Genomic DNA, 57,671 nt, shown 5'->3' with positions numbered 1-57,671 from the left:
GCCTCTCATCCTCGCGACCGGAGCGGGCGCCGAAGCGCGCGCGTCCATCGGCTGGACGGTGTTCGGCGGTCTGGGACTGGCCGCCGCCTTCACCCTGTTCTTGACGCCGGTCGTCTATCTGGGGCTGGCGCGCTTCGGCACGCCGCGGATCGCCGCCGAACAGCGTCTGGCCGAAGAACTCGACACGGCTGAAAAGGCCGGGATCGAGCCGGGGCCTGCGCAATGACCCTGATACAAAAACTGTCCCCCGCCTTGCTGACGCTTCTGCTCGCAAGTTGCGCCGTCGGCCCGGACTATGTGGCCCCGCAAACGGCCGAGCCAGCCCAGTACAGCCGCACGCTTGAACGCGAGGCCGTCCGCCCGCTTGAAGACGCCTGGTGGACCGGCTTTTCAGAGCCGGAACTCAACACGCTTGTTGAAACCGCCCTCACCCGCAATCTCGACATTCGCCAGAGCGCGGAACGTCTGGTCGCCGCCGAGGCGCTCGCCGGGGCCGCGCGATCGGATTTCCTCCCCACGCTGGACGCGGGCGCAGACGCCAGTGTGCGCACATCCGGTCGGGATACAGCCTCCGCCGGCCTGAGTTTCAGCCAGATCGTGGATGTGAACGGCCAGTTGCGCCGCACCGAAGAACGCGCCCGCGCCAACGTGCTGGCCACGCAATTCGAGCTTTCGGACATCCAGCGCCTGACCGCCGCAACGGCGGTGTCTCTTTATGTGGACGCTCGACGCGCCCGGGCACGATTGACGCTTCTGGACACCTCGCTCGAACTTCAACAGCGCACGCTGGATATCGTCGAGCGTCGCGCCGAGGCCGGCCTGTCCGCCGATCTCGACGTCCGTCGGGCCACCGCCGATCTGGCGCGGACCCGCGCCCAGCGCGGCGCCTTGCAATTGCAGGAAGTCCGGGCGCGCAATGCCCTGGCCGTACTCTTGGGCCAAGCCCCCGGCGGCGTGCTGGATGCTTTGAGCGCGCGCACCGACGCCCCCAGTGACGCTCTGGGCCTGTCCTACGAGGCCGCCATACCGGTCGGCGTCCCCGCCGATCTGCTCCGCCAGCGCCCTGACTTGCGCGCCGCCGAGGCGCGATTGGTCGCAGCGACTGCAGACATCGGCGTGCAACAGGCGGACCTCTATCCGGCCTTGCGTCTGCCCGGCGCGGTAACAGCGGACCTGTCAGATGGCCCGGGCGACGCCATCGCCGCTAGCCTGTCTGTGGTTCTGGACGTGCCCCTGTTTGATTTTGGTCGCCGTCAGGCCGAGGTCGACGCCTCGCGCGCCCGCGCGACCGAAGCGGCGCTGGCCTATCAGCAGGCAGTGCTTGGCGCTTTGGAAGAGGTCGAAACGGGTCTGGTCGCCATTGAGAGCGTCGAAGCGAGGCTCACCGATCTGGAAATCGCCGTGACCGAAAGCGAGCGCGCTTATGACCAGCTCAACGCGCTCTATCGCGAAGGCCTGGCTAGCTTCATCGATGTTCTGGACGCCCAGCGCACGCTGATCGGCAGCCGCGAGGCGCTGGTGGACAGCGAAGCGGATCTGGCGGATGCGATCATCGCCCTCAACCTCGCTCTGGCCGCGCCCACCGCCTGACGTCGCGGCTTTCCATGGAAGACCTCACATCGAGGGCGGAGCCGGGTTGCACCGCGGCCCCGCCCTGATTGGATCTAACGCGCTTCGTAGGTCTCGATCTGACGCGCGGCGAAGTTGATCAGATCCCCCATGGCCACATGCATGTCCACAAGGTGCAGGCCCCAGTCCTCCAGCACCTGACCATTGACCACCACATCACCGACCAGCACGTCGGTGCGCGGGTCCTGCGGGTCGGCGTTCACCGTCACGGAGAGGTATTGGGCGCCATCCTGATCAAGGCATTGCGCGGTCAGGAAACCCGGAAGCTTCATGAAGCGCTCGTCTATCATGGCGACGTCTTCATCAGCCTGTTGGCCATAAGCCTCCGACAGATTGCTCAGATAGGCTTCAAGCGGCGTCGCCTCGGTCGATCCCGGCGCCGCCGGGTTGACGCAGGCCACCGCCATGCCGTCCATCCCGCTGCGGCCAAAGCGCGTGTTTGCAGGCGGCGGGACGTCATCGCGGAAGGTCACGTAAGAGAGGACGCATCCGGCTTCGTCGCCGGAGGTGCAGACCGGCATGACGGAAAAGTCCCCGCCCACGGATTCGCCTTCCGGCACCAGAACGTTATAGCCGATCAGATAGGCGCCGATGATCTGGTCCACGGTCGGTCCCGTCTCGATTTCCTGCGCGATCAGGGTTTTGAGCATGCGTGCGCCCTGGCTGTGACCCACCAGGATCACGCCGCGCCCGTCATTGTCATGCGCCATGTAATGCCGCCAGGCCTCGCGCACATCGCCATAGGCCAGCACGCCGGCGGCCATCGTGTCGCCCTCGCCGGCCATGGCGGCGCGCAAAGCGGGAATGGTCACCTGACGATAAAGCGGCGCAAACGGTCGGCAGACTTCGCTGAAGCGGGCGAACTGGGCGGCTACGACCGCATGCTCTTCCGGGCCGGCCTCAAGATCGCTATTGGCGCCGGGATCGAGGGATACGGTCGGATAGACGTAAAAGCAGTCGACAGCCGGTGCGCTCGCAGCTTGGTGGGTCTCGATCGCCACGGATCCGTCGGTGGCGATGATTGCGGCGGTCAGATCAATGGCGCAGGAATCCTCCCGGCCTGGCCGGCACAGCCAGGTCGCGCCGTCATCATAATCAGGCGCGGCGGCGAAGCCCTCTTGCGCCAGGGCGGGACCTGCGGCGCCCAGAGCGGCGAACGCAACAGCGCTCGCCAGCGTTCTCATCACAGGTTGAAGCTTGGCTCTCATACGGGTCCTCCCCAGGACTTTTGTTATTTGAGTATGCATGAGTGTGGTTGATGGCATTGATAATGTCGACCATAAAGAGAGCCATATTGAGCCCTGTGCGCGATTGCGTCATAAGGCTCCCGAAAAAATAGAAAAACTGGTATGGCGAAACGGGGCTTGCCCTGACGCCCTTGAAAGGACCCGCCATGGCGCGCGAAGCCGTCATCGTCTCCACCGCCCGCACGCCTATCGGCAAAGCCCATCGCGGCGCCTTCAACGCTACCGCGCCTGACCGGCTCGCCGCCCACGTGATGAACGCAGCGGTGGACCGGGCCGGGATTGACCCTGACCGGATCGACGATGTGATCTTCGGCGTCGGCAACCAGTACGGACCGCAGTTTTACAATCTGGCGCGAATGAGCGTGTTCACCGCCGGTTTGCCGAAAACCCTCCCTGCGACTTCAATCGACCGCAAATGCGCTTCAGGTCTGACCGCTATCGCGTTCGCTGCGCGCTCAATCATGTCCGGAGACGCCGACGCGATGCTCGCCGGCGGGGTGGAGTCTGTCTCATCTACCCGATTGCCGGGCCTGCCGGACGCCAGCTGGCGCTCGGACAGCGTTCTGGAGGCCGCGCCTGACGCCTATATGGCCATGATCGAGACCGCCGAGATTGTCGCTCAGCGCTATGACATCAGCCGCGAAGCGCAAGACCGCTACGCCGCCGAGAGCCAGCAACGCGCCGCGGCGGCCATCGAAGCGGGGCATCTGGACGCGGAGATCGTGGCGCTGGAGACCGAAAAGATCGTGCGCGCCAAGGATGGCGGCGAGACCGGGCGTGAAACCGTCCGATTGACCGCCGATGAAGGCGTGCGTCCCGGCACGACCTATGAGGCGCTCTCGGCCCTGAAACCGGTTTGGAGCGGCGGCGAGACCATTGCTGAGGGCGCATATGTCACAGCGGGCAACGCCAGCCAGCTCTCTGACGGCGCCGCGGCGCAAATCCTGATGGATCGCGACACGGCCAAGGCCGAAGGCCGCGAGGTGCTGGGCGTGTTTCGCGGGTTTCAGGCTGCAGGCTGCGCGCCTGACGAAATGGGCATCGGGCCGGTCTTCGCCATCCCCAAGCTTCTGGACCGTGCCGGGCTGACAATCGGCGATATCGGGCTGTGGGAAATCAACGAAGCGTTCGCCAGTCAGATCGTTTATTGCCGTGACCGGCTGGGAATTGACCCCGAGACGCTTAATGTCAACGGAGGCGCAATCGCCGTCGGGCATCCGTTCGGCATGACCGGATCACGCCTGGTGGGCGCGGCCTTGCTGGAAGGACGTCGGCGCGGCGTGCGATATGTGGTCGTATCCATGTGTGTGGCTGGCGGCATGGGAGCGGCCGGACTGTTTGAACTGGTCGACCAATAATAGCGGGAGGAGACCTTAATGGATCTCGATTTTACCGAAAAAGACGAAGCCTTCCGCGAGGAAGTGCGCGCATTTCTCAAGGACAAGCTGCCTGCGCGGCTGTCTGACAAGGTGCGCCGGGGTCAGCACCTGACCAAGGCGGACATGGAGGAATGGCACGCCATCCTCAATGATCGCGGCTGGCTGGCCCCGCACTGGCCTGAAGAGCGCGGCGGCACCAATTGGAGCGTGGTGCAAAGTTTCATCTTCGAAACCGAAACCGCGCTGGCGCATGCCCCGCGCATCGTGCCGTTCGGCGTCTCCATGCTCGGCCCGGTGTTGAACAAGTTCGGCACCGAAGAGCAGAAAAACCACTGGCTGCCCCGCATTCTGGACGGCACCGATTGGTGGTGTCAGGGCTATTCCGAGCCGGGCGCCGGCTCTGATCTCGCCTCCCTGAAGACCTCCGCCGTGCGCGAAGGCGATTTCTACATCGTCAACGGGCAGAAGACCTGGACCACGCTGGCTCAATACGCGAACAAGATTTTCTGCCTGGTCCGCACCAGCAAGGAAGGCAAGAAGCAAGAGGGCATCTCCTTCCTGCTGATCGACATGGACACGCCCGGCCTGGAAGTGCGCCCGATCAAGCTTCTGGACGGCGACCACGAGGTCAACGAGGTCTGGTTCTCCGATGTGAAGGTTCCTGTCGAGAATCTCGTCGGCGAAGAGAACAAGGGCTGGACCTGCGCGAAATACCTATTGAGCTATGAGCGCACCAATATCGCCGGGGTCGGATCTTCCATGGCCGCGTTCGAGCGACTGAAAGAGGTCGCGCGGACCACCCGTCGCGGCGCCGCCGCCTTGATCGAAGATCCGCTGTTCGCCGCCCGCATGGCCGAGATCGAGATTGATCTGGAAAACATGCGCACCACCAATCTGCGCGTGCTGGACAGCGTGGGTCGCGGCCAGACGCCGATGGCGGAATCCTCCATGCTGAAAATTCGCGGCACGGAAATCCGTCAGAAAATCACGGCCCTGATGCGCCGCGCCGCTGGCCGTTACGCGCAGCCTTTCATGGAGGAAGCGCTGGAAGGCGGCTTCAATGGCGAGCCGGTAGGCCCTGACTGGGCGGCGCCGGTGGCTTCGCAATACTTCAATAATCGCAAACTTTCGATCTTCGGCGGCTCCAATGAGGTGCAGCGCGAGATCATCGGCAAATCGATGATGGGGCTCTAGGACATGGATTTTTCCTTGGGTGACGACCGCCGCATGATGGCGGATTCACTGTCACGGTATTTCTCCGACACGCTGGACTGGGAGGCGCGTCAGGCGGCCGCTCACGGCGAAGACGGCTTCAGCCGCGACATGTGGTCAGGCCTCACGGAACTGGGCGTGCTGGGCATGCTGTTCTCTGAAGAGGCGGGCGGCTATGGCGGCTCTGCGTTTGACGCCGGCGCCGTGTTTTCAGAAGTCGGCAAGGCGCTCGCCACCGGACCGTTCCTGGCGACGTTGATGGCAGGCAAGGTGCTGGAAGCGGCAGGTGAAGCGGACGTTTTGGCGGACGTCATAGCCGGCTCGCGCATCCTCACCTTCGCCGACGAGCCCGCCATAAACGCCGACGGAAGCGTGGTCGCCCCGGTCCGTGCGACGCAGGACGGCGACACCTGGCGACTGAGCGGCGCGAAAGGCGTGGTTGACTATCTGGGCGCGGCGGATCTGATTGTTGTGACCGCCGAAACCGATGCAGGCCCCTCCACCTTCCTCGTGGGCTCCGATGCGGACGGCCTCAAGCGCCGGTCCTATCGGCTTGTTGACGGCGGCGCAGCCGGCGAGCTGACGCTCGACGACACGCCTGCGCGCCTGATCGGCGAAGCGGGCGGCGCACAAGACGCCATCGACGCGGCCTGCGCGATAGGCCTGGTGGCCACGGTCTGGGAAGCGGTTGCGATCATGGAAGTCCTGCGCGACGCCACGATCGACTATCTGGGCACCCGCAAGCAGTTCGGCGTGCCGATCGGCGCGTTTCAGGCGCTCAAGCACCGCATGACAACCGTCGCGCTTGAGATCGAGCAGGCGCGTTCGTCCGCCATCAACGCGGCCGCATACTTCGCCAAAGAGCCGGCGGTGCGTGACCGCTTCGGCTCGGCGGCGAAATACACCATCGGCAAGGTGGGCGCGCTCACCGCGGAAGAAGCGATCCAGATGCATGGCGGCATTGGCATGTCGTGGGAAATGCCGCTTTCGCATTTCGCCAAGCGTCTGATCATGCTCGACCATGTGCTCGGCGATGAAGACGCGCACATGGCGCGCTACCTCAAGCTCGCCGCCTCCTGACGGCACGACCGTCGGCGGCTCAGACGAGCACGCCGGCGGTCACCCCGCCGTCAATCACCATCATCTGCCCGGTCATCCAGCCCCCGGCGCGCCCTGCGAGATAGACCGCAGCGCCGGCGATATCGTCCGGCTCGCCAAGCCGCCGCAAGGGCGTACGCTTTGACACGGCCGCTTCGGCTTTAGGATCTTCCCAGAGCGCGCGGGCGAACTCCGTCTTCACGACCCCCGGAGCAATCGCGTTCACCCGGATATTATGAGGTCCGGCCTCCAGTGCGTAATTGCGCACCAGCTGGAAATCCGCCGCCTTGGAAATGTTATAGGCGCCGATGGTTTCAGAGCCGCGCAATCCGCCGATGGACGAGACGACGATGATCGACCCATCCTGTTTCGCGCGCATGTCGGGCAAAGCCAGCTGGATCAGCCAATGGTTCGAAATAATGTTGTTGTTCAGCACCTTGCGAAACTGCTCGTCGCTGATCGTATCCATGGAGCCGTAATGCGGATTGCTCGCCGCGTTACACACCAGGATATCCACCGGCCCGAATGTGCTGCGGGTCTGCGCGAACAGGGCCTCAAGGTCGGATTTGGATGAGATGCTCGCCGCCATCGCCATGGCGCGCTGCTCGCCATGGGCGTCATTGATGGCGTCCGCCACCACGTCACAGTCTGCCTGAGTGCGGCTTGAGATGACCACGCGCGCGCCCCGGGCGGCCAGCTGTTCAGCGATCGCGCGTCCAATGCCGCGAGAAGACCCCGTGATGATGGCGGTCCTTCCTGTGAGGTCGAAGAGATCCATGGCGAGCCTTTCTGTTGCGTCGGGTCAATAAAAAAGAGGCCGGGACTCGCCCGGCCTCAAGGGGAGATTACAGATTTGCGCTAGAAACGCGCGGTCAGGCCGAGCCGGTAGACCCGTCCCAGCGGGTTGCCGATATAGGGATCATAGCTCAACTCCAGCCGCGCAGCAGGCGGATCGGTGTCGAACATGTTCTCCACTCCGACCTGCAATTGAAGATCCGTCCCGAGCGCCGACAGATCCACCGATCCGGTCAGGTCGTGCTGGGTATAGGACTCCACTGTCCGCGCGAAATTGGTGTCGCCAAACTCCGGCGTTTGCGTACAGGCCGCGTTCGACGGGCAGCGGTTATCCTCCACGCCGTCGATATAGGTCACGCTGTAGGTCGCATTGTACCGACCCCGGCTGAGGCTGGCGAAACCGCTCGCCCGCCAGGGCGAGACCGTACCCGGCGCGCGGTTGTAGTTCGCAAAGCCGGCCGCATCATACGCCCCGTCAAAGGTCAGGCCCTCATAGACGAATTCGCCAAACTCGTACTCTGCGGTGTAGGTGGCGTTCAGCCCGCCGGAAAAGGCGTACGGACCGAAATCGCCGTCATAGTTCAGCGAGAAATCGAACCCGTTCGTGGTCACGTCCGGGCCGTTCACCACCTGCACGAGAATGCGGGAGATGTCGTTGGCGGTGGTGCTGGCGTCGCAAACTCCGCCGGCGAACACCACGAACTCGACGAACGGGCTGGCGCAATTGACCGCCTGGGTGCCGTCCGTCACCGGGCCGGGCGCGACTGCGCTGGCGATCGCCTGAACCGGCAGTTCCGTGAAGCGTCCCTCAAAATCATAATTCCAGTAATCGACGCTGGCGCTGAAGCCGCCCGCCTGAAACAGAACGCCGAAATTATAGGTCAGCGCCGTTTCAGGTGAAAGATTGCGGTTACCCGCGATCTGGTTGGCCTTGAAGGCGCCGCCCGCCGCGTCAATGCCTTCCACAAGAGTCAGGCCGTCGCCTTCAAGATCGCTCGGCAACGGAGCGCGGAAGGTGTCGCCGACAGAGGCGCGCAGCGCCACGCGGTCGGTCACCTGCCAGCGTGCGGAGAGCTTGGGATTGAAGGTGGAGCCTACCGGATCGCCATAGTCCTCGTACCGAACGGCGCCGGTCACTTCGAACCCGTCAAAGGGCTCGATCAGGGCTTCGGCGAACAGGGCGTAGACGTCCTGCTCCACATTCACGGTGGAGTACTGCCCCAGGAAGATGAACGGACCGATCGGCAGATCATTGTCATTGGGATCATCCAGGCAGGTCCTCACGCCCTCGACGGCGCACGGATAACCATCCGGATCGCTAAAGACGTTTGCCGGCAGGGATTCGTATTCGGTCCGGCGATACTGGGCCCCGAACGCGTAGTCCACCTGCTGGCCGAACACCGTGTCATACCCGCTGAAGATCAGATCCAGAATGAACTGATCCTCGGTCTGGTCGGTGCCGCTGGGTTGATACATCCAATTGATCAGATCGAGATCGTTCTCATTGCCTGCCACATAGGCGGGATTATCAAGGCCGAGCGTGGGGTGGCCCGGCGCGGAATTGATGAAGGGATTGAAGTACAGGCAGCCATTGGCGCCCGGCGTCGTCCCGGAGCAGTCTGGCCCGCCCAAGCCGTTGAGCGCCCGCTGCAACCGATCGCCGACGAAATCTCGCACGGCGTTCTTGCGGTTGGAGTGAATGGCGGTGGCGTAGAGCTCGGCCCTCAGGCTCTCCGAGAAATCATGCTCGAATCCAGCCGAAATACGCCAGGCTTCGTTTTCCGCCGAGCCCAGACCAGCCCCACGCTCATCCAGCGGATTGCCGCCCAGCGCAAAGGGCCGGAAGAACAAGATGTTGGAGAGCGAGGACAGATAGGCGGGCGATCCCGCGGGGAAGGTTTGCGACAGGAAAGTCGCATAGCCCGGATTCGTGGCCGGAACTCTGAACGCGTTGGCGCTGCCCGGCCCCAAAGGCCCTTGCACAGGCGGATAACTTGGCGAGCCGGCATAGTTGATCATTTCCATGCCGGCATAGATCGCCTCGGCATGGAAAGAAGTGGCCGTCCCCAGCTCCACGTCGATCTGGCCATAGATCTGATAGCGGTCCTCTTTCTCCACCAGATTGGTGAAGTCGACATAGGAATACCGGCACACCGGATAGGCGGTGGTCGGCGAGACCGGGAACACCCCGTCAAACCCGCCCATCGCGTTGCATGTGTCCAGTTGCGCGCCGTCCACGCCCAGCCCGACCACGCCGAAGCCCGGAATGATCGGCAAATACGTGCCCGGATTGGACAGAAAGGAATATCCCGTTGGGTTCACGGCGTAGTCGGCTTGCGTGAAATCAGGCTCTGTGTTGGGCAATTCGTTGCGGCGCTGCCAGCCTGCGCCCACCATCACGTCTACGGCGCCGAAGCGGTCTCCCGCGAGCACGCTCGCCTGATAGTTACCGTCTGAGCCGTCGACGAAGTTATAGCTGCCGGACACCTCGACGCCCTCAAACCCGTCATAGGTGACGAAATTGGCCACGCCCGCGATGGCGTCAGAGCCATAGGTGGAGGCCGCGCCGTCCTTGAGCACCTCAATGCGCTGGATCGCAAAGAACGGAATGAGGTTGGTGTCGGTCGACCCTGTGCCGGGGCTTGAAATGGTACGGCGACCATTGAACAGGACCAGCGTGCGCTCGCGTCCCAGGCTTCGAAGATTGATCGAGCCCACCCCCTGCTCCGTGCCGGCGGCATACTGGTTGGAATCGCCCATCACCGGTCCCACGGACGGCAATGTCTTCATGAATTCAAGCGGACTGTCGATGCCGCGATTATCCAGTTCCTGGGCCCCGAACACATCCACCGGCAGCGCGCCGTCCTCGCCGCGGCCGCGGATATAACTCCCGGTCACGACAATACGGTCTGCGTTGCGAGTTTCGGCCTGTGCGGCGTCCGTGTTCTCCTGCGCGGCTGCGGCCGCCGTCAGAGCCAACGGGGCCCACATGGCGCTGAGCATAAGCTTCGCCTTGGTCTGCATGATGATCTCTCCTCCCGACCCTCGTTGAGGTCTTGTTCGCCGTCTTGTTGACGGCGTCGCACGCCTTTTCGGCGCTTTATCGTGATTATCTGGCCGCTGAGCGCTTTCGCGCGCCGGTTGGGCCCCTTCTCCAGCAATCGAGAAGGGCGGCCCCTGTGCGGCGATCCGGCTGCATTGCTCCCCCAAAAGCCTTCATGACGGAAACGCTACAGCTTCCATGATTGCGTTCAAGAAAAAAATAGAATGACCGGTATGTTCAAAATTCCCATACAGGGCGCCGCAATCAGCGTTTATGCCGATACTGTTTGAACTACGAGTTTGCCATATCCATATAACATGAGGCGCGCACAGCTTGGCTGTGAGCGCACGTCAGGCTCTCAAACAGTCTGATTTTCAGAGGTCCTGGACGATCCCGCGCGTGATGATCGAGGCGTAGGTCTCGATGGCGACATCCGGGGATTGGTCGGCGGCCCAACGGCGCATCTCAAACGCGGTGTTGAGCGTCGCCATGACCATCTGGGCGGCGATCAAAGGATCTATCGCCTTGATGGAGCCTTCAGTGATGCCGTCGATCAAAACCCCGGCATACCGGCGGGCCATGCGGTTGGATCGCTCGATGACGCCTGCGCGCACATCAGGCGGCAGGGCGTATAGCGCCGTGGTGCGCAACAACGGAGACTCGCCATAAAGCTGCAGGTCGAGCAAGGACGCCACTGATGAGCAGAGCCTGGCGTGGTGGTCGCCCTCGACGCGCTCCGCCGCGCGCTGCGCCAGCGACACCCGCGCATAGCTCAGATCAAAACAGGCCAGCACCAGGTCATCCTTGCTCTGCAGATGGTGGTAAAAGCTGCCCTTGGTGACGGAAAGCTCGGCGGCGATCTTGTCCACCGATGCGCCGCGATACCCCCATTCATTTATGGTGATGGCGGCGGATTTGAGAAAGGCGATATTCATCTCGCCCAGCCCTTCAAGGGTCTCTGGGCGGTCCACCGTCAGCGCAACCGGATCCCAGCGACGCCCCTTGGCTGACACCCCATAAGCGAGGACTTCGCTGAAACGATGGGCGACGCGTTCGAAATCCCCCAGCGAATAGCGCCGCAGCCAGGCCTGGGCCCAGAACAGGTTTTCCAGCAACACATGCGTTTGCGCCGTGGCGAGCGTCTTGCGCGCGGGTTCATCCCGATCAAAGAAAGTGCGCACCCGGCGAAACAGGGCGATGTATTTGTCGCTCAGTTGCGAACGTAGAGGCTCTTCCAGGCTGCGGATGTGAGAGAGGTTCGCCACCGGCGGCGCATCGCCGGAGCGGATCGCCGCGAACAACTCCAACACCGACCAGACCATGCAATGCAGCTTGTCATAAGGGTCGCGCTCAAGCGCAGCGCGCTCAACGATGTCGGAATAGCGCTGGATTGCGTCCGACAGGATCGCCTCGGCCAGCAAATCCTTGCGCTTGAAGTAATAGGTGATGCTGGTGGTGTTGAGATCGATGGCGTGGGCCACCTTGGTCAGGGTCATGCCCTTGAAGCCCAGTTCGTTCATCAGCTCGGTCGCGGCCGAGACAATCTGGTCGCGCTTGCGATCAAAGCGGCTGGCGGCGGCTGGGGGAGCGATCTCGTTCATTTCGCCAGCTTATAGCGCGTCATGCTGAACGTCACCGCCCAAGCCCCCAACACATTCAGGCGGGGCTTCGCCGGGCCGATTCAGCCGCCAAAATTTTGCGCACCTCGGCCTTGAGGATTTTACCGCTGGCGTTGCGCGGCAAGGGCGCGTCATGAACCTGGATAAGCACCGGCGTTTTAAACCCTGCGAGCCGCTCTCGCACGAAAGCCTGAAGCGTTGGCTCGTCTACTGACGCGCCATACGACAGCGTGATGAGCGCTGCTGGCTCCTCTCCCAAGATCTGGTGCGGGATAGCCGCCACCGCCGCATCCACAACGGCAGGATGCTCATACAGGCGGTTCTCCACCTCGACCGGGTAAATATTCTCGCCGCCGCGGATGATCACATCCTTGGACCGGTCGACGATGTAGCAGAACCCGTCCTCATCCAGACGCGCGACATCCCCCGTCCGCACCCAGCCGTCGATAAAGGTGTCAGCCGTGGCGTCAGGCTTGTTCCAATACCCTGTCACCACCATTGGCCCGCGCGCCCAGAGCTCGCCGACCTCTCCGGTCTCGAGTTCATTCGCACCGTCCAGGCTCATGATCTTCAGCTCGGCGACCGCTACGGGCGGACCACAACTGCCGGGACGATTGAGATAATCTTCTCCGTCATGCCGAGTGACGGTGCCGCTGGTCTCCGTCATGCCCCAGCCCGTGCCAGGCTCGCAGCCCAGATCCTCATGAAGCCGACGCACCAGCTCGGGCGCCGCCGGCGCGCCGCCATAGGCCACGCCTTCAAGCGAGGAGAGGTCAAATTCACCCCGCTGAGGATGCTCAAGAAGGCTCCAGGCGATGGCGGGCACGCCCCCTGTGTAAGCGATCTTTTCGCGCTCGATGATCTGAAGCGCCTCAAGCGGGTCCCATTTGTTCATCAGCACCATTGTGTGGCCCACATGAAGGCTCGACAGCATGCGCGCATTGCAGGCGGTCACATGAAAGAGCGGGATCGGCAAGAGCGAGGCGCGCGGTTGCGGCTCTGGAACCGGCTCACCCCGCCGCAGCGCCGCGAACGCCCCGGCATAGGCGGTGGCCAGCACATTGCTCATGGAACTGCGGTGCGTTCCCAGAGCGCCTTTCGGACGGCCTGTGGTGCCTGAGGTGTAAAATAGGGTCGCCGGATCATCCGCCGCGATGTCCACATCCGGCAGGGATTGATCAGCTAACGCCGCCCAGTCGTTCGGCGCGCCGATCACGTCCTCAAGGCGCTCAGCATCGACAGGGGCGTCCGCGCTGCACACCAGAACATCCAGAGACAGGCTTGCGCCTGAGAGCACTGCCCAACGCTCCGCATCGCAGATCAAGCTTCGCGCGCCGCTATCATCTAGCGCATAGGCCAGCTCGTCCGCCGTCCACCAGGCGTTCAAGGGCACGATAATGGCGCCGACCGCGGCGGCGGCGAAAAACGCGACCGGAAACTCGGGCAGATTGCGCATGGCGATCGCGACGCGGTCGCCCTTGGTCACGCCTCGCGCGCGCAACGTCTGAGCCAGCAGGGCCGCAGCATTGCAAAACGCGCGGAAACTCACTCGCTCATCACCCAGAACCAGAAATTCGCGGTCGCCATGACTGACGGCCGCACGCACCAGGTCAGGCAGAGTTTGCGGGCCGTTCTTCCACACGCGCACCGGCGCGCCATTGATCTCGCGCACTTCAAATTCGAAAAGAGACCCCGGCTCGCACAAGCGCTTCCGCGCTTCACTCACCGACAGAACCGGCCAAGCGCTTCCGCCCATCATCCACCTCCCGTTTTATTGTATGTATTGTTTTTTGCCACGTTATCCGAACCCAGCAGGCCCGGCAATCAAGCCCTCGTGGCGAGCAAGCCTTGACCCCACGACACAAGACAATAGAAAATCGGGTATGACACTGCGCCCGACAGAAGGAAGAGCGACGATGAGCGTGACCACACACATCACACATGGCGTCCTTGTGGTGGTCTCCGACAACCCGCCCGTGAACGCCCTGTCGCACGCCGTGCGCTCTGGCCTGATGACCGCCATCGAGACCGCGCGAACCGACCCGGCGATCAAAGCCGTGGTGATCGCCTGCGACGGCCGCACCTTCCACGCCGGCGCGGACATCACAGAGTTCGGCAAACCGCCGCAAGCGCCCTCGCTGCCCGATCTGATCGAACAGATCGAAGCGCTGGACAAACCCGTGGTCGCCGCGCTTCACGGCACGACCCTTGGCGGCGGGCTGGAGGTGGCGCTTGGCGCTCACTACCGCATCGCCGCTGCGGGATCGAAACTCGGCCTGCCGGAAGTGAAACTGGGACTTCTGCCCGGCGCTGGCGGCACCCAGCGCCTGCCGCGCCTTGTGGGCGTCGAAGCGGCGCTCGGCATGATCGCCAAGGGCGATCCGATCAGCGCTGAAAAAGCCCAAGGCTTGGGGCTCGTCGACAGACTGGTCGCGCCGGAAGACTTGCGCGAGAGCGCCATCGCCTTTGCGCAAGAGAAAGTCGGCCAGCCGATCCCGCGGACGGGCGCCCGCACAGACAAGCTTTCGACTGACCGGGAAGCATTTGACGCGTTCGCCAAAGCCAATGCCCGGCGCTTTCGGGGGCTTGAAGCGCCGCAGGCCTGTATCGAGGCCGTAAAGGCCGCGACAGAAACATCCCTGGACGAAGGGCTGAAGACAGAGCGCGCCCTGTTCACCCGGCTGATGACCGGGGACCAGTCCGCCGCCCTGCGCCATCTGTTCTTCGCCGAACGCGCCGCCGCCAAGATCGACGACGTGCCCAAAGACACCCCGCGCATCCCGGTGAAAACAGTCGGCGTCATCGGCGCCGGCACCATGGGCGGCGGCATCACCATGAACTTCCTGTCCGCCGGCATACCGGTGACCCTGGTGGAACGCGAACAGGACGCGCTCGATCGCGGCGTGGCGACCATCCGTAAAAATTATGAGGCGAGCGCCGCCAAAGGCCGTCTGTCCAGTGAACAGGTCGAACAGGCCATGGCCCTGCTGACGCCGACGCTGGAGATGGAGGCGCTATCGGACTGCGATCTCGTCATAGAGGCGGTGTTCGAGCTGATGAAGATCAAGAAAGAGGTCTTCAGCCGCCTTGATTCCATCGTGAAGCCGGGCGCGATCCTCGCCACCAATACGAGCTATCTCAATGTGGACGACATTGCGGCCACGACCAAACGCCCGGAGTCGGTGGTGGGGCTGCATTTCTTCTCGCCCGCCAACATCATGAAGCTGCTGGAAATTGTCCGGGGCGCGAAAACCTCTGACTCCGTGCTTGCGACCGCCATGGACCTGTCGCGCAAGATCGGCAAGGTCGCGGTCGTCTCAGGGGTGTGTGACGGCTTCATCGGGAATCGCATGCTCGCCCAGCGCCAGGCCGAGGCCAACAGCCTGATCCTGGAAGGCGCCAAGCCCTGGGATGTGGACCGGGTGTTGGTGGAGTTCGGCCTGCCCATGGGCCCCTTCCAGATGGCGGACCTGGCCGGTCTCGACATTGGTTGGGATCCGGAAACAACTGCGTCCTCCACCGTACGCGAGATCCTATGCGAGGAAGGGCGGCGCGGACAGAAAACCCAGGCCGGTTTCTATGATTACGACGCCAATCGCCGCGGCGTTCCCTCCGCCCATGTGGAAGAGGTGATCGCGCAGCTCGCCGAAAAAGCGGGTTATGTCCGCCGCGAGGTCGAAGACCAGGAAATCCTTGAGCGCCTGCTTTACCCGATGGTGAATGAAGGCGCGAAAATCCTGGAAGAAGGGATCGCCCAGCGCGCCTCCGACATCGACGTGGTCTGGGTGTATGGCTATGGCTGGCCCAGCTATCGCGGCGGTCCGATGTTCTGGGCCGACCAGATCGGGGCCAAGACGGTGCTCGAGGGCCTGGAGCGGCATGCCGATCGCCTGGCCGAGGGCTTTGAGATCAGCGCGCGTCTGCGTCAGACCGCGGAAACGGGCGGCGCATTCAACTAGCGCCGCCCGCGCGCCTTACGCCACCAGATCCTGCTTGAGCTTGCGGGCGCAGAGCACGAAGAACCCGGCCGCGACCACATAGATCAGGGCGATGGTGACCATGGAATACTCCGTGCTCGCCGCGTTCGCCTCGACACAGAACGCATAAAGCGCGTCTGACGATCCCGTGGCGGCCTCCCCGGCCAGCCGGGCGGCGTTTGCGGCCGTTTGCGCGGCGTCGCACGCCGCCCGATCCACCGCAAAGCCCAGATCCGCCGCTACGCGCATGCGGGCGAACCAGAAGTCACTCACCACGCCGGCGAACAGCGGGCCAAGGCCGTAGCCCAGCAAATTCACCACGAACAACAAGATGGCCGTGGCCGTCGCGCGCACCCGCGTGCTCACCACGCCCTGACCGATGGTGTATTGCGCGGCGAGATAGCCGTATTTGATGAAGCCGCCCAGAGACAGGGTCAGCACGCACAGCCAGGCGATCTCCGTCGTGAAGGCGACCACATAGAAGGGCACGGACAAGGCCAGCCCGCCTGCAGCGAGCCAGGCGATGGCCGCGGCGTTCTTCTTCTGAAGGCGCGTCGCCAGCCAACCCAGCGCGAAGGTGCCAATGGCGCTGGCCAGCGCGGCGGGCGTATTGAAATACACCGCCGCCTGCCCGGTGGTCAGCTCGAAGCTGCGCACCACGTACAGCGTCAGAAAGCTTGAAATGCCATAGCCGCAGAAAGCAGCGACCGTCGCTCCGGCCGTCATCGTCCAGTAGGACGGCTTGGCCAATAGCTCTTTCATCGCCGCGCCGAAATCGGCTTTCTCAGGACGCGGCGCGTTGGGCGGATCGGTATAGCCGCGCGGCGGTTCCTTGATGGTGAGCCACAACACTGCGCCGATGGCGATGCCGGGCACACCGAGGATGAAGAACGCGGCGCGCCAGCCGAACGCATCTGTGACCGGTCCGCCGATCAAGCTGGCCAGCATGGACCCCAGCGTCACGCCCATGGCGTAATAACCCAGCGCCGAGGAGCGGTTTTGAGGGGCGTAATAATCGGCGAGCAAGGAGTTGGCGGGCGGCGTGCAGCCCGCCTCGCCCAGCCCGACGCCGATGCGGAACAGCAAGAGCAGCCAGAACCCGCCGATGACGAAACCGAAAATCGTCACATCCATGGCCAGGCCGCACACCGCTGTCATCAGCGACCAGAACGCCACCGAGACTGCAATGATGATCACCCGGTTCTTGCGCTCCGCCAGCCGGGCGATAGGGATGCCCGCCAGCGTGTAGAGCATGGCGAAGCCAAAGCCCGTGAGCAGCCCGAAGCCGGTGTCGTCAATCCCAAGGTCCGCCTTGATCGGCGCCGCCGCGACCGCCAGCAAGCCCCGGTCCACAAAGTTCAGGATGTAAACCACTAGCAAGGCGTTCAGGACATAAAAGCGATACCGCGGCGTACCGTAGTTTCGACCCGCTTCGCCTACACTGCCGCCAACGGCTTCACCGCTTGCATCATTCGCCATGTATACCCCCTGTATGCGCTCGTTTTCGAGTGGCGCTTATTTGGTTCATGGCCATACCGTAGTTTCTGATCACCCACGCGCAAGAGCGCCTGAAGGAAATCACGCGCAAACCCGACGCCGCCGTGGACAGGAGTGGGATAGGCCGCGCTTCCGCGACAGGTGACGCCTCAAGCCTCACCGCGAAATTCAGCACCTACCAGCCGCATTTCAAACAGCTTATAGAGGATGCATGCTGACACTGACTTGTCTTGGCGGCGCTGGAACCGTCACCGGCTCCAAACATTTGCTGACCCATGAGGGGCGGCGGATCCTGATTGATTGCGGCCTGTTTCAGGGCTTGAAGAACTTGCGCGAGCTGAACTGGGGCCCGTTGCCCGTTGATCCGTCCAGTATTGACGCCGTCGTTCTCACTCACGCCCATCTGGACCATTGCGGGTATCTGCCGCGCCTGATCGCAGACGGCTTTGAAGGGCCTGTCTTCGCCACACCTGCCACGTGCGACGTCCCCGAACTGATCTTGCGTGATTCCGGTTATCTTCAGGAGAAGGACGCCGAATACGCAAACCGCAAAGGCTTCTCGCGACACTCGCGCGCCTTGCCGCTGTATGATCTTGAGCAGGCCGAGCAATCGCTGGATCACTTCACCCCGACAGAGTTTGGCCAGGTCACGCCCCTGCCGGGCGGCGCAAAGCTGCGGTTTCGCCGCGCGGGCCATATTCTCGGAGCCGCGACGGCCGACATTGAGTGGGGCGGTCGGCGCATCGTGTTCTCAGGGGATCTCGGGCGCTATGGCGACGGCATGATGGTCGACCCAGAACCCGTGGAACGCGCGGACTATGTCGTGATTGAATCCACCTATGGCGATCGCCTGCACGCGCCGGGGGACCCGATCGAGCAGCTGGGCGAGATCATCGAACGCACCCTAAAGCGTGGCGGCAACGTACTGATTCCCTCTTTCGCCGTGGGGCGGGCTCAGTTGTTGCTGTATTATCTATGGCGACTGAAGCAGGCGGGGCGTCTGAAATCGGTTCCGATCTATCTCGACAGTCCGATGGCGATTGACGCGACTGGACTGCTGCACGCCCATATCGACGATCACCGCCTGGACCGCGACAGTTGCCGGAAGATGTGCGCCATCGCCGAGTACACGCGCAGCGTCGATCAGTCGAAGGCCGTCACGGCGAGCCCCTACCCCAAGGTCGTGATCTCTGCGAGCGGCATGGTGACCGGCGGGCGCGTCCTGCATCACCTCAAGGCCCTGGGCGGGGATCATCGCAATACGATTCTGTTCGCCGGTTACCAGGCCGCCGGCACGCGCGGACGCGCCCTGCTCAACGGCAAGCGCGAGGTGAAGATTCATGGCGAGTGGATCGCGATCGAGGCGGAGATCGCCGACCTGTCACAGCTCTCCGCCCATGCCGATAGCGATGAGCTGATACGCTGGCTGTCCGGCTTCAAGACCGCGCCCAAAGAAGTGTTCGTCGTGCACGGAGAGCCGGAATCCTCTGACGCGCTTCGCATACGCATCAAGCGTGAATTCGGCTGGGACGCCCGGGCGCCGCGGCAAGACCAGGTCTTTGAACTGTAGACAATAAACAGGCTGGCGCATCAACGCACAGCCATGACGGTGTTGGCGACCATGGCCGCCATCACCGCAATCCCGGCCTCAGGCCGCGGACTTGATCTCGACCAGTTTCAGATCGAAATGCAGGTCTTCGCCAGACAGCGGATGATTGCCGTCAGCGGTGACCGTCTCGGCGCCCACATCGGTGATCGTGAGGTTGACCGTCGAACCATCGGGCTGCGCCGCGGTGAGGGTCATGCCCGGCTCGGGCGTGTTGTCGCCAGAGAGTTGCGCGCGCGGAATTTCGACGATCAGGTCTTCGCGACGCGGACCGAACGCGTCAGCGACGCCGACGGTGACGGATTCTTCGTGGCCGACTTCCATGCCGTCGAGAACGGCTTCCACGGCCGGGAAGATCTCGGCGCCGCCAATGGTCAGGGCGGCGGGATCATTGTCTTCGGTTTTTCCGACGACCCGGCCGTCAGTGGTGCGAACGACGTAATTCACCAGGACGGTGTCGCCCTTCTTTGCTGTCTGCATGGTAGAACCCTTTTTGAGGGTGAACAGGACAGACGCATCAGCGAACTGCGCGATCGGCAGCTGCATGCACGCCTACGGCCTGCTGTGGTCGCAATCTGTGCGCTTAAAGTCAAATCGCACGGTCAGACCAATACTGCTCACTCACGGCAAGCTTGATAGCGATTGAATAAAAATAGCGCTGAGAATTCGGCGCTCGCGCCTCAAGAGTTCCCGATCAAATTACCCGAAATCTGGGCGCCCTGATCTACCGAGGCTGCGCGCTTAGACTCACGTATCGCCCCGTCATTCTTGGAAAATTTCATGCCGTCAAAGAAATCTGCATCAAACACCCATCGCGCCTCCGCGCGCCTCCAGATGCAGGCGCCCAGCCCCAGAATATGCTTGCGATCATATCTCAGCGCCTTGATGGTGATACTGGCATCCTGGGGCTCGGCCAATGATCCTTCAAAATCTCTCCAACGCCTTGCGCCAGCAAAACTGGTTAGCGGTGGTTCTGGAACTCGTAATCGTCATCGCCGGTATCGTGATGGGTTTCCAGATCAATGCCTGGGCAGTCGACCAGCAGCTTCGTGTTGAAGAGCGCGCGTTTGTGGACCGGCTGCAGGCCGACCTGGACACGCTTCGGCTGGAGCGCGCCAATATCGCGCGCATGGCCGAGAGGAACCGCACGCTAAACGCCGGAGTTTTGGAAAAACTTAGTCCGGAATCTAGCGCCACCGGATTCGATCCAGACGAATGCGCCTTCATGATCGTGTCGAACCTGATCAATTACGACCCCGCAGACTTGCCCGCTCTGGAAGAACTAAGCTCCTCAGGCGACCGGCAGTTCATCCGCGACCCGGAACTGAACGCTGCAATATCGACTTTTGTGCAAGGTCGACAGGCAAGGTCTGAGATCGCCCGGGAGCTCAGCAGCAAAACCGTCGATCTCAGCTTGCGGCACTCCGACCTTATCCGACAAAGAATCTTTATTCCGCAGAACGGCCTGTCTCCCGAGAACCTCCGTGCGGCGCGCCTCTCAGAAATCCGGCAGATAGAATGCGATCTAGCCGCAATGCGTACGGACGGCGAATTCCTGAACAACATAGCCAATAATACAGTGATGTTGGCGCTGTATGTAGAGGCCGTCACCGAACGAACGGATCATTCTCTCACGGCCCTGACCAACGCACTGGCCGCCTTTCAAGCGGGATCGTCTGACTGACCGCCCTTCATAAGAGCCCGGATCGGATCGGAATGAAGGCGAAGCCCGGAGCCGTTACCATTCAGCGGTTGCCCTAAATTTCGATACGTTGGAGAACACGAGCAATGTTCGACACGTTTTCGACAATCGCCTACGCTATCGCAACCGGGTCCATCGGCTTTGCGCTCGCCATGGCGCTGACCCACTCAGGTCAGCGCAGCGACCGAGTCTTGTTCTTCTGCATGCTTCTGACGGCGCTATTGGCGCATGTGCTCGGTCAGCTGCTCATTGTGTCAGGCCTCTATCGGCTCGCGCCGCATCTTGTCGGCGCTGACCTTGCGATCAAGGCGCTGCTTGGACCAGCCGTCTTCTTCTATACTCGCGCCTTGGTTTCTTCTGACAAACCCGGATTCGGCGGTCTCGACTGGATGGCGCTTATCGGTCCGGCGCTGGTCATTCTCGCAAGTCTGCCCTTTGCGGGTTTGAGCGCAGAGCAGAAACTCGCGCTTGCGGATCCGGCGACCCGAAATCCCGACCACTACAGGATCGCCATTTTCACCTGCACCGCGTCGCTAGCCATTTTCCTCGCCTCGACCGCGCTCTACCTCGTCGCCGCCTTGAGGCTGCAACTGAAGCACAGGCGGGAAATGATGGCGCAGTTCGCCAATATCGAGCGTCGATCCCTGGATTGGCTTCGCAACTTGCTGTTCGTATTCGCCGCGGCCTGGCTGTTTTTCGCCGTCAAGCAAGCTCTGTGGTTGAGCGGCGTCACGATACCAGCCTTCACCATCACTCTGGCGTTTACAGAATCCCTGGCGATCGCGGCCCTCGCCTATCTGGGCATGCGCCAGCCTGACCTGACGTCTGACCCGGCGCCCAAAGCCATGACACCGACCCGACGCCCGATCCTGTCCGCGCAGAGGATGGATCGAACCGCCGCCAAGCTGGTGGACGCGCTCAACACCAACAGGCTCTATGCCGACAGCGACTTGTCGCTTCGCAAGGTTTCCGACATCACGTGCGTCACCAAAAACCACATCTCGGAGACGCTCTCCCAACATCTGGGCGTCAACTTCTTTGACTTTGTGAACAGCCACCGGACCGCTGAGGCCAAACGGCTGCTGGCGGAGACGGACCTCAGTATTCTTGAGGTCGGACTGGAGGTGGGATTCAACTCCCGCTCAACCTTCAACGCGGCGTTCAAAAAGCATGTGGGCTCACCCCCGAGCACATATCGCACGCACATACGCAACGCCCCTCCAAATGACGCTGCGAAACCCGACAGAGTGAGCGTGACGACGTCCGAATAGCCCCATCCGGACGACGGACGACTGGATCGGCGCCAGTCTCGTCTCGCCGGTGCGCGTTGCCGGCCTGGATCATTCTTCGTTCTAAGGGGCCGCTCACGCCATGTCCGCCATAAACCCAGCCGAAAAATCCGCCAGCCGCATGGCCCGATTGGCCGGCTTGTCCTACGCCCTCTACACAGCAGCAGGGCTCTATATCACCTTCGGGCCGATCCCGTCCTTTAGTCGCCTGGCCGATCAGGGGGCGGAGACAGAGACGCTCGGCTTCCTGTTCCGCACAGGACTTCTGGCCGAGGTTCTGCTCTACACCTTCGTCATCGTTTCAGCGGCCGCCATGTATGTCTTGCTGAGATCTGTAAGCCATGGCGGCGCTTTGATCGCCGCATTCTGCCGCCTCATCGAAGGCGCGATGGGCGCAACCTTCATCATCTTCAAATACGCCGCTTTCGCAGCGGTGATGAACCCGGAACTGACCCCGGCCTTCTCAGGCGAGGAACGGGTTTCACTGATGCTGCTCCTGCGGGACGTCACCAGTTCCGCGCTCTATTTCCTGCTCATTCCGATGGCGTTCGGCGGGGTCATCTTTTTCGCCCTGTTTTTCCGGTCCCGCTATATCCCGCGATGGCTGTCAGGCTGGGGCATGTTCACCTATTTCATCGTCGGAACGCTGGCCGCCTCAATCGTGCTGTATCCGTCCCTGGAACAGCATGTCATGCTCTTTTTCCTGCCCGGCGCCCTGTTTGAATGGGTCCTCGCGTTCTGGCTCATCTTTGCTGGCGTCAACACTCAAAGACTGAAAACCTCCCCTCCAGTCGCCGACTAGAGTCTGGCCATCTGGTACAGACAGCCTGTCGCAATGCCGAACCGTGCCCGCGCTCAGCTTCACTGAGCGCGGGCACAATCAGTACGGTCCAGACAACGCTTTGATTGCAGTGATTATGAACTGAGGCGTGAGCGGCTGCGAACATCTGCAAACGTCGCATTTGCCGAAACCAGGTCATGGCGCGCTGGCGTTTCGCGACGGTAGGCGGCAGGCCTTCGCCTTCGCGATCAACCCGCCCTATCCTCGAGGCGCCGCCTCGCCAGCGCCGCGAATGCGGACCCTGGACCGCGTCGCCCGCCCCTGGATATCCACCGCCTCGATTTGGTAAAAGCCGCGTGCGCCCGGAACCCAGACGGCGTCACCGACCGCATTGCGTTCCACCGGCTGACCATCGGCGTACCAGGTCACCGCCTGGCTTGACTGGGCGGCGAGCACGAAGCCGCGTCCGGCGCGGTCGGCCCAGACCTCCGCCCCGTCCGGCGGGAACAGGATGTGCGGCGCTGCGTCGGCGGCGAAACGTTCCAGCGTCGGCGGCGCATCGACGGTCTCCCGTTCGGCCAGTCGGAGAGAAGCCGGAGACGGATCAAATTGTTCGACCAGGTCGAACATGCGAAAGAGCACAGGCAAGGCCGCCGCGCGCCCGGTCAGCCCGCTGCGCGGCGCACCGTCGGCCCGGCCGCTCCAGACAATGATGGTGTAACGCCCGGAAACGCCCGCCGCCCAGGCGTCGCGGAACCCGTAGGACGTGCCTGTCTTGAAGGCGATATCCGGGGCGGCGCGGGTCAGGCTGGCCGGCATCCGTCCGCCTGGATGCGGCGCCCGGCGCAAGATGTCGACGATCTCGACGGCCGATTCAGCACTCAGCACAGAAAACCCGCCCTCGGCGGTCGGCATGTCTTCGAGCCAGCGCAAGGGTTGCGCGACGCCTTCATCGGCGAGCGCCGAGTAGAGAACGGCCAGCTCACGCACGCTCAACCCGGCCCCGCCCAGCGCCACCGCCAGACCGTCATCATGTCCGGCGGTTCGGCGACGCGAGGGGGCGGCCCCGGCAAAGCCCAGCACGGCGCTGAAACGACGCGCCCCGACCCCGTCCAGCGTCGCCACAGCCGGGACATTGAGCGAATGCTGCAAAGCCTCGGCGATTGTCACGTCGCCCCGGAACGTGCGGTCGAAATTGTCCGGCTGATACCCGGCGAAGCGCGTCGGCAAGTCAGCGATACGCGTTTGGGCCGCCGCCAGTCCGTCATCAAAAGCCATGCCATAGATGAAGGGCTTCAGTGTCGAGCCCGGCGAGCGCGCGCGGTCTGTCAAATCGATCCAACCGCCCGCTCGGGAGCGCGAAGCAGAACCCAGCGCGGCACGCACGGCGCGGGTCTCGTTCTCCACCACAAGCACAGCCAGCTGGCTGTCTTCGTCCCCGCCGGGCAATTCTTCAACAATCGCCGTTTCAAGAGCGGTCTGAAGGCTGAAGTCCAGTGTGGAGACCAGATCCAGACCCCCGGCATGACCGCCCTGCTCTCGCACCAGCCCCTCGCTCGCATGCCAGGCAAGGGCAGGGAAGGCGCGCCGGTCGGGCGCCGGGTCAAGGGCCGCATCGCGGGCCGCTTGGGAAGACGCCAGTCCGATGGACGCCAGTCGATCAAGCACACGGCCACGCGCGGCGACAGCCTGTTGCGGTCGGCGATCCGGCCGGCGGGATTCAGGCGATTGCGGCAAGGCGATCAGGAGCGCGATCTGATCAATGGTCAGCTCATCCGGCTCGCGTCCGAAATAGGCCCAGCTGGCCGACCGCACGCCTTCCAGATTGCCGCCATAGGGCGCCAGGGTCAGGTAGGCTTCAAGGATCTCATCCTTGGACAGGCGCCGCTCGATCTGCACGGCGCGGATCATCTGAAGGAGTTTGGCGGCGAGTGTGCGCTCGCGCGGCTCCATAAGTCGGGCCAGCTGCATGGTCAGGGTCGAGGCGCCGGAAACGATGCGGCCCGAGGCGAGGTTGTCACGGGCGGCGCGCAGCATCGCGAGCATATCCACCCCGGCATGGCTGTAGAAGCGCTCATCCTCATAGGCCAGGAGCGCTTGAACGAAATCGGGATCGATGGAGTCAAGATGAGCCGGCAAACGCCATCGCCCCTCCTCCACCGGGAACGCGCGCAGCACAACGCCATTGCGGTCTCGCACCACATGAGAGACCTCGGCCGTCCGCGCCAGCGGCGGCGGGAAGAGCTGGTCCAGCGCCGCCACGCTCGCAACCAGGCTGAGAACGCCCAGCAGAACCCAGTATGGCCGTCCCATTTTGCGCATGGGCCCGGCCTAGTCTCCGCGCGGTGCGATGGTGACGGTATTGGAGCCTGAACGTCCGAACACATCCGGACGATACATGTCCTCCATCACCGCGCCCGGGAAGGTGTACTCTCCTGGCGTGACGGCGCGCACGATATAGGCAAGCCGCACCGAGCGCCGCTGTCGCAAGTCAATAGCCGCCAGGAAACGATCATCCCGGGCCTCGGCGATCCGTGGCTCACTCAGTTCGCCGAGCCAGGCATAGGGCCCCTGCCCCCCCGCATCGGTTCGGTCGAGCACCGCCTCGATCTCGAAACCGGCCGGCAGCAGATCGACCAGGATGGCCGGGATGGTGCGCGCTTCGCGGGGCGTCAGGCTGATATCGATGATCATCCGGTCGCCCTGGGTGATGGCGTTGAGAGTCACAGGCCGCCCATCCATTGTGCTAAGACGTTTCTGCACGACCACGCCTTCCATCGCTGCCGGCGGTGCGTTGACCGGGTCGCCATGGGCGATCTGGGTCACCCAGACAGGGCCGGACCCTGCATTCTCGAAACCGGCAGGCGCATCCAGATCAGCAGCCGTAAGTTCGAAAACGGCCTGGCCCGGCTGAGAGGCCCGCTCACCTGCTGAGATATCCAGCGAGTCGGCATCGCCGCCCATCGCCCGCGCCGCCAGCAGAAGAAAGGCCTTTTCCTGCGTCGTCAGACGATCAGGCTCCGGCAATTCCTCAGCCACACGTTCAGCCAGGCGCTCGACCAGCTCAAAATCGTCAGCTTCGGCCGCCAGCGCCAGCAAACCTGCCAGATCGCGGCGGGGCGTCTGGTACCAATCGCCCTGATTGGAATACCCCAGAGCCTCTTCGGCCGCCGCAAAAGCGCTTCGCGAGCGGGCCCGGTCACCGATCAGGTACAGAGCCGTTCCCAGCTGAGCGCGCGCCAAAGGGCTGGCGATGTCATCCAGGCGTTCATCATGCATGTAGCGCAAGCGGGAGCGGTCGACGCGGCCAGCACGGGCCAATACATAGAGCGCATACGCGGCGCTCCTGTCAGACAGCCTTTGTTCGGTATCCGTCTGACCATTCCAAGGACTGACCGTCCTGTCATAGCCATTCACCCGCCAGAGTTCCTGGTCGCCGATTTGGACGAGGGTTTGATAGGCGCGTTCCAGCGCCGCATCTGGCACCGTATAACCGGCAGCCGAGGCGCGCGCGAGGAAGTCCACCGCATAAACCCCTAGCCAGGGCGAAGCGCCACGATCCCCGACCCGCCAGAGGCCGAATGTCCCGTCCGCACCCTGCCGAGACAGCAGGGCGCCGATGGAGTCCTGAACGCGAGAGCGGGCTTCATCCACCCTGTCAGAGCCGGACAAGTCTGCGAGTTGATCGGCGTAAAGCAGCGGCATGGCGCGGCTGGTGACTTGTTCCGAGCAGCCATAGGGATAGCGGCTGAGCGAGCGTAACAGGGCCGCCTCATCCAGCGGCGTCGGCGAAAAGCTGACGCTCACCCCGCCTGTGCCTGGCATGAAATCGGCGAACACATCCGCAGGCACCGTCCAGCTGTCTCCCGGGCTCAGTCGGCCTCGCTCAATGTCGGAATAGGGCAGCCAAGCCGAGCGCACTTCGATCGGGTAGGACCGTTCGACGGCAAACCCTTCCGGCCCCGAGACGCTGAGCGACAGCCCGCCAATCCCGGTGTCGCTGGCGGCGATCGGGTGGCGCGGGTCGACCCGCTCGCCCGAAGCCAGCGGATAGGTCGCCTGGATATCGGCAAGGACGGGCGCCTGACCGCTGATACGGGCGGCGTACTCACCCGCAGCGCCCTCGACATTGTCCAGCGTCAGCGTCGTCATGGACGTATCGCCCGGCGCCAGGAACCGCGGCAGCACGAGCTCGGCCGTCACCTCATCGCGCACCGTCAAAGGCTGGGCTGTCGCACCAACACCCGTATCAGACCAAGCCACCGCCATAAGGCGCAGTTCACCATTGAAGTCCGGAACATCGAACTCCACCGTCGCCCGGCCGTCACGATCCAGCCGGACCGGACCGGAATAAAGCGCCACGGTCCGGGTCGGCACCACGCTCAGCCCGGCCCCGCCAATCTGGTCGCCCCCGGAGCGGATCGCCGCCGCCGCGCCCTGGTTCGGGTCGAGCAGACGGCCATAATCATCCAGCAGATCCACATCCAGAGCGGCCTTGCCGAAATACCAGCCCACCGGATCAGGCGACTGGAAACGGGTCAGAGCCAGAATGCCTTCATCCACAGCCGCCACGGTTAGCCAGGCCCCGTCGCGCGCAGGCCCATCAACTTCAACGTCGAGGGTCAACGTCTGTCGCGGTCTCACCAGCTCCGGCGCATTCAACGCAATCTCGAAGGTACGATCAGAGACATCGACCGGCAGATGCATCGCACCGACAGCCCGGCGCGGTCGTGGCTCGGCCACCGGATCACGCGGCGTCAGCACAGAAACCATGACATAGGCGCCAGCCCCCCAGTCCTCGTCGACCCGGACACGGATCTCCGCGCCCTCTTCGGGCACGCTGACAGAACGCGTTTCCAATACGCGATCCGTCGCGATCACGATTTCCGCCTCACCGGCATAGGGCGGCAGAATATTGATCACGGCGTCTTCGCCCACGCCCAGCGGCTCATCGGGGCCGGCGAGACGCACCCGATCCGGGGCCTCGGTCCCGGACGATGCACGTGCGCCCCAGCCCACCCAAAAGCCCGTCGAAGCGCTTGCTTCAGTTCCGTCATGGGTCAGGACCAGCTGGTAGTCACCCCAGTCCATGGGCGGCAATTGCAATTGCGTCGGCGCATCCGCCGTCAACCCGACCACGCCTTCCTCAACCAGAACCACATTGCGCGACCGGCGCCATTGCCAGCTGCCGCCAGACGTCCGGTACCAGTCATACTCCCAATCGATCCGCAGCAATCGCCAGCTCGCCGATGTCGCCTGGAGTTCGCCTTGCGGGTTCAGCGCGACCAGGTTGAAGCCGATTTCCGCCTGGCGTTGGGCCCGGCCTTCAAACTGGGGATCGATCCCCAGATAGACCGGTTGAGGCCGGTAAGGCAGACGCACATCATCAGCCACCGCCCGGCCACCGGGTTCGATCGCGCTGACCACGGTGCGAATGCGCAACGGCATGGACGCGTCGACCCCGGCATTGGGGGCGGCGACCACAATGCTGGCGCGACCGGCGCCGTCAGCCACAGTATCGGGCAGATCACGGCTGGTCTCGCGGAAGGGCTGGTCGTGTCGGCCGAACTGGTAACCGCTGTAAGCGGGGAAAGGATTGGGATCAGCCTCGACGCGGATCCGGGTCTCCACAGTCAACCCGGCGCCAGCCGCTCCATAGAGAAAGCGGACATCAGCGGTCACATCACGGCTCTCGCCGGCCAGGATCGGGGTCTGCGTATCAGCCTCAAGGTCCAGCGCAATGCGCTGGGGCACGAAATCCTCGACCGAGAACCGCGCCTGCGCGACACGGCCATGACCATCAAGCTCGGCGTCGATGCGCCATTGCCCGCGTGCGGCCTGGGCCGGCAAGTCGAACTCCCAGAACACAGCCCCGGCCGCCTCGGCGGACTCAAAGCGCTGGCGATCCGCTTCCAGCCCGTTCGGGCCGAACAGGATCAGCGTGCCCGGCCGTTCGGTGACGGCCAGGGCCTCCGCATTGCGAAAGAGCGCATTGGCGTAGACGTGCTCGCCGGGCCTGTAGATGCCGCGGTCCAGATAGAGATAGCCATCGGCGCCATCGGGACGCTGGCGCCCCCCCACATTCTGGCCGGACAAGTCGACCGGTGATCTTTGCAGATCGAGCACGGCGAAATCATTGTCCGGGCCGTAGGCGGTCAACAGGCGCGGCGCCATGGCGCCCTCACCTCGGATCAGCGGGCCGTCGAAACGAGCACGACCGCCCGCATCCGTCCTTGCTCGCCCCAGGATCTCGTTATTGCGTGCGACGAGCTCGACCTCCACCCCGCTTACGGGCTGGGCGGTCTGCAGGGAGCGCACGACGTAATCAATGCCGTCCTCGCCGCGATAGGCCGTCAGCGCCAGGTCTGTGATGACCAGCCAGCGGCGCGCCCGTGCAGGCGTACGGTTATCATCCTGCGCGCTTGCGGCGTCGTCGACCTCGATAAAATAGGCGCCGGGCTGCAAAGCGCCAATGGCTTCGGCGATCGGGAAGACCGTGGTCACAGGCGTATTGAGATCACCGGCCGTGTCCATCTGACCATTCCAGATGCGCTCGGCCACCTCGAACGGGTTCTCGTCGCCGCCCAGCCACTCATACTCGCCCTCGCTCGCATTGAAGCCGGAGGTGATGGAGCGAAAGGCAAGCGCACGGTCGGTGATCCGCCAGAGACGAATGCTGACTTGATCCACATTGACGGTTTCAATCGCCAACCCGTCAGCCTCAAGACGCGGCAAGATGACCCCGTCGCCGACAATGCCGACATAGGCGGGCCTGTCACCGAAATCGATCTCGATGGTCTCGTCCTGGGGCAAAGCCTGGCCATCGGCCGCCGGCAAGCCGGCGCGCATCGTCAGCTGAACACTTTCCCCGAAACTCATCCCGCCCAGACACAGGGTCTGCCCCTCGGCCGACAGTGCGAGGCTCTCGCCGCTCTCCAGCGCGATATAGGACTGGTAGTCCGCTTCAGGGTCGAGCGGATGGGTGAAGCCAAGGCATACGCCCGGAGCCTCGCCCCCGACTTCAACGCGATAGCGCAGGAAGGCGAACTGACTGGCCTGCTCGGGCTGGGCGCGGGGCGCATCAACCGGCCGGGTTTCAAACGCCGGCCCGGTCTCATCCTCGCTGCCCGGAGAACAGGCGAACAGAAGGCTGGCGGCCAGCCCCATTGCGGTAAGTGCGCGCCGAAATGTCATGGAAAACCCTTTCCCGTCTTGGATGGGAGCTTAGGCTTTCCAGACCGGAATTGCAGCGCCTGGGAGACGAATATTCCGAGACAATCGAATCTATTGGGCAACGGCGCCAAATTGCGCCGGCTCAGTCATGTGTGTTTCTCAAACAATTCAAGACAATGGCCAAAGGGAGCCGGAAACGGATTCACACCATCGCCGCTAAACCTGGTGAGGACGCTGGATCACGCCCTGATCCTTAGCCGGACGGATGCCGGAATCGCGTCCCGCTGTATCCGGGCGCAGTCTGGTCTATGTCAGTGCTAAACAAGATTTGGAGCGTCCATGCTGGTTCAGCTTGAAAATCTGGAAAAAGCCTATGGCGATGGCGCAGATCGCCAGCGCGTGCTGCGCGGCGTCAGCCTGGACCTTGATCGCGGCGAGAGCCTGGCGATCACGGGCGAGTCCGGCTCGGGCAAAAGCACGCTGCTGCACCTGATCGGCCTGCTGGATGCGCCGGACGCCGGCCAGATCATCCTTGACGGAGACATCGTCTCGACCCTGAACGACACGGGTCGCGCCCAGCGCCGCCGTGAACAGATCGGTCTCGTCTTTCAGCAATTCAATCTGGCGCCCTCCCTGACCGTCGCCAGCAATATCGCGCTGCAGGCCCGGCTCGCCCGGCGTTTCGACCCCGCCTGGACCGCCAATCTTGTCGAACGTCTGGGCTTGTCAGACTTCCAGGCGCGATATCCCGAACAGCTATCGGGCGGCCAGCAACAACGCGTCGCCGTCGCGCGCGCCCTGGCGGCCAAACCGATGCTCGTCCTGGCGGACGAACCCACCGGCAATCTCGATGAAGAGACCAGCGCCCGCGTGCTGACCTTGATGCTTGAGCTCTGCGCGGACGCCGGCACGGCGTTGATCATGGCCACGCACTCCCTGCAAGCGGCCGATCAGGCGTCGCGCCGCGTTCACCTGTCGCGGGGGCGGCTGTCGTGATCCGCACGGTTCTGCTGACGCTTGTGTCGCACTGGCGGCGCAAGCCCGGCCAGCTGGCGACCTTGCTGATCGGGCTGAGCCTCGCCACCGCGCTCTGGACCAGCGTTCAGGCGATCAACGCCGAAGCGCGCGCCAGCTATGACCAGGCCAGCGCGACATTGGGCGGCGGCGCGCTGATCGTGCTCACCGCCGAGACCGGCCCTCTTCCGCTCGACATCTGGGTTCGGCTGCGCCGGGACGGCTGGGCCGCCACCCCGGTCATCGAAGGGGTTCTGACCGTTGGAGAAGCGGCGCTGACGCTTCGGGGCGTGGAGCCCCTAAGCGCTGTGGGTCGGCAAGACGCCCCCATGGGCGGGGGCGGGATCGGGCTTGAGTTTCTGACAAGGCCGGGCGTTTTACTGGCCGCTCCGGAAACCGCCCGCCAGCTTGATGCGTCCGGGCTGGATTTGCCGCCTGTGGCCGCGCGCGCCGAAATCGCACGCGGGGAGATCATCACCGACATCGCCGTGGCGGCGCGATTGCTGGGGCGCGGCGATCAGATCGACGCCGTGCTGATTGATCCGGCCGCGCGTCCCGGACAGACGCCCTTGGCCGTGCTGGCGCCCGAGCTGAACAGCGCTACCCAAGCCCCGACCGGAGAGGTCTCGCGCCTGACCGGGAGTTTTCACCTCAACCTCACCGCTTTCGGCCTGTTATCCTTCGCCGTGGGATTGTTCATAGTCTACGCGGCGATCGGGCTGAGTTTCGAGCAACGGCGCGCCATGCTGAGAACGCTGCGCGCGCTCGGCGCGCCGGTCTCCACCCTGGTCGTCGCCCTTTTGATCGAGGTTATGGTCTTCGCGCTGATCGCCGGCGCCGCCGGCGTGGCGCTGGGCTATGGGGTGGCGAGCGCGCTCTTGCCCGACGTGGCCGCCACGCTGCGCGGCCTGTATGGCGCCAGCGTGCCCGGAGTGCTGACGATCCGGCCCGCATGGTGGCTGTCGGGTTTCGCCATCGCTGTGATCGGCGCTTTGGCAGCGACGGCGCAATCGCTTGTCAAAGCCGCGCGCCTGCCCTTGCTGGCGTCTGGACAACCGCGCGCCTGGGCTCTCGCTTCCGCCCGGTCCTACCAGGTCCAGGCTCTTAGCGCAGGGGCATGTTTCATCGCGGCCGCGATCCTGTCGACCCTCGCGTCAGGGGTGGTGGCGGGGTTCGCATTGATGGCGGGCTTGCTGTTTGGAGCGGCGCTCTTGCTGCCTCCGGCCCTGGCGCTGGCGCTCAGCGGCGCCCAGCGGCTGGTCCGCGGTCCTGTGGCGGAGTGGTTCATCGCCGACACACGCCAGCAACTGCCGGGACTTTCAATGGCGTTGATGGCGCTCATGCTGGCGCTGGCGGCGAATATCGGCGTCGGCACGATGGTGTCGAGCTTTCGTCTGACGTTCGAGGGCTGGCTCGACCAGCGCTTGGCGGCCGAGCTCTATGTCACCACACGCGACGACGCCCAGTCCGAGGCGGTTCGCGCGTTTCTGGAGACGTGCAGCGATGCGGTGCTGCCGATCTGGAGCGCCGACGCCAATATAGAGAACCAGCACGGCGAGGTGTTCGGGGTGGTCGATCACGCCACGTATCGGGATCACTGGCCGCTCTTGCTGTCAGCGCCGAACGCCTGGGATGTAGTGATGGCGGGCGAGGGGGTGTTGCTCAACGAGCAAAGCTGGCGGCGGTCGGGCCTTGAGTTGGGAGAGCCAGTGCGCGTTGGCGCCGGACCGGCTCTGCCGCTGGCCGGTGTGTACACCGATTACGGCAATCCCAACGCGCAAGCGATCATCGCTCTGGACCGGTTGACGGCGCGCTATGGCGATACGGTTTCGCGCCTGCGTTACGGCGTCCGGATCGCCCCCGATCAGGCCAGTGCGCTGAGCGAGGATCTCTTGGCCAGGTTTGACCTGCCCGCCAATGGCGTCATCGACCAGGCGAGCGTGAAACGCTTCTCATTGTCGGTGTTCGAGCGCACCTTCGCCATCACAGCCGCGCTCAATGTTTTGACGCTGTCGGTCGCCGCGTTCGCCATGTTCGCCAGCCTGACCACGCTGGCCGCCATGCGCCTGCCCCAGCTGGCTCCGCTCTGGGCGTTGGGCCTGACGCGCACCCGGCTCGCCCAGCTAGAGCTGTTGCGGGCGCTGGTGCTGGCGCTGCTGACCTTCCTGATCGCCCTGCCTACCGGGCTGGTTCTGGCCTGGGCGCTGTTGGCGGTGGTGAATGTGGAAGCGTTCGGCTGGCGGCTTCCCATGCATCTGTTCGCAGGCGATTGGCTGCGGCTGGCGGGTCTGGCGGCGCTGGCCGCCCTTCTGGCCGCCGCCTGGCCCGCGCGCGCGCTGGCGACGCGGTCGCCACGCGCCTTTTTGCAAACCTTCACCCAGGAGCGCTGAGCCATGATGCGCCCCCTCGCCATCGCCCTGACTCTCATCGCCGCCCTGACAGCCACGCTGACCAGCATCGCGTCCGGCCAGGGTTTCGCCGGTCTGGGCGCCGCCTCAGACGCGTTCGCAGCGCCGGAACCCGGCCGAGCGTTTGACTTTCCAGCCGATCACGGACCGCACCCCGACTACCGGATCGAGTGGTGGTATCTGACAGCCGTGCTCGAAGATGAGGACGGCGCGCAATACGGCGCGCAATGGACGCTGTTTCGCACCGCGCTGTCGCCGCTTGAAGGCGAAGGCTGGGAGTCGCCACAGCTGTGGATGGGCCATGCCGCCATCACCACCCCTGACGCGCATCACCATGCCGAACGCCTGGCGCGCGGCGGCTTGGGCGTCGCCGGCGTCGAGATCGCCCCTTTCCGCGCCCATATCGATGAATGGGCCATGCAGAGCGCTCCTCAAAGACTGGCGCCCGGAGCGGATGCGCTGTCCGCGCTCGATCTGAGCGCACGCGGCGAGGACTTCGCCTATGCGCTGGAGCTGGATGCAAATGGCCCGCTTGTGTTTCACGGCGAGGCGGGCTTTTCGGTCAAATCCGCCAGTGGTCAGGCGAGTTACTATTACTCCCAGCCCTTTTACGACGTCCGCGGAACGCTGCAGCTGCCGCACGGCGAGGTCACAGTCACCGGTCAGGCCTGGCTGGACCGCGAATACGCGTCCCAGCCCCTGGCCGAAACCCAGACAGGCTGGGACTGGGTCTCTCTGCACCTGGACACGGGTGAGAAGCTCATGGGCTTCCAGTTGCGTCAATCTGATGGCGCCGTCTACACCTCGGCCAGCTGGATTTCGCCCGACGGCGCGCTCACCGCGTTCGAGGACGGCGCCCTGACCCTCACCGCACTTGAAACGGCGCGCATTCGCGGACGCGACATACCCGTGCGCTGGCGCGTGCAGCTGCCGTCACGCGCACTGGATGTGGAGGTCACAGCCGTCAATCCATCGAGCTGGATGCCGACCCAGTTTCCCTATTGGGAAGGACCGGTGACGATCCGGGGCAGTCATGGCGGCCGCGGCTATCTGGAAATGACTGGATACGAACCAGACGACTAAAGCCGTTCTATCGCCATCGCCGCGCCGACGCCGGACCCTCCATGGGTGACGACCAGACCCAGCGCGCCATCCTGACGAGCGAGTCCAGAGAGCGCGGTTGCAGCGAGAATCGCTCCGGACGCGCCCATGGGATGGCCCATGGCCAGATGTCCGCCCTCCGGATTGACCCGATCCATGTCAGGCGCGTAATCGCGTTCGAATTTGAGCGGCGGGGCGGCGAACGCCTCCATGAACTCGATCCGGTCGAAATCAGAGAGCGACAGACCGGACTGGCTGAGCAAAGCGTCCATGGCGTCAAAACCCGACGTCAGCTGCAGCACTGGATCACCGGTCACCTCGCTGATCGCAAGAATACGCGCCTTGGGCTTCAGACCCGCAGCCTCTCCGGCCGCCTTCGACCCTATCAGTGCGAGCGCCGCGCCGTCGCAGGGCGGCGGACAGTTGGCGGCCGAGTGGACATGGCGGATCTCCGACACTTCAGGCCGGTTCTCCAGCATCAGGGCGTCAAAGCCTGTCGCGCCAAGACCTGTGAAGGCTGGCTCCATCTTCGCGAGCGTTTCAACAGTCGTGTCCGGTCGCACCGGCTCGTCATGATCAAGCACGACTTCTGCACTTGCCACGGGCACAATCTCTTCGAGTCGGCCGCGCTCGAACGCGGCGGCGGCGCGCTGATGAGAACGGGCCGTGACTGTGTCGAGATCGGCCTTCTGAAAGCCTTCCCGCGTCGCCATCAGATCGGCCGAGAGCGCCACGGGGACATAGCGCAGAGCGCGCGCAGTCTCGGGGTCGGCGTAGTAAAAAGCCTGATCGCCCATAAACGGCACCCGGCTCATCATCTCGACCCCGCCGGCAAGGCGCAGCCGGTCATCGCCCGCACTCCGCGCCTCGTCGGCCGCGATCCGTATTGCGGTCAGACCAGAGACGCAGAAATTGTTGATCGTCAGAGCGCGCATGCTGGCCGGCAAATCAGCATGCAAGCGGGAAACAAGAGCGAGATGACCGCCCTGGGCGCCGACCTGTCCGACGCTTCCAAGTATGAGCGAGGCCGCGCGCGCAACTTCATCACGCCCGTTGCGAGCGCCCAGAGCGTCGATCAGTTTTCCCACAAGCGCATGGGGCGTGTGGCTGGCCAGGGCTCCTGAGCTCTTCGCCTTGCCACGCGGCGTACGCACTGCGTCGTAAAGATAGATGTCCAAGCTTGGCGCTCCGTTAAGTTCCGATGATGAGACAGGCGCTTGCGGTGGTCGAACCGCCGACATTGAAGGTCGCCACCGTGCGCGCGCCATCCACCTGCATATCCCCGGCAGCGCCGCGCGTCTGAAGCGCCGCATCCAACGCCATGCGCACGCCGGTCGCCCCGACCGGATGACCGAGTCCGATCAGCCCGCCGGAGGGATTGAAAGGCAGCGTCCCGCCGTGTGCGACGGCGCCGTCTTCGATCGCTTTCCAGGCCTCGCCGGGCGCGGCCAATCCGAAATGCTCGATCGCCATGTATTCGGTGACCGAAAAACAGTCATGGGTCTCGACCGCGTCAAGCTCGGACGGGCCTGACAAGCCCGCCCGCCCATAGGCGTCGGTAATCGCCTTCCGGACCCAGGGGAACATATAGCCCTCTCCCCCGGCGCTCTCTTCGAGTTTGGACGCTAACAGGAGCGGCGCGGTGGTGTGGCCCCAGCCCCTGATCCGCGGCAGATCCTCAAGCGAGAGCCCCCGTTCAGACGCATACTCGCGCGCGACGTCTTCGGAGGCGAGAAAGATCACCGCCGCCCCGTCGGTAACCTGGCCGCAATCGGACTTGCGCATGCGGCCTTCGATGACGGGATTGGCCTCATCATCCTGGGAGAAGCTGTCCGGCCCGAAGGTCCAGTCTCGAGTCTGGGCGTTGGGGTTCTTCCTGGCGTTGTCGAAATTGATCCGCGAGATCTCGGCGAGATGCGCGGGGTCGAGCCCGTAGCGCCGGTCGTATTCTTCGGCGAGGTCAGAGAACATGGACGGCCATAGATAGCGCGCGCCCTGGGCTTCGCGCCCGGCCCAGGCCGCCGCGCCCAGATTCTCCGCCGCGACCTGACCTGGCACATTGCGCATCAGTTCAACACCAATCACCGCGGCCAGGCCGTACCGCCCCGCCTCGATATCGGCGCTGGCGGCAAAGATCGCCATTGATCCCGACGCGCAGGCTGCTTCGTGCCGGCTGGTCGGCAGGCCGGAGAAGGCCGGATGGATATGCGCCGCCATTCCGCCCAGCAGCCCCTGCCCGCAGAACAGCTCAGCAGCGAAATTGCCGATATGAATGACCTCGACCGCTTCAGCGTCGAGACGCGCGTCATCGAGCGCCCGCAAAGTGGTCTCGCTCATCAGCTCGAACAGGCCCTTGTTGTCGCGGGTCCAGTTCTTCGCAAAATCGCTCTGCGCGCCGCCGAGAATATAGACGCTCATGCTGGTTCCGCCTCCGCCATCTCCCGGAGTTTCCAGCGCAGAATCTTGTTCATGGCGTTGCGCGGCAGAGCCTCGACGAGCACGAGTTTCTCGGGAAGCTTGTATTTGGCGATGTCCTTGGCGGTGAGCCAGTCGATCACCTCTTCAAGGCTTGCTGTCTCACCATCCTTGACGACCACCGCCACCCAGATGCGCTCGCCCATGACTTCGTCAGGCATGCCGAACACCGCGGCCTCGACGATCTTGGGATGGCCATCGAGCAAGGTATCAAGTTCGGCGGCTGATACGTTGACCCCGCCCCGGATGATGATGTCCTTGGCGCGACCTTTGAAGACCAGAAAATTCTCGTCTTCCGGTGCGATCATGAACAAGTCTCCGGTACGGAAATAGCCCTCGGAATCAAAGACCTCGTCGCGCGCCTCACCCGTATCGCCGTAATAGCCCTCAAACACCGCCGGCCCTTTGACCAGCAACTCGCCCTCCTCGCCGGGCTGATCGACCGGTTTGCCTGTCTCCAGAGAGACCAGCTTGGTCTGCAAACGCTCATGCATGCGGTTCGAGAAATCAGCGCCGGGATGGCCGAAGCGCGGGAACCAGCTGGCCCGTTTGGCCGGCTCTGGAGCCTCCCGGGGGCCTGACGCCAGCGACACGCCCTCGTTCGAACCGAACAGGTTGACGATCTCCACACCGCGATCTTTCCAGCCCGCAACCATAAACTCCGATAGCGGGGCCGAACCCGACCCGATCACGCGCAGCTTGGACAGGTCGAACTGGTCCAAGAGATCGCCTTGCTTGAGCAGGAGGGTCAGCACGGCCGGGGGCGCAATGGTGGCGGTGATTTCTTCCTCGGCAAGCTGGGCTAAAAACACGGGCAGCTCGAAGGGGTGGTGAAGCACCAGCACCCCCCCGCTCAGAAGCCAGCTGGCGAACATGCCCCCAATAGCGGCCATATTGGTCAGCGGGAACGGGTTGAGCAGACGCTCGCCAGGCTGCACCGCCATCGCGTCAAAGGTCGCCGGCGCAATGGCGAGCCAGTGGTTATGAGACCGCGGCACGCCCTTGGGCGTTCCGGTCGTGCCTGAAGTCCAGGCGATGGTGAAGGCGTCGTTGGCCTCTCCCTCTTGCTTTGAGGCGGCGCCGAACACGCCCAGCGGCCCCTTTCGCAGAGAGACGGACGCAGCTTCGGCGTTCAGGTCCACAAGACCGTCCACCCCTGCATCCGGCCCGATGGCGAACACGATCACGCCGGCGCCTGCAACGTCACGGCAAGCTTTGGCGAGATGGCGGTCCTTGAACCGGCTCGCGGCGATCACGGCCTTGGGATTGACCGCCTTGATCACGTATCCCAGCTCATAGCCCGCGTATTGCACCGGCAGCGGCGAGACGACGACGCCGATTTTCGCCGCAGCGAGATACACTGCGACCGCCTCGACAATGTTAGGGCATTGCATGACCACGACGTCGGAACGCCGCAGCCCCGCCTGCGTGAAGACAGCGGCGTAGCGTTCGGTCAGGTCGGACAGCTGCCGCCAATCAAACCGTTTGGGGCTATCGCCGAGAAAGGTCTCGCGATCAGGCGGATCCACGGTCGCCGGGGCGCCGGGACGCGCCTTCGCCACCCGCGTAAAAAGGTCGTAGAACGTTTCCCGCCCCCACCATCCCTTCCGGGTATAGGCGGCGATCTTCTTGGCCGACGCGAGCTTCATCGCTGTCGTCTCCTCCCCTGTTCACACAAAAGCGCGCGCGGTCTTTTTTTGGTCTCTCGCCAGCCGCGCGGCCGTCTTGGCGGGTTGTCAGACCCAGCCCATCTCCGATCCCGGCACCCAGGTGGAGTGAAAGCCCGCCGGCACGCGCACAGGCAGCTTGACCCGCGCGATGGGGCCGGCCTCGATATCGGCGGCGTCGATGACATGGATTTCCGAGCGGCCCTCGGCTTCGTTTGACACGAAGCTGACGAGATAGCCGTCATCTTCCTCGCCCGTTCCGTTCAGGCGTGGAGCGAAGGGACTCTCCGAACCGTACCAGCCGTCTTCAAAGCGCAGGCTCTGCGATCGCCCGGTGCGGGTGTCGTATTTGATCAGGCCGTCAAACACCATGGTCTCGCGATCCGTCGGGATCGAGACATGGTAGGAATACCGCGAGGGCACGCCCTGAACGTCCATATTGATGGTCGGAAATTCCGCATTGCGGTCGTCGAGCCATTCTTCCTTGGTCTCGCCGGTCTTCAGATTAAACTTCCAGCGATGGAAACGCGCCTTGAGCAGCAAGAAGGCCATCATCCGCGCATACTGGCCGCGGCCGGGCTGACTGTCCGGACACGGATCGGTGACCCGGCACCCTTCCATGATCAGCCAGTCGCCGTCCTCATAGGCGTTGGTGACGTGATAGATGTATCCCGGTTCAGCCTCGAACCAGCGAACATCCTCAGCCGAGCCATAGCGCGGGATCACCGCGAAGCGCGAAGGAATGTCCTCGTAGAACGTCACCTTGTGCAGCCCGCGGGTCTTGAGAAGTTCAGGGTCCCAGAACAGCGGCAGGTCGTGCAAGATGGCGTAATTCTTCGACAGTGCCATGTCGTGGGGCAGGCGCGGGCCCGGCACGTCGATTTCCACCGTGCTCATCCGCCCGTCCGGGCTGACCACGTGATAGGTCATGTAAGGCGGCTTGGTGTTGTAGTCGAAGAAGAACATCTCACCCGTTTCCGGGTCGGTCTTGGCGTGCGCCGAAACCTGACGCTGGAGCTGACCGCCGAAGGTCTGCGGTCCAAGCGTCTCGCCGGTGGCCGGATCGATACGCACCGGAACCCCCGCCTGATACCAAAGCGCGAGCACCTCGCCATTATGAACGATGAGATCGGTGTTTGAGCTGTCCTTCAGCCAACCGTCAGAGCCCGCGCCGGGAGGCGCGTTCGGATCAGGGTGGCCCATGTAACCGGGCCATTGCTCGCGCCCGGCCTCTGCGTTCAGCTTGAAATGGTCGGTTTGCACATAGCGCGACCGATAGCTCGCCTTGCCGTCCTTGAAAGCGACGGTGTGCACCATGCCGTCGCCGTCAAACCAGTGATGCTTGGACGCCGGAGGGTAGGCCTGGTTGGGTCCGTTGCGCATATAGGCGCCGCACAGATCAGCCGGTATTTCGCCGATCACATCCAGGTCTTCAGCCGTGGTTTCGCTCTTCACAGGCGCATAGAGCCCCCGCAAATAGGGATTGTCCACATCGACCAGCCAGGCCGGAGCGTCACGCTCGAGGCGCGGAAAATCTTTACGGCTTGGGGCGTTCATGAGCTTGTCTCCTGTCTTGAAGCAAACCACCAAACGCAGGAACGTCGGCGGCGTATTCGTGTACGAGGCGCGCGATAATGTCTTTGACCGGCTCGATCGCGTTGACCGCGCCAACCCCCTGGCCGGCGGACCACACATCCTTCCAGCCCTTCAGGATTTTGGAGGGGTCATCGAACTGGACACGGCCTTTCTTGGGCAGGTCGTCCGGATCGAGTCCGGCCCTGCGCAGGCTCTCTTTCAGCCAGCTGGCCGGCACGCCCGTCATGCAGTCTGAGACCACCAGGTCGGTCGCGTCCGCAGCGACCACCATCGCCTTGTACGCGTCAGCCGCCAGGCTCTCCTCAGCCGGGATAAAAGCCGTGCCCATATAGGCGAGGTCGGCGCCCAGCGCCTCGACCGAAGCGACGCCGCGCCCGGTTGATATCGCCCCGCCGACCGCGATCGGGCCTTCGAAAAATCCGCGCACCGCTTCCACAAATGCATTGGCCGCGAGAAATCCGGTATGGCCGCCAGCACCGGACGAGACGAGGACAAGCCCGTCCGCGCCCGCCAGCGCGGCCTTGCGGGCGAACGCGACCGAGTTGACGTCAGCGAACACCGTGCCGCCATACCCGTGGACAGCCTCGACCACGCGCTGAGGCCCGCCCAGCGCAGTGATCACGAGCGGCGGGCGATAGGTTTTCACGAGCTCCAGCTCCGCCTCGAAGCGCGGATAGCTCGAATGGGTGATCATGTTGAACGCCCAGGGCGCATCGTCCGGGCCAAGGGCGCCGGAAATCTCGCTCATCCAGGCGTCAAGATCCTCGATGGTGCGGCAATTTGGACCGGGAAAGGCGCCGATCATCCCGGCCCTGCAGGCGTTGATCACAAGCGCCGGCCCGGAAATCAGGAACATCGGCGCGCACACCGCAGGCAGGCGCAGATTGCGCGTGAGCGTTTCAGATAGCCGCGTCATCGTCCTCTCCGCATCCGGTCCCGAACGGGCCAAACCGTGTGTCACTTTGTTAGTGAAACTCACCCTATAGACCGAGACCCTTGCTGACAAGAGGCGTAGAGCGCCACTTGTCGGCTCTGGCGTGATCGGGTCTATTCCCAACCATGCCAGTGACACTGAAAAGGATGATCCAGAACAATCCGGTCTCGCACGCCATCGACGTGGTCGGGGAAGCCTGGACCATGCTCATCCTGCGAGAGGCGTTTCGCGGCGTGCGCCAGTTCGAAGACTGGCTCTCGCGCCTCACCATCGCCCGCTCGGTGCTGGCGCGCCGCCTGAAGACCATGACGGAGGCCGGACTGCTCGAAGCCAGGCTCTATCAGACCCGGCCGGAGCGTTACGAATATCTACTCACGGAAATGGGCCGAGACCTGTTCGGCGTCGCGGTCATGCTGACGTTGTGGGAACAGGACTGGTCACCGCGCGCCGATCCAGCGCGCGCGGTCCGTTTCGTGCGCCGCTCCAGCGATGACGAAGTGCGTCCCATCATGTCCGGCGCCGACCCGACCCGGGCGCTCTCGCCCCATGACGTCATGCCCACGCCCGGACCGAACCCTGACTTCGCCCCCCGCATGAAGACGATGCGCCGCCGTCGCGTCCAGCCCGCCCAGCGCGGCGCGTCCGGGCCGATCGAGCTTGGTGTAGAATTGTTCGGGGATTATTGGACCAATCTGGTCCTCGCTGCGGCTTTCTACCGTATCCGGCGCTATGACGAGTTCCTCTCCAATCTGGACATATCCACCAGCGTTCTGGCGGACAGATTAAACGCCATGGTTGGCCACGGCATTTTGGAAAAGCGACGCTATCGCACCCGGCCCGAGCGCTTTGAGTATGTGCTGACCGAACGCGGCCTGGCGCTTTACCCGCTCGTGCTCGCTTTCTTCGCCTGGGGCCAGCGCTGGCTATGCCCGGAAGAAACAGCGCCGGTGATTCTGGTCGACCGCGTGAGCGGAGCGCCGGTCCTGCCACGCCTGACCGATGCGGTTACCGGCGAGGTGATCGATCCCCGCAGGGTCAGAGCCGCCCCCGCGCGCACGCATGCAGACCGCACCCGGGCGGCAAGCGGCTAGTCCAAACGAAACGGGCGCGAACCATTTCTGATTCGCGCCCGCCTCATCCCTACACGCTCCGCGGGTCAGCCGCCGAAGCGAACACGCAAGCTCGCGCCCCATGTGCGCGGCGGCGCGAACACATTAAAGCCGATCCCGTTGTTCTTGATGATATGAAGCGGGTAGGTCTCGTCGCCGAGATTCTTCGCCCACAGCGCGACTTCCCATCGCTCGTCATTGGGCTGCCAGGACAGCCGCGCGTCGACGGTCGAGTAAGAATCCACCAGCACTTCGGGATTATTCGACGGATCGAAGAAGTACTCGCCCGTATGCTGATAGTCCGTCCGCAGACGTGCATAGCCGGGTCCGATCGGCGCATCGAGCTGAGCGAACACGGTGTACTTGTTCTCCGGCGCCCGGGTGAGCTGATTGCCGTTATAGGGCAGAACACCGATTGCAGACTGGGCGTCGGACACATACTCCGCATCCAGATAGGCATAGGTGCCCCCGACCATGAAGTTATCGGTCAGGCGCGCCTGGGTCTCGATCTCGACACCGAAAATCTCGGCATCTGCGTTCGAGGTCACCAGCGCCAAGCCAAGCAGCTCGTAGACCTGCAGATCCTGGTAATCGGTGAAGAAGGCGGAGCCGTTCAGGATGAACCGGCCATTGTTCCAGTTGGTCTTCAACCCGATCTCGAAATTATCGAGGATCTCCGGATCTAGCGGCGTGCTTGCCTGGACCGCGTTCTGAGCCTGGCTGGGATACAGGCCCGACTTATAACCCCGGTCATAGCTGGCATAGGCGAGTATGTTGTCATTCGGACGCCAATCCGCAGCAAGACGCCAGGTCGGCTCGGTCCAGCTCTCTTCGCCGGTCACGCCGCCCGGAAAGGCCACCCCGAGCGGGGGCGGGCCGAGCGGAATCCCCGGAAAGGGACCGCCCGGCGTGTCATTGTCGATGCCCCGCGCAAGGATTTCCTTGGAATCCCAGGTCAAGCGCACACCGCCCGTCAGATTGACGGTTTCGGTTACGGGCCAGGTCATCTGGGCGAAACCTGCGACACTCTGATTGGTTGCGTTCTGGGTGAACGTCACGTCTCCGCCGACAAAAGACGGGAAGGGCGGCAGAGCGTCCACCACGAAGTTCTCGGAGCGGTTCACGTCCTCGTGGAAGAGGAACAGTCCCGCCACCCATGACACGCCGGAATCGTTATTCGACGTAAAGCGGAACTCCTGAGTGAACTGGTCTGAATCCTCGTCGGCCCGGTCTTCGACCAGCAGAACATAAGGCGGCGTGGGCAGACCGCCGAGATCGTCGAACCAGGAGAAATCTGTCGCCCGCCAGCTCGACAGAGAGGTGAACGTGAACGCGTCACGTTCGACATCGAACCGGGCCTGGGCGCCGTAAGTGTTGCGCTCCTGGAACGTGTTTGGACTGGAGAAGCTCTCGCGTTCGTCAAGACCGCTGCGCAAGGCGCCGATCAGGGCCACAAGCGGCGGAGCGGTGTTTGGACCGGCGACCGGAATGCGCGCCTGACCATCCGTCTCGTCGCGAGAGACGTCGATCTGGAACAATCCGCTCACCGGACCATTCTCGAAACTGATCGCGCCACGTCCACCGATCGTTCTGGCGCCTTGCAGGTCCTGGCCGGTCACTGCGTTTTCTGCATAGCCGGCATGGTCGTGGTAGAGCAGAGCGATACGTCCCGCCACGCCCTCACCGATTGCGCCATTGGCCACACCTGTGAGCTGGATGTCCTCGTACTCGCCATATCCGACGGTCACTTCGGTGAAAGGATCGTCGCCGTCGGGCTTGGCGGTGATGATGTTGACCGCACCGCCCGCTGCATTCCGACCATAGAGCGTGCCTTGCGGTCCGCGCAGAACCTCGACGCGCTCCAGATCAAAGAAGCTGATCGCCCCGCCGCCGGCGCGTCCGATATAGACTTCATCGATGGAGACCGCGACAGAAGGGTCGCCCGCAGCGCTGTCAGACGTCGAGCCCACGCCGCGGATATAAAGCTGGGGCTCGCCGATATTGAATTCGCTCATGGTGAAGCCGGGCGTACGGTCGGCTATGCCCCCAATCCCCTCGATCGCGCTGCCGCGCAGCGCCTCTTCGTCGAACGCGCTGACCGCAATCGGCACGTCCTGAATGGATTGGGCCCGACGCTGGGCCGTAATGGTGATGATGTCTGAGCTTTCGACCTGGGCCAGAGCGACCTCTCCGGCCAAAAGCGAGAGAACGAGCGCGGACGCGCCCATTAAGGCGTTGCTGCGATGAGCCATTGTGTTTCCTCCCCTGCTGACCCGCCTGTTTTTCTTTGTCCGGCGGACATGCAGGGAGGATGATAACTTCAATAAACAAACTGACTCAAGGCGACTTTTATAGTGATACTGACTTGGGTGGTCGATTCACCCTGCCTTTCGGCGCGTTTGCACCACCCGGAAACGCGGCGCGACGAAGGCGAGATCGGTCAGGCTGGCGTTGCCGGCCGGGTTCAGTCCGGTGACGTGATAGTCTGAATAGGCCGCCATGAAATTGACCGGCATGCCGCCGTCTATGTTCACGCTGACCGAGGCGCCGGCCGCGATGTAAGCGGGCAGAGCCTTCTCAATGAAGTCCTCATCGGTCGAGTAAAGATACGAAGAGATCGCGCCGCGGCTCCGGGCCTGGCGAGTGGCGCGTTCCACACCCTCCTCGGCGGTCTCGACCGGGATGACGAAACCGATCGGGCCAAAACGCTCCTCCCCGTAGAAATCCTCGTTGTCAGGCTCGCTTTCGATGAGGACCGGGCTGCACGTGCGCGCATCAGGGTAATCGGGATTGGCGACCGGAGAGGCGCGGCGCAGAATCCGCCCCTCGCGTTCACCGCGTGCGGTCATCTCCTCGACATTGCCAAGCGTGCTTTCAGCCTGAACCGTGGCGCAAACAGCCGAACCGGTGGCGTTGTCGCCGGCAATCCGGTCAATGGCCGAGACAAGGATCTGCACTGCCTCCTCATAGGCGATGACCCGGTCGCCGGATCGCACGCCGGAGCGGGGTATGAAATAGTTCTGCGGGGCGGTGCACATCTGACTTGAGAACGAACTCATGGCGCGCACCACCGCGCCTGCGGCCTTTTCAAAATCCTGCGCCGAGTGAAACACCACAGAATTGCAGCCTGCCGTCTCGGTGAAGACCAGACGGTCCCCGGCGTTCTGTTCGATCCAGGTCCCGAATCGCTGAGAGCCGGTATAGTCGATGATCCGGCAATCGGGATGTGAGATCAGCTCCTTGGTCACCGGATGATCCGGGCTGTCCGTCGCGAGCAGGACAAGATTGGGATCAAAACCTGCGCGCTCCAGCACCCGGCGGCAAGTCGCGACCGCCATTGCAGTGGGCAGGATGGAGCTGGGGTGAGGTTTGAGGATCGCCGCGTTGCCGGTCATCAAATTGGCCGTCAGAGCCGGATAGGCGTTCCACAACGGAAAGGTCGCGCAGCACACGATGGCGGCGGGGCCAAGCGGGACCCGGTGATACCGCTTGTCCAGCGTGACCGGCTCCGGATCCAGAAAGCGCTTGGTCCAGCGCGCCGTATCGGGCACGTCCATCTGGGCCTTATAGCCATAGACCAGCGCCTCGAGCCCGCGGTCCAGTGCGTTGGCGCCCGACCCGGAGAACGCCATGACGAACCCCTGCCCGGCTGTGTGCATGGTGGCGTGTGCGGTCTCGAACGTGTCCTTCTCTAGCTCGAACAGCATTTCAATCAGCACATCCGCACGTGTATCCGGGCTCGTTGCGGCCCAGCTCCCCATGGCGGCGCGCGCCGCCTTGATCAGCGCATCCGGATCACAACGCAGATAGTCAATGCCCAGCGGTTTGCGCGTGTAAGGTGATATCTCCGCCTCACCCACCCGGCCAATCTCGCCAGGCTGGTCGAGTTCAAAGGGTTTCCCCAGCCGCGCCTGAAACCGCTCCTCGCCAAGTCGCGGCGCCGCCTCGCCGTGCAACTTTTTCGATGGGCTTTCCTTGAAGGGGCTGAACTGGTCTCGAAGCCGGACCGCCTCCAGAGCAGCTTCGAGGACCTTGCGGCGATCTGAGCGCGTCTGAGTGGCGGGTGCGGTCATTTAAGGTCTCTCCGGTCAGGCTGAAGGCGCCGCAAGTCACGGCGTTTGCACTTGTAAGCCAATAGAGTATCGTTATCAAAGTTACTTGCGCAAGGGTGACTCCGCGCGCTTAACCAGATCGGGAGACGACATGAAGATCGCAGTGGCGGGCGTGGGCATGACGGCGCTTGGCAAACATGAAGCCCGGTCAATCAAGGACCTGGTGCGCGAAGCGGTCCTAGCGGCGCTGACCGATGCGGGGGTCGCGACGGGCCAGATCGAGGCGGCGCTGTTCTCAAACACGCGACAGCCCATCCTTGAGGGACAGAACGCTGTTCGCGGACAAATCGCGCTCGCCCCGCTCGGGCTCGATACGATCCCGATCGTCAATGTAGAGAACGCGTGCGCCTCGGGCTCCTCGGCCGTGGCGATGGGCGCGGACATGATCCGGGCCGGACGCGCACAGACCGTTCTGGTCGTGGGCGCCGAGAAGATGGTCTATCGCGACCGCGACGAGCTGGTGATGAAGGCGTTCCGCGGCGGAACCGATGTGGAGCGCATTGAGGAGACCGCCGCACGCATGGCGGCTTGCGGCGCAACGCTCCTGCCTGCGGATTATACGCCCGCGACCCGGCGCAGCTTCTTCATGGATATTTACGCCGGGCTGGCGCGGCTCCACATGGAACGCTTCGGCACAACGCCTGAGCAAATCGCTTACGCCGCCGCGAAAAACCATACCAACGCCGTGCGCAATCCGCGCGCCCAGTATGGGGGCGAGACCAGCCCCGCCCAGGTGCTGGCCGACAAACCGGTTGTCTGGCCGCTGACCCGTCTGATGTGCGCGCCCATATCTGATGGCGCAGCGGCGCTTGTCCTGCGCCCGGCGCGTGAAGCTGGTCAACGCGGCGTCACACTGGCCGGGACGGGCTGGACCAGCGCTTCGGACCGGACGCTGGAGGATTACGACAATCATCTGGGCCGCCGCGCCGCGCTCAAGGCCTATGAGGCGGCGGGCATTGGACCCGAAGAGATCGATCTCGCCGAAGTGCACGACGCTACAAGCTTCGCCGAACTTCTTCAGATTGAAAACCTGGGGCTGTGTCCGCGCGGTGAAGGCGGGGCGTTCACCGCTTCCGGCGCCACCGCTCGCAACGGACGGATTCCCGTCAACGTCTCCGGCGGTCTCGTCGCCAAAGGCCATCCGGTCGGCGCCACAGGCGTGGTCCAGATCTGCGAGCTGGTCGAGCAATTGCGCGGGGAGGCCGGCGCCCTTCAGGTCGAAGGCGCGCGCGTCGCCGTCGCCGAGAATGGCGGGGGCTTTCTCGGCGTCGAGGAGGCCGCAACGCTCGTAACGGTGCTGACGCGATGAGTCTGGACCTCAATTCCGCTCCCGTCGCCGACGCCATCGACCGGCTCGGCCGCAATCCCGACCGCATCTCGACGACCTGCTATGATGCTGATGCGCGCAAGATCTCCGAGATCACCGCGGGAGACCTGTTGATTGCTGCGCGTTCCGCTGCAGCCATTATCGACCAGCGCACGCCCAAAGGTGGCCGCGTCGCGATCGCAGCGGGCAACTCGATCGACCATCTCTGCGTCTGGCTTGGCGTGCAGATCTCTGGCCGAATCTGGGTCCCTCTTGGGCTGTCGAACGGGCCTGAAGCCACGGCGCACGCCCTGTCGCTCGCGCGCCCAGACCTTGTCTGCGCCGACCCGGCCGGAGCGCGCCTTCTTGAAACGGCGGGCGCAGAGAACCCGCTCGCGCTTGACGCGCTGGGCGCGGACACGGCGCGCTTCGAAGCGCTGTACGCCAGCGGCGCGCAAACCATGGCGATCAAGTTCACGGGCGGCTCGACCGGCCGTCCCAAAGCCGTCGTCCAGTCGTGTCGCTCGGTCATGGCCAACCGAATCAACATGGCTGACCGGTTCCCGCTCGCCTCTGATGACGTTGTCCTGGCCAGCGCGCCGCTCACCCATGGCTCTTCGCACTTCATCCTGCCCGCCCTCGCCGCTGGCGCGCGCCTGGTGCTGGTTGATCGCGCATCTCCGGCCGCGCTCGCCCGGATCATGGCCAAAGAAGGCGTGACCACCGGTTTCACGGCGCCCACAGCCATCCAGCGCCTCGCCGCCGCGCTGGCGGAAAGCGGAACGCAGCTTCATGCGCTGCGCCGACTGATCTATGGCGCGGCTCCCTTTCCTGTCCCGGCCCTCATCCGCGCGCAGGAAACGCTGGGCCCGCGCATCGCCGGACTGTACGGACAGACGGAAGCTCCAATGACCATTACGACGATCAGCGAGACCGAGCTCGCCAATCCCGAGCTGCAGACCAGCGTCGGGCGCCCGGCGCCGCTCAGCCAGGTGACGATCCTTGGTCCCGGCGGCGAAACGCTCGCCCCCGGAGAAACCGGAGAGATCACCCTGGCCGGCCCACTGATCATGGACGGCTATCTCGGGGATCCGGAAAAAACCGCCGAAACAATCCGGGACGGACGGCTTCACACCGGCGATCTCGGACAGATGGATGAACAAGGCCGGCTCTTTATAACAGGCCGGGCGAGCGAGCTTATCATCTCAGGCGGGTTCAATGTCTTTCCATCAGAGGTCGAAGCCGCGCTTCTGGCGACCGGCGCGGTCGGCGAAGCGTGCGTCTTCGGCGCTCAAGACCTCGACTGGGGCGAGCGGGTCGAGGCCGCCGTGACTGCGCCTGCGGCAGGTCGCGTCGATGTCGACGCCCTGCGCGCCGCCGTGCGGGAACGACTGGGCCCGGTCAAGACACCCAAGCGCATCCATGTGCTCGACGCACTCCCCCGCAATGGACTGGGCAAGCTGATGCGAACCGATCTTGTACGGCAGTTTTCGGAGACGTCATGAGCCTGGACATCCGCCTGGCCGCGATGCGCACCGAGCTCGACGGGGCTGTCAGCCGCGACACCTTCTGGGCGAAACTGCAGGCCCGGATCGCCATTCTGGAAGAAGACCGCGCCGTGCTCGAACTCGCCCCCGCTGCGAGCCGGTGCAATCTCGCCGGCGTCGTGCATGGCGGAGAGAGCGCAGCCATGCTCGACCAGGCGTGCGGTCTCGCAGCCAACGCCACGGCAGAGGGCCGCTGGGTGACCGGCAAGGCCGAGCTGGTGTATCGCGCCCCGGTCCCGGGACAGGCTGCGCTCATCTGCGAAGCGCGTGTGGCGAACCGCAGAGGTCGCCAGGCGGTCGTAAAGGGAGAAATCCGCACCGCCGAGGGCGATTGCGCCCTGGTCACAGCGCGCATGACCTTCGTTCGCCTGCGCGACCAGCCATGAAAAAGGAATGGCGGTGAGGGTGGGATTCGAACCCACGAGACGGTTACCCGCCTACACGCGTTCCAGGCGTGCGCCTTCGACCACTCGGCCACCTCACCGTAAGGCGGCGGAAAGTACCCAATACACCGCGCCAGTCAAGGACCTAACGCTGCTGTGTGTGCGTGAAAAACCGGTCACGGCTTCTTGCGCCAGAATGGCGGTCTTCCCAATTGCTCAAAGGCGCATATTTCAATCTCAAACGGACGGACGGCGAGACGCCGCGCCGACCCCTCCAACCGACGCAAAGGTCCGCCATGTTTGACGTGAACAAAATCATCACCGCCCTCCAGACTGACCCCAACGCGCAGCGCACGGCGCTGGCGGGCGGCGGCGGCGTCGCAGCGGGCTTCGCCGCCTCCATGCTGATGGGCAAGTCCGGGCGCAAGATGATGGGCAAAGCGGCCAAATACGGCGCCGTCGCCGCTATTGGCGGCCTCGCCTATCACGCTTGGCAGAAGAGCCAGCAAAACAAGCAAGGCCAGGCCGCAGCGCCCGCCACTCAGGCATCAGCCCAGGACGCAGAGTTCACGCCGGCCCCGGAGAACTCCGCCTTCCTGCCCGCCCCGTCCGACGAAGCGGCGGTCGATCAGCTCGGCAAGGCGCTGGTGCGCGCCATGATCGCGGCGGCCAAGGCGGATGGCAAGGTCGACGCCGAAGAGAAAGAGGCGATTTTCGCGCGCCTGAACGCCATGGATCTGAGCGCGGAAGACAAGGCGTTCGTGTTTGACGAATTGTCAGCGCCGTTCGACATCAATGCGGTCGTCGCCGCTGCGGATACGCCCGAACACGCCGCCGAGATTTACGCCGCGTCGCTGGTGGCGATCGAGATCGACACCCCCGCCGAGCGCGCCTATCTGCAAATGCTGGCGGCGCGGCTGGAGCTCGACCCCGATCTGGTCAACGAAATCCATAAGGCTGCAGACGCCCAGCCTGCCTGAGTTCCGGCATCTGATGGCCTGCCACCAGGCGATCAGACCGCCTGAGCCTTTGGCTGCCCCTCGTCCTCATCCTCACGCGTGACCGCCGACAGAAAATCGGCGACTGCTGTGCGTAGCTGGTCCGCCTGACGGGACAGCTCCGAGGCCGACACAAGGACCTGTGATGCTGAAGCGCTGGAATCCGACGCCTCACGCATAACCTCGTCAATGGACGCGCTCACAGTGTCTGTGGACCGTGAAGCTTCGCTCGAATTTTGAGCGATCTCCCGGGTGGAGGCGCCTTGCTCCTCCACGCCCGCGGCGATGATGGAACTGGCTTCGTTCAGCTTTTCGATGGTGTCCTGAATAACATCGATGGACTGAACAGATGCGGCTGTGGAGGCCTGGATTTCGCCGATTTGCTCGGCGATCTCGGTGGTCGCCTGAGCAGTCTGATCAGCCAGGGTCTTCACTTCATCGGCCACAACGGCAAAGCCCTTACCCGCCTCACCTGCCCGCGCGGCCTCGATCGTAGCGTTCAGCGCCAACAAATTGGTTTGCTCGGCGATTTGCTTGATCAATGTGACGATATCGCCAATTTTCTGTGCTGAATCAGCCAGCTCGCCGACTTTCCCGGATGTTTCACGCGTCTCCGAGCTGGCCTTGTCGGCCATTTCACTGGACCTGGAGACCTGGGCGCTGATCTCATTGACCGATGCAGCAAGCTCTTCAGCTGCGGCGGCGACCGCCTGTACGTTGGCGGAAGCCTCGGTCGATGATGAAGAGACAGTCCCGGCCGTCTCGGAGGTCTTTTTCGCAGATGACGTCAACGCCTGAGCGGCCTGCTCCAGCTGCTTGGATGCGGCGGCGACAGTTTCAACGATTGAACCCACTGCGCTTTCAAACTCTGCGGCCAGATTGCGCATCATTCGGCGGCGCTCTTCACGCGCTCGGGATTCGCGTTCCTGTTCAGCAGCATGCTCGGCTTCAGCCTTGGCCTTGGCGTTCGCCTGGATCTCAGTGACTGCGACGGCGAGATCGCCGATCTCATCTTTCCGATCGCTCCCATAGACATCGACATCCGTCTGACCGCGCGCGATGGCTTGCAGGGAGCCGTTAAAGGCGACCAGAGGGCGGGCGATCGACCGGTTGAGCAACCACGCCAAACCAAACCCGGCCAATACGATCAGAACTGACAAGGTGCTGAAAACCGTCAGAAGACGGGTATGACTGGCGTCCAGAGCACTGCGATCCAGAGCTATGGTGACCACGCCGATCACCGCCCCATCGAAATCCCTGAGTGGGAAGATGCGCAGCGAAAAGGGCGTATCATTCATAACCACGCGCGGAATAACCACCGGGTTCACGAGCCCGTTGTTCAGAGCCGACATGTCAAATTCAAACGTTTGCGGGAAGGAGGATCCGACCAGTTGCATCCCGCTCTCGGTCACTCTGTGCACCGCGGCTTGCGTGCCCGTCCGACTGGTGTGCGCAGCCAGGAAGTCGTCGCCCATGCGCAAGCCCATCTCCACAGTACCGAGATGACGCGCCCCATCAAAGACGGGCTGCACTCCACGGATGCCGAGACCTGCCACCCCGACTTCAATGCCGCTCACCGTCTCGCGCCGTTCATTGGCCTCAACGACTGTTTGTCTGAATGAAGACAGATCATCGCCAAATCGCTCAGGCCGATGCACGCGCAAAAATGAGGTGGCGGGGGGCAGATGATATTGAAATTGCGCGACACCCTCGGCGCTGACCGCCTCAAACGCCGGAACGACAATGGTCGCCAATGTTTCGCGATCATTCGCAGCGAAGGCGTCAATGACAGGGGGAAGAGCGCCAGCAAGACGCGCCATGCTGGAGGCGCGGCGCGCTTCAGCTTCTATGGAGCCTTCAATGCTGATCGCCTCCGCCTGGAGGCGCGTATTGATGCTCGTGTCCCGCAAACCGTTTGCAAACCAGATTGTTACGCCAAAACAGGCCGCGGCCGCCAGCGCCATTCCAGCGCAAATTCCGATCAGGAGCTGTGTCTGCAGGCGCATTCTCTATCCCTCGCTCAGTCCCGCGAAGCGGCCCAGCATTTGTCAAAACACACAATTCTTGAAAGGGAATGGGTTTATTCTTCATTACAGTGGCGACTGATTGAATCCGCCTTGAAATCAAAAAATCATCCCGCAACGACCTGATTTTCTTTGTTTTCTCATCTGCAGACGCAACAGGGCTCACGCCGGGTCCATTCAGATATGTCAGTGCAGGCTTCTTAATTTGCGCGGCGCTTTCCAGCATCGCTCCTGAAGCCTGACGCAGACGCCTAGAATCGCGCCGGTTCGTCCTCGAGCGCATGCGCCAGATGGTCGGCCAGGCGGCGGGCGGCCAGTCCGGCGTCTGCGGCGGTCAGCAACACCGCCTCGGCGTCATCGAGCGGCGGCATGCGCGCGCCCTCGTCAATGGCGAGATCATCCGGGGCGAAATCCCGCGGCAAGACCGCAACGCCCAAGCCGGCCCGCACCGCCGCCAGCGCCCCGGCCAGCGAGCCGCAGACATAGGCGGCACGCGCCCGGCCGCCCGCGCGTCCCAACGCCTCCACGGCACGCTTGCGGTAGACGCAAGGCTCGGGGCTCACCACCAGCGCTGTGACACCGTCCGTTTTGAACACGCTGTCATCGGCCCCCACCCAGACCAGAGGCTCTGACCAGACGCGCTGGCCGTCCACCGCCGCGCTCGGCTCGCGCTTGACCAGCGCCACGTCCAGACGCCCGGCGTGAAACATATCCATCAGGTTCAGCGTCAGGTCACAGGTCACTTCGAGCTGAATGCCGGGGTGGGCGCGGGAGAACTCCGCCAGCGCCTTGGGCAAATGCGCCGTGGCGATGTCTTCCGGCGTTCCCAGGCGCACATGGCCGCGCGCCTCGCCCTGCCGAAACGCCGACAGCGCTTCGTCATGGAGCGCCAGCATGCGCTCGGCATACCCCATCAGACGCTCCCCCGCCGGCGTCAGGGTGACCCGCCGCGCGGTGCGGCTGAACAGCCGCTCATCCACGATTTGCTCAAGCTTGCGGATCTGGAGCGAGACCGCCGACTGACTGCGGAACAACAGCGCTCCAGCGCGCGTAAAGCTCTGCGATTGCGCCACCGCCACAAAGGCGCGGAGCAGATCAAGATCCAGACGGTCCGTTTGCATACTATGAGTTTCTCAAATGCATGGACGCAAGACAATCAATTTTTCAAATTCTAATGACTTGCTAAAACCTGCCTCACACAGCGACTGATCGCGTCCACCCGCGCCCGTCGTTTGTTGACTCACGCTGGAATGAGGAAACCCGAATGAACGTCCACGTCTCCGCCTCGAACGCCGCCTCCACGGCGACGCGCACCCCCACCCCGATCACCGTCGCGTACGGCGATGGCATCGGCCCGGAAATCATGAAAGCCAGCCTGAGAGTGCTGGAGGCCGCCGGCGCCGCCCTGGCGCCCGAGCCGATCGCCATCGGTGAGCAGGTCTATCTCAACGGGGTCAGCGCCGGCATTGAGGACAGCGCGTGGGAGTCCCTGCGCCGGACGAAAGTCTTCTACAAGGCGCCGATCACCACGCCTCAGGGCGGCGGCTTCAAATCGCTGAATGTCACCGTGCGCAAATCGCTGGGCCTGTTCGCCAATGTGCGCCCCTGCGCCGCGCTGTCGCCCTTCGTCGCCACGCGCCATCCTGACATGGACGTGGTGATCGTGCGCGAGAACGAGGAAGACCTCTACGCCGGGATCGAGCACCGTCAGACCGATGAAGTGGTGCAATGCCTCAAATTGATCTCGCGCCCCGGCTGTGAGCGGATCGTGCGCTATGCGTTTGATTACGCCCGCGCCAATGGCCGCAAGAAAGTCACCTGCTTGTCAAAGGACAACATCATGAAGCTGACCGATGGTCTGTTTCATGAGGTGTTTGACGAGATTTCCAAAGAGTATCCCGACATCAAGACCGATCACTGGATCATTGATATCGGCACCGCCAAGCTCGCCGATGCGCCCGAACAGTTCGATGTGATCGTCACCTCGAACCTTTATGGCGACATCATTTCCGACGTCGCCGCCGAAATCACCGGCTCGGTGGGCTTGGGCGGATCCGCCAATATCGGCGAGCATTGCGCCATGTTCGAGGCCATTCACGGCTCGGCCCCGATGATTGCGGGCCAGAATGTGGCGAACCCGTCCGGCCTGATCCTCGCGGGCGTGCAGATGCTGGTCCATATCGGTCAGGCCGATGTGGCGGAAAAACTCCATAACGCCTGGCTGAAAACCCTTGAGGACGGCGTGCATACCGTCGACATCGCCTCTGAGGGCATGACCAAGCAACAAGTGGGCACGGACGCCTTCGCCGACGCCGTGATCGCGCGCCTGGGCCAAGAGCCGTCCCATTTCACGCCCGTGCGCTACAACGCCAAAGCCGGCGGCGTCGCCATCGCGCCCTACAAGCGCCGCGAGCGCCAGACCAAGACGCTGGTCGGCGTGGATGTCTTTGTGGACATACCGACGCAGAACCCCGATGAGCTGGCGAAAACGCTGAACCTTGCGGCCGGCGGTGCGGCCTTGTCGCTGAAGATGATCACCAATCGCGGGGTGAAGGTCTGGCCGCAAGGCTTGCCCGAAACCTTCAAGACCGACCATTGGCGCTGCCGCTTCATGGGCGAGGGCGTGCGCAAGAACGCCGACGTGGTCGATCTTCTGACCCGGCTTGAAAAAAGCGGCGTCGACTTTGTGAAAACCGAACAGCTCTACGAGTTCGACGGCAAGCCCGGCTACTCGCTGGGTCAGGGCCAGTAAGGGTCACATCCGACACAAAACCCCGGTCCGCAATGCGGGCCGGGGTTTGCTGTGCGTCTGTTTGGCAATTGACGGTTAGGCTTTCACGATGCGCGCAATATAGAAGCCGTCCATGCCGCCGCGTTCATCCCACATATCGGGACGGGTGCGCACGGCGCCGTCCGGGCGGAGCGCTTCTTTCAGGCCCGGCAGCTCGTCCGCCGTCACCGGATCAAGCCGCGCGTCCGGCGTGCGGTCGAGGAAGGCCGCGATCTGGTCTTCGCCCTCTTCAAGCTCCAGCGAACAGGTGCAATAGACCAGCCGCCCGCCCGATTTAAGCTGGGCGAAACTGGCGTCCAGCAGGCGACGCTGGATCTCGGCCAGATTGGCGATATCGCCGGGCTCTTTCGCCCAGGCCGCATCCGGGCGGCGACGCAGCGTGCCCGTCGCCGAGCAGGGCGCATCGAGCAAAATCGCGTCCATGGGCTCCGGCGCTGTCCAGTCCGCCACATCGGCGGTGACGATCTCGGCGTTGAGTTTGGTGCGTTCCAGGTTTTCAGCCAGACGCTTGAGGCGTTTCGGCGAAGCGTCGACCGCGATCACTGACGCGCCCGCAGCGGCCAGCTGCAAGGTCTTGCCCCCCGGCGCAGCGCAGAGATCGGCGACCTTTTCACCGGGTTTGACGTTCAGAATGCGCGCCGGCAGAGCCGCGGCCACATCCTGAACCCACCAATCGCCCGCTTCAAAGCCCGGCAGGCCATCCACCGCGCCAATGTCCGGGCGCCGGATCGTGCCGGTCTCCAACACCTTGGCGCCGATTTCGTCGGCGAAGCTCTGAGCGTCAAAGCCCGGCTTGGCGGTGAGATCCAGCGTCGGCGGGACGGACCGGGCGATGGCGATGGCGCGCGCCACCGGCTCGCCATAGGTCTCCACCCAGCGCTCGGCCAGCCAGTCGGGCAGATCTTCAAGCGGGTCTGAATCCAGAAACGCGCCTTTGCCCTGATCCACGACCCGGCGCAGCACGGCGTTCGCCAGATTCTTGAACCGGGCGGTATTGGGATCCTGCGCCATCAGGCTGACCCAGGCGTCCACCGCGGCGTGGGCCGGGGTTTCAAGGATCAGGCGCTCGGCCGCGCCGCAACGCAGGATCAGATGCGCCTTGATCTCTTCATCCGGCAAAGGCTTGTCGAGCACCTGCATCAGAGCCGCGTCGAGCGCGATGGGACGGCGGATCACGGAGGAGGCGATGGCGCGCGCAAAAGCGCGATCACGCGGCTCCATGCGTTTCCATTCCGGCCGCCCGGCCAGAGCGCCGTCCAGCGGCACGCCCTTGGCGAGCACGCCTTCGACCGCGCCGAGCGCGGTGCCGCGCGGCATCAAATTCTTGGTGGAGGATTTAGGCTCAGATCCAGACTTGCGCGGCTGGCGGCGGTCTGAATGATTCACGCCTGATCCTCTTGAGCGGCTTCCTGGCTGGCTTCGGCTTCACGTTCCAGACGCCGGCGCTCGCTGGCGCGGATTTTCTGGCTTTCACTTTTCAGCTGCCCGCAGGCGGCGAAGATATCGCGGCCCCGCGGCGTGCGGATCGGGCTGGCGTAGCCGGCCTTGTTCACCACATCGGCGAAGGCTTCGATCTGATCCCAGTCCGAGCACTCATACGGGCTGCCTGGCCAGGGATTGAACGGGATGAGATTGATCTTGGACGGGATGCCGCGCAGCAGTTTGACCAGCGCCCGCGCCTCGGCGAGGGAGTCGTTCACGCCTTTCAGCATCACATACTCGAATGTGACGCGCTTGGCGTTGGACAGGTCGGGATAGGCGCGAATGGCGTCCATCAGCTCCGCGATGGGGTATTTCTTGTTCAGCGGCACCAGCTCGTTACGCAACTCGTCATTGGTCGCGTGCAGGCTGATGGCCAGCATGGCGCGGGTGCGCTCGCCGAGTTCCGGGATTTTCGGCACCACGCCGGAGGTGGACACCGTGATGCGGCGACGGCCGATGGCGATGCCTTCATGGTCGGAGATCACGTCGATGGCGTCCGACACCGTATCCAGGGTGTAAAGCGGCTCGCCCATGCCCATGAAGACGATATTGGTGATCTGGCGGTCTTCGTTCGACGTCGGCCATTCGCCCAGATCATCGCGCGCGATCATCACCTGAGTGACAATTTCAGCAGCGGTCAGATTGCGCACCAGCGGCTGGGTGCCGGTATGACAGAA

39 protein-coding genes and 1 tRNA gene (2 of these 40 cut by a window edge) are annotated in these 57,671 nt (G+C 63.7%); 19 read left to right on the top strand and 21 right to left on the bottom strand.

Going from position 1 to position 57,671, the window contains the following annotated elements; genetic code table 11:
* Both G405_RS0108280 and G405_RS0108275 read left to right on the top strand, forming a co-directional pair.
* On the top strand, window positions 1-226 hold the final stretch of the coding sequence (locus tag G405_RS0108280) for an efflux RND transporter permease subunit (RefSeq protein WP_022701050.1). It extends 2,888 nt beyond the left edge of the window; the window shows 226 of its 3,114 coding nt (coding positions 2,889-3,114); its start codon lies off the left edge, out of view; the stop codon is at window positions 224-226.
* Window positions 223-1,590, top strand: a complete 1,368-nt coding sequence (locus tag G405_RS0108275) for an efflux transporter outer membrane subunit (RefSeq protein ID WP_022701049.1) — start codon at window positions 223-225, stop codon at window positions 1,588-1,590. The genes G405_RS0108280 and G405_RS0108275 overlap by 4 nt, the downstream gene beginning before the upstream one ends.
* Window positions 1,591-1,664: 74 nt before the next feature.
* Here G405_RS0108275 and G405_RS15455 read toward each other — a convergent pair whose 3' ends face one another.
* A complete protein-coding gene (locus G405_RS15455) occupies window positions 1,665-2,837 on the bottom strand; it encodes a DUF3089 domain-containing protein (RefSeq protein ID WP_233346011.1) in 1,173 nt (390 codons plus the stop codon).
* Between the two features lie 185 nt (window positions 2,838-3,022).
* Here G405_RS15455 and G405_RS0108265 point away from each other — a divergent pair, with 185 nt between their 5' ends.
* Genes G405_RS0108265 through G405_RS0108255 form a run of 3 tightly spaced genes read left to right on the top strand, consistent with a single transcriptional unit; the run spans window position 3,023 to window position 6,547 of the window.
* Window positions 3,023-4,234 (top strand): thiolase family protein, encoded by a 1,212-nt coding sequence (locus G405_RS0108265; RefSeq protein ID WP_022701047.1) that lies wholly within the window; start codon window positions 3,023-3,025, stop codon window positions 4,232-4,234.
* Window positions 4,235-4,252: 18 nt separating this feature from the next.
* On the top strand, window positions 4,253-5,449 hold the full coding sequence (locus G405_RS0108260) for an acyl-CoA dehydrogenase family protein (RefSeq protein ID WP_022701046.1): 1,197 nt from the start codon (window positions 4,253-4,255) through the stop codon (window positions 5,447-5,449).
* 3 nt (window positions 5,450-5,452) lie between these two features.
* Entirely contained in the window at window positions 5,453-6,547 is a 1,095-nt protein-coding gene (locus G405_RS0108255) for an acyl-CoA dehydrogenase family protein (RefSeq protein ID WP_022701045.1), read from the top strand.
* Window positions 6,548-6,566: 19 nt separating this feature from the next.
* Here G405_RS0108255 and G405_RS0108250 read toward each other — a convergent pair whose 3' ends face one another.
* The 4 genes from G405_RS0108250 to G405_RS0108235 all read right to left on the bottom strand — a co-directional run bounded on the left by G405_RS0108250 (window position 6,567) and on the right by G405_RS0108235 (window position 13,778).
* A complete protein-coding gene (locus tag G405_RS0108250) occupies window positions 6,567-7,343 on the bottom strand; it encodes an SDR family NAD(P)-dependent oxidoreductase (protein ID WP_022701044.1) in 777 nt (258 codons plus the stop codon).
* Window positions 7,344-7,423: 80 nt separating this feature from the next.
* On the bottom strand, window positions 7,424-10,384 hold the full coding sequence (locus tag G405_RS0108245; protein WP_022701043.1) for a TonB-dependent receptor domain-containing protein: 2,961 nt from the start codon (window positions 10,382-10,384) through the stop codon (window positions 7,424-7,426).
* A gap of 393 nt (window positions 10,385-10,777) precedes the next feature.
* Window positions 10,778-12,004, bottom strand: a complete 1,227-nt coding sequence (locus G405_RS0108240; protein ID WP_022701042.1) for a TetR/AcrR family transcriptional regulator — start codon at window positions 12,002-12,004, stop codon at window positions 10,778-10,780.
* Window positions 12,005-12,059: 55 nt separating this feature from the next.
* A complete protein-coding gene (locus G405_RS0108235; protein WP_028284651.1) occupies window positions 12,060-13,778 on the bottom strand; it encodes a class I adenylate-forming enzyme family protein in 1,719 nt (572 codons plus the stop codon).
* A gap of 160 nt (window positions 13,779-13,938) precedes the next feature.
* On the opposite strand from G405_RS0108235, the gene G405_RS0108230 reads away from it, so the two are divergent.
* On the top strand, window positions 13,939-15,981 hold the full coding sequence (locus G405_RS0108230; protein ID WP_022701040.1) for a 3-hydroxyacyl-CoA dehydrogenase NAD-binding domain-containing protein: 2,043 nt from the start codon (window positions 13,939-13,941) through the stop codon (window positions 15,979-15,981).
* 15 nt (window positions 15,982-15,996) lie between these two features.
* Here G405_RS0108230 and G405_RS0108225 read toward each other — a convergent pair whose 3' ends face one another.
* Window positions 15,997-17,478, bottom strand: a complete 1,482-nt coding sequence (locus tag G405_RS0108225) for a spinster family MFS transporter (RefSeq protein WP_022701039.1) — start codon at window positions 17,476-17,478, stop codon at window positions 15,997-15,999.
* Between the two features lie 229 nt (window positions 17,479-17,707).
* Between G405_RS0108225 and G405_RS0108220 the strand changes: the two genes are divergently transcribed.
* Window positions 17,708-19,066 carry an MBL fold metallo-hydrolase RNA specificity domain-containing protein gene (locus G405_RS0108220; RefSeq protein ID WP_022701038.1) on the top strand — a complete coding sequence of 453 codons (1,359 nt, stop codon included), beginning with the start codon at window positions 17,708-17,710 and terminating at the stop codon, window positions 19,064-19,066.
* A gap of 78 nt (window positions 19,067-19,144) precedes the next feature.
* On the opposite strand, the gene G405_RS0108215 is transcribed toward G405_RS0108220, so the two are convergent.
* The gene (locus G405_RS0108215; RefSeq protein ID WP_028284650.1) at window positions 19,145-19,582 is read right to left on the bottom strand and encodes an FKBP-type peptidyl-prolyl cis-trans isomerase; all 438 of its coding nucleotides are present in this window, start codon (window positions 19,580-19,582) and stop codon (window positions 19,145-19,147) included.
* Between the two features lie 436 nt (window positions 19,583-20,018).
* On the opposite strand from G405_RS0108215, the gene G405_RS0108205 reads away from it, so the two are divergent.
* From G405_RS0108205 to G405_RS0108195, 3 genes are all read left to right on the top strand, one after another.
* Window positions 20,019-20,786 carry a hypothetical protein gene (locus G405_RS0108205; RefSeq protein ID WP_022701035.1) on the top strand — a complete coding sequence of 256 codons (768 nt, stop codon included), beginning with the start codon at window positions 20,019-20,021 and terminating at the stop codon, window positions 20,784-20,786.
* Window positions 20,787-20,890: 104 nt separating this feature from the next.
* Window positions 20,891-22,075: a helix-turn-helix domain-containing protein gene (locus tag G405_RS15450; protein WP_022701034.1), complete on the top strand. Its 1,185-nt coding sequence runs from the start codon at window positions 20,891-20,893 to the stop codon at window positions 22,073-22,075.
* 100 nt (window positions 22,076-22,175) lie between these two features.
* Window positions 22,176-22,895 (top strand): DUF4386 domain-containing protein, encoded by a 720-nt coding sequence (locus G405_RS0108195; RefSeq protein ID WP_022701033.1) that lies wholly within the window; start codon window positions 22,176-22,178, stop codon window positions 22,893-22,895.
* A gap of 237 nt (window positions 22,896-23,132) precedes the next feature.
* Here G405_RS0108195 and pbpC read toward each other — a convergent pair whose 3' ends face one another.
* The gene (gene pbpC / locus G405_RS0108190) at window positions 23,133-25,196 is read right to left on the bottom strand and encodes a penicillin-binding protein 1C (RefSeq protein ID WP_022701032.1); all 2,064 of its coding nucleotides are present in this window, start codon (window positions 25,194-25,196) and stop codon (window positions 23,133-23,135) included.
* Window positions 25,197-25,205: 9 nt separating this feature from the next.
* Window positions 25,206-30,068 (bottom strand): alpha-2-macroglobulin family protein, encoded by a 4,863-nt coding sequence (locus tag G405_RS0108185; protein WP_028284649.1) that lies wholly within the window; start codon window positions 30,066-30,068, stop codon window positions 25,206-25,208.
* Window positions 30,069-30,386: 318 nt separating this feature from the next.
* Here G405_RS0108185 and G405_RS0108180 point away from each other — a divergent pair, with 318 nt between their 5' ends.
* Genes G405_RS0108180 through G405_RS0108170 form a run of 3 tightly spaced genes read left to right on the top strand, consistent with a single transcriptional unit; the run spans window position 30,387 to window position 34,552 of the window.
* Entirely contained in the window at window positions 30,387-31,043 is a 657-nt protein-coding gene (locus G405_RS0108180; protein WP_022701030.1) for an ABC transporter ATP-binding protein, read from the top strand.
* Window positions 31,043-33,451: an FtsX-like permease family protein gene (locus tag G405_RS0108175; RefSeq protein ID WP_028284648.1), complete on the top strand. Its 2,409-nt coding sequence runs from the start codon at window positions 31,043-31,045 to the stop codon at window positions 33,449-33,451. The genes G405_RS0108180 and G405_RS0108175 overlap by 1 nt, the downstream gene beginning before the upstream one ends.
* 6 nt (window positions 33,452-33,457) lie before the next feature.
* Window positions 33,458-34,552, top strand: a complete 1,095-nt coding sequence (locus G405_RS0108170) for a lipocalin-like domain-containing protein (protein WP_084683496.1) — start codon at window positions 33,458-33,460, stop codon at window positions 34,550-34,552.
* Here the strand turns inward: G405_RS0108170 and G405_RS0108165 are convergent.
* From G405_RS0108165 to G405_RS15445, 5 genes are all read right to left on the bottom strand, one after another.
* Window positions 34,549-35,748 (bottom strand): acetyl-CoA C-acyltransferase, encoded by a 1,200-nt coding sequence (locus tag G405_RS0108165; protein ID WP_022701027.1) that lies wholly within the window; start codon window positions 35,746-35,748, stop codon window positions 34,549-34,551. The two genes, G405_RS0108170 and G405_RS0108165, sit on opposite strands and share 4 nt — an antisense overlap.
* Window positions 35,749-35,761: 13 nt before the next feature.
* On the bottom strand, window positions 35,762-36,988 hold the full coding sequence (locus G405_RS0108160) for an acetyl-CoA acetyltransferase (RefSeq protein WP_022701026.1): 1,227 nt from the start codon (window positions 36,986-36,988) through the stop codon (window positions 35,762-35,764).
* Complete coding sequence (locus G405_RS0108155) at window positions 36,985-38,694, bottom strand: class I adenylate-forming enzyme family protein (RefSeq protein WP_022701025.1); 1,710 nt, start codon at window positions 38,692-38,694, stop codon at window positions 36,985-36,987. The genes G405_RS0108160 and G405_RS0108155 overlap by 4 nt, the downstream gene beginning before the upstream one ends.
* 87 nt (window positions 38,695-38,781) lie before the next feature.
* Complete coding sequence (locus G405_RS0108150; protein WP_022701024.1) at window positions 38,782-40,269, bottom strand: carotenoid oxygenase family protein; 1,488 nt, start codon at window positions 40,267-40,269, stop codon at window positions 38,782-38,784.
* Window positions 40,250-41,224, bottom strand: coding sequence for an NAD(P)H-dependent flavin oxidoreductase (locus tag G405_RS15445; protein ID WP_022701023.1), 975 nt, complete (start codon window positions 41,222-41,224; stop codon window positions 40,250-40,252). Before G405_RS15445 ends, G405_RS0108150 begins: the two co-directional genes overlap by 20 nt.
* A gap of 164 nt (window positions 41,225-41,388) precedes the next feature.
* On the opposite strand from G405_RS15445, the gene G405_RS0108140 reads away from it, so the two are divergent.
* Complete coding sequence (locus tag G405_RS0108140) at window positions 41,389-42,333, top strand: winged helix-turn-helix transcriptional regulator (RefSeq protein WP_022701022.1); 945 nt, start codon at window positions 41,389-41,391, stop codon at window positions 42,331-42,333.
* Between the two features lie 65 nt (window positions 42,334-42,398).
* Here G405_RS0108140 and G405_RS15440 read toward each other — a convergent pair whose 3' ends face one another.
* Together G405_RS15440 and G405_RS15435 are read right to left on the bottom strand one after the other, a co-directional pair.
* Window positions 42,399-44,603: a TonB-dependent receptor gene (locus G405_RS15440; RefSeq protein WP_084683436.1), complete on the bottom strand. Its 2,205-nt coding sequence runs from the start codon at window positions 44,601-44,603 to the stop codon at window positions 42,399-42,401.
* 126 nt (window positions 44,604-44,729) lie between these two features.
* Window positions 44,730-46,424 (bottom strand): aldehyde dehydrogenase family protein, encoded by a 1,695-nt coding sequence (locus G405_RS15435; RefSeq protein WP_022701020.1) that lies wholly within the window; start codon window positions 46,422-46,424, stop codon window positions 44,730-44,732.
* Window positions 46,425-46,554: 130 nt separating this feature from the next.
* Between G405_RS15435 and G405_RS0108125 the strand changes: the two genes are divergently transcribed.
* Genes G405_RS0108125 through G405_RS16510 form a run of 3 tightly spaced genes read left to right on the top strand, consistent with a single transcriptional unit; the run spans window position 46,555 to window position 49,702 of the window.
* Window positions 46,555-47,772, top strand: coding sequence for a thiolase family protein (locus tag G405_RS0108125; RefSeq protein WP_022701019.1), 1,218 nt, complete (start codon window positions 46,555-46,557; stop codon window positions 47,770-47,772).
* A complete protein-coding gene (locus tag G405_RS15430) occupies window positions 47,769-49,274 on the top strand; it encodes a class I adenylate-forming enzyme family protein (RefSeq protein WP_022701018.1) in 1,506 nt (501 codons plus the stop codon). The genes G405_RS0108125 and G405_RS15430 overlap by 4 nt, the downstream gene beginning before the upstream one ends.
* Window positions 49,271-49,702: a PaaI family thioesterase gene (locus G405_RS16510; RefSeq protein ID WP_022701017.1), complete on the top strand. Its 432-nt coding sequence runs from the start codon at window positions 49,271-49,273 to the stop codon at window positions 49,700-49,702. Before G405_RS15430 ends, G405_RS16510 begins: the two co-directional genes overlap by 4 nt.
* An 8-nt stretch (window positions 49,703-49,710) precedes the next feature.
* Here the strand turns inward: G405_RS16510 and G405_RS0108110 are convergent.
* Window positions 49,711-49,800, bottom strand: a tRNA-Ser gene (locus G405_RS0108110).
* 195 nt (window positions 49,801-49,995) lie between these two features.
* Here G405_RS0108110 and G405_RS0108105 point away from each other — a divergent pair.
* Entirely contained in the window at window positions 49,996-50,679 is a 684-nt protein-coding gene (locus G405_RS0108105) for a tellurite resistance TerB family protein (protein WP_022701016.1), read from the top strand.
* Between the two features lie 32 nt (window positions 50,680-50,711).
* Here the strand turns inward: G405_RS0108105 and G405_RS15420 are convergent, their stop codons facing one another.
* Both G405_RS15420 and G405_RS0108095 read right to left on the bottom strand, forming a co-directional pair.
* The gene (locus G405_RS15420) at window positions 50,712-52,703 is read right to left on the bottom strand and encodes a methyl-accepting chemotaxis protein (RefSeq protein ID WP_084683435.1); all 1,992 of its coding nucleotides are present in this window, start codon (window positions 52,701-52,703) and stop codon (window positions 50,712-50,714) included.
* Between the two features lie 269 nt (window positions 52,704-52,972).
* The gene (locus G405_RS0108095; RefSeq protein ID WP_022701015.1) at window positions 52,973-53,842 is read right to left on the bottom strand and encodes a LysR family transcriptional regulator; all 870 of its coding nucleotides are present in this window, start codon (window positions 53,840-53,842) and stop codon (window positions 52,973-52,975) included.
* 143 nt (window positions 53,843-53,985) lie between these two features.
* Here G405_RS0108095 and G405_RS0108090 point away from each other — a divergent pair, with 143 nt between their 5' ends.
* Window positions 53,986-55,473 carry an NADP-dependent isocitrate dehydrogenase gene (locus G405_RS0108090; RefSeq protein WP_022701014.1) on the top strand — a complete coding sequence of 496 codons (1,488 nt, stop codon included), beginning with the start codon at window positions 53,986-53,988 and terminating at the stop codon, window positions 55,471-55,473.
* A 75-nt stretch (window positions 55,474-55,548) separates the two neighbouring features.
* Here the strand turns inward: G405_RS0108090 and G405_RS0108085 are convergent, their stop codons facing one another.
* Window positions 55,549-56,898, bottom strand: coding sequence for an RsmB/NOP family class I SAM-dependent RNA methyltransferase (locus G405_RS0108085; RefSeq protein ID WP_022701013.1), 1,350 nt, complete (start codon window positions 56,896-56,898; stop codon window positions 55,549-55,551).
* Window positions 56,895-57,671, bottom strand: partial view of a 23S rRNA (adenine(2503)-C(2))-methyltransferase RlmN gene (gene rlmN / locus G405_RS0108080; RefSeq protein WP_040704974.1) — the 3' portion only. 423 nt of this gene lie beyond the right edge of the window; only the last 777 of its 1,200 coding nucleotides appear in the window; the start codon falls outside the window, past its right edge; its stop codon occupies window positions 56,895-56,897. Before rlmN ends, G405_RS0108085 begins: the two co-directional genes overlap by 4 nt.

The sequence above is a fragment of the Oceanicaulis alexandrii DSM 11625 genome, assembly GCF_000420265.1.
Classification (GTDB): domain Bacteria; phylum Pseudomonadota; class Alphaproteobacteria; order Caulobacterales; family Maricaulaceae; genus Oceanicaulis; species Oceanicaulis alexandrii.
The sequence above is the reverse complement of the archived record's forward strand: the minus strand, read 5'-3'. Positions and strand labels throughout refer to the sequence as shown.

Excerpts from the sequence above, each read along its gene's own strand:
- G405_RS0108095 (WP_022701015.1), bottom strand. The coding sequence starts at position 53,842 with ATGCAAACGGACCGTCTGGATCTTGATCTGCTCCGCGCCTTTGTGGCG.
- G405_RS0108230 (WP_022701040.1), top strand. The coding sequence starts at position 13,939 with ATGAGCGTGACCACACACATCACACATGGCGTCCTTGTGGTGGTCTCC.
- G405_RS0108140 (WP_022701022.1), top strand. The coding sequence starts at position 41,389 with ATGATCCAGAACAATCCGGTCTCGCACGCCATCGACGTGGTCGGGGAA.
- G405_RS15420 (WP_084683435.1), bottom strand. The coding sequence starts at position 52,703 with ATGCGCCTGCAGACACAGCTCCTGATCGGAATTTGCGCTGGAATGGCG.
- G405_RS0108185 (WP_028284649.1), bottom strand. The coding sequence starts at position 30,068 with ATGACATTTCGGCGCGCACTTACCGCAATGGGGCTGGCCGCCAGCCTT.
- G405_RS0108275 (WP_022701049.1), top strand. The coding sequence starts at position 223 with ATGACCCTGATACAAAAACTGTCCCCCGCCTTGCTGACGCTTCTGCTC.
- G405_RS16510 (WP_022701017.1), top strand. The coding sequence starts at position 49,271 with ATGAGCCTGGACATCCGCCTGGCCGCGATGCGCACCGAGCTCGACGGG.
- G405_RS15455 (WP_233346011.1), bottom strand. The coding sequence starts at position 2,837 with ATGAGAGCCAAGCTTCAACCTGTGATGAGAACGCTGGCGAGCGCTGTT.
- G405_RS15430 (WP_022701018.1), top strand. The coding sequence starts at position 47,769 with ATGAGTCTGGACCTCAATTCCGCTCCCGTCGCCGACGCCATCGACCGG.
- G405_RS0108240 (WP_022701042.1), bottom strand. The coding sequence starts at position 12,004 with ATGAACGAGATCGCTCCCCCAGCCGCCGCCAGCCGCTTTGATCGCAAG.
- G405_RS0108170 (WP_084683496.1), top strand. The coding sequence starts at position 33,458 with ATGCGCCCCCTCGCCATCGCCCTGACTCTCATCGCCGCCCTGACAGCC.
- G405_RS15450 (WP_022701034.1), top strand. The coding sequence starts at position 20,891 with ATGTTCGACACGTTTTCGACAATCGCCTACGCTATCGCAACCGGGTCC.
- G405_RS0108225 (WP_022701039.1), bottom strand. The coding sequence starts at position 17,478 with ATGGCGAATGATGCAAGCGGTGAAGCCGTTGGCGGCAGTGTAGGCGAA.
- G405_RS0108215 (WP_028284650.1), bottom strand. The coding sequence starts at position 19,582 with ATGCAGACAGCAAAGAAGGGCGACACCGTCCTGGTGAATTACGTCGTT.
- G405_RS0108260 (WP_022701046.1), top strand. The coding sequence starts at position 4,253 with ATGGATCTCGATTTTACCGAAAAAGACGAAGCCTTCCGCGAGGAAGTG.
- G405_RS0108105 (WP_022701016.1), top strand. The coding sequence starts at position 49,996 with ATGTTTGACGTGAACAAAATCATCACCGCCCTCCAGACTGACCCCAAC.
- G405_RS0108205 (WP_022701035.1), top strand. The coding sequence starts at position 20,019 with ATGATCCTTCAAAATCTCTCCAACGCCTTGCGCCAGCAAAACTGGTTA.
- G405_RS0108235 (WP_028284651.1), bottom strand. The coding sequence starts at position 13,778 with ATGGGCGGAAGCGCTTGGCCGGTTCTGTCGGTGAGTGAAGCGCGGAAG.
- G405_RS0108180 (WP_022701030.1), top strand. The coding sequence starts at position 30,387 with ATGCTGGTTCAGCTTGAAAATCTGGAAAAAGCCTATGGCGATGGCGCA.
- G405_RS15440 (WP_084683436.1), bottom strand. The coding sequence starts at position 44,603 with ATGGCTCATCGCAGCAACGCCTTAATGGGCGCGTCCGCGCTCGTTCTC.
- G405_RS15445 (WP_022701023.1), bottom strand. The coding sequence starts at position 41,224 with ATGACGCGGCTATCTGAAACGCTCACGCGCAATCTGCGCCTGCCTGCG.
- G405_RS0108160 (WP_022701026.1), bottom strand. The coding sequence starts at position 36,988 with ATGAGCGTCTATATTCTCGGCGGCGCGCAGAGCGATTTTGCGAAGAAC.
- G405_RS0108090 (WP_022701014.1), top strand. The coding sequence starts at position 53,986 with ATGAACGTCCACGTCTCCGCCTCGAACGCCGCCTCCACGGCGACGCGC.
- G405_RS0108155 (WP_022701025.1), bottom strand. The coding sequence starts at position 38,694 with ATGAAGCTCGCGTCGGCCAAGAAGATCGCCGCCTATACCCGGAAGGGA.
- G405_RS0108245 (WP_022701043.1), bottom strand. The coding sequence starts at position 10,384 with ATGCAGACCAAGGCGAAGCTTATGCTCAGCGCCATGTGGGCCCCGTTG.
- G405_RS0108195 (WP_022701033.1), top strand. The coding sequence starts at position 22,176 with ATGTCCGCCATAAACCCAGCCGAAAAATCCGCCAGCCGCATGGCCCGA.
- G405_RS0108265 (WP_022701047.1), top strand. The coding sequence starts at position 3,023 with ATGGCGCGCGAAGCCGTCATCGTCTCCACCGCCCGCACGCCTATCGGC.
- G405_RS0108220 (WP_022701038.1), top strand. The coding sequence starts at position 17,708 with ATGCTGACACTGACTTGTCTTGGCGGCGCTGGAACCGTCACCGGCTCC.
- G405_RS0108255 (WP_022701045.1), top strand. The coding sequence starts at position 5,453 with ATGGATTTTTCCTTGGGTGACGACCGCCGCATGATGGCGGATTCACTG.
- G405_RS0108250 (WP_022701044.1), bottom strand. The coding sequence starts at position 7,343 with ATGGATCTCTTCGACCTCACAGGAAGGACCGCCATCATCACGGGGTCT.
- G405_RS0108125 (WP_022701019.1), top strand. The coding sequence starts at position 46,555 with ATGAAGATCGCAGTGGCGGGCGTGGGCATGACGGCGCTTGGCAAACAT.
- G405_RS15435 (WP_022701020.1), bottom strand. The coding sequence starts at position 46,424 with ATGACCGCACCCGCCACTCAGACGCGCTCAGATCGCCGCAAGGTCCTC.
- G405_RS0108150 (WP_022701024.1), bottom strand. The coding sequence starts at position 40,269 with ATGAACGCCCCAAGCCGTAAAGATTTTCCGCGCCTCGAGCGTGACGCT.
- pbpC (WP_022701032.1), bottom strand. The coding sequence starts at position 25,196 with ATGCGCAAAATGGGACGGCCATACTGGGTTCTGCTGGGCGTTCTCAGC.